Source organism: Streptomyces sp. UF-297, from assembly GCF_058245575.1.
The window spans coordinates 112967-156795 of record NZ_JBSIBZ010000007.1; the positions used below are offsets into that span (position 1 = coordinate 112967).

At 68.9% G+C, this 43829-nt stretch carries 41 protein-coding genes and 3 pseudogenes; 23 read left to right on the forward strand and 21 right to left on the reverse strand.

Features of this window, described 5'->3' with window-relative positions; genetic code table 11:
• Positions 1 to 365 precede the first annotated feature (365 nt).
• The 3 genes from AC4IJH_RS06845 to AC4IJH_RS06855 all read left to right on the forward strand — a co-directional run bounded on the left by AC4IJH_RS06845 (position 366) and on the right by AC4IJH_RS06855 (position 1804).
• On the forward strand, positions 366 to 650 hold the full coding sequence (locus AC4IJH_RS06845) for an aminotransferase class I/II-fold pyridoxal phosphate-dependent enzyme (RefSeq protein ID WP_490850626.1): 285 nt from the start codon (positions 366 to 368) through the stop codon (positions 648 to 650).
• Entirely contained in the window at positions 647 to 1153 is a 507-nt protein-coding gene (locus AC4IJH_RS06850) for an aminotransferase class I/II-fold pyridoxal phosphate-dependent enzyme (RefSeq protein WP_490850669.1), read from the forward strand. The genes AC4IJH_RS06845 and AC4IJH_RS06850 overlap by 4 nt, the downstream gene beginning before the upstream one ends.
• A 216-nt stretch (positions 1154 to 1369) precedes the next feature.
• A complete protein-coding gene (locus AC4IJH_RS06855) occupies positions 1370 to 1804 on the forward strand; it encodes a VOC family protein (protein ID WP_490850627.1) in 435 nt (144 codons plus the stop codon).
• Between the two features lie 11 nt (positions 1805 to 1815).
• Here the strand turns inward: AC4IJH_RS06855 and AC4IJH_RS06860 are convergent.
• A pseudogene (locus AC4IJH_RS06860) lies at positions 1816 to 2347 on the reverse strand (transposase); the annotation flags it as partial.
• A 218-nt stretch (positions 2348 to 2565) separates the two neighbouring features.
• Here AC4IJH_RS06860 and AC4IJH_RS06865 point away from each other — a divergent pair.
• Both AC4IJH_RS06865 and AC4IJH_RS06870 read left to right on the forward strand, forming a co-directional pair.
• The gene (locus AC4IJH_RS06865) at positions 2566 to 4341 is read left to right on the forward strand and encodes an FG-GAP-like repeat-containing protein (protein ID WP_490850628.1); all 1776 of its coding nucleotides are present in this window, start codon (positions 2566 to 2568) and stop codon (positions 4339 to 4341) included.
• A gap of 457 nt (positions 4342 to 4798) precedes the next feature.
• Positions 4799 to 5710: an arylamine N-acetyltransferase family protein gene (locus tag AC4IJH_RS06870; RefSeq protein WP_490850629.1), complete on the forward strand. Its 912-nt coding sequence runs from the start codon at positions 4799 to 4801 to the stop codon at positions 5708 to 5710.
• Between the two features lie 750 nt (positions 5711 to 6460).
• Here the strand turns inward: AC4IJH_RS06870 and eno are convergent.
• Positions 6461 to 7768, reverse strand: coding sequence for a phosphopyruvate hydratase (gene eno / locus AC4IJH_RS06875; RefSeq protein ID WP_490850630.1), 1308 nt, complete (start codon positions 7766 to 7768; stop codon positions 6461 to 6463).
• A gap of 162 nt (positions 7769 to 7930) precedes the next feature.
• Between eno and AC4IJH_RS06880 the strand changes: the two genes are divergently transcribed.
• Positions 7931 to 8353: a MarR family winged helix-turn-helix transcriptional regulator gene (locus tag AC4IJH_RS06880; protein WP_490850631.1), complete on the forward strand. Its 423-nt coding sequence runs from the start codon at positions 7931 to 7933 to the stop codon at positions 8351 to 8353.
• Between the two features lie 162 nt (positions 8354 to 8515).
• Positions 8516 to 8782, forward strand: a complete 267-nt coding sequence (locus tag AC4IJH_RS06885; protein WP_490850632.1) for a hypothetical protein — start codon at positions 8516 to 8518, stop codon at positions 8780 to 8782.
• Positions 8783 to 9153: 371 nt separating this feature from the next.
• Here the strand turns inward: AC4IJH_RS06885 and AC4IJH_RS06890 are convergent, their stop codons facing one another.
• Positions 9154 to 9756, reverse strand: a complete 603-nt coding sequence (locus AC4IJH_RS06890; RefSeq protein WP_490850633.1) for a TetR/AcrR family transcriptional regulator — start codon at positions 9754 to 9756, stop codon at positions 9154 to 9156.
• Between the two features lie 82 nt (positions 9757 to 9838).
• On the opposite strand from AC4IJH_RS06890, the gene AC4IJH_RS06895 reads away from it, so the two are divergent.
• Both AC4IJH_RS06895 and AC4IJH_RS06900 read left to right on the forward strand, forming a co-directional pair.
• Positions 9839 to 10096, forward strand: coding sequence for a hypothetical protein (locus AC4IJH_RS06895; protein WP_490850634.1), 258 nt, complete (start codon positions 9839 to 9841; stop codon positions 10094 to 10096).
• Positions 10089 to 11144, forward strand: coding sequence for an alpha/beta hydrolase (locus AC4IJH_RS06900; RefSeq protein WP_490850635.1), 1056 nt, complete (start codon positions 10089 to 10091; stop codon positions 11142 to 11144). Before AC4IJH_RS06895 ends, AC4IJH_RS06900 begins: the two co-directional genes overlap by 8 nt.
• Positions 11145 to 11899: 755 nt before the next feature.
• On the opposite strand, the pseudogene AC4IJH_RS06905 reads toward AC4IJH_RS06900, so the two are convergent.
• Positions 11900 to 12091: pseudogene (locus tag AC4IJH_RS06905) on the reverse strand (AMP-dependent synthetase); the annotation flags it as partial.
• A 271-nt stretch (positions 12092 to 12362) separates the two neighbouring features.
• On the opposite strand from AC4IJH_RS06905, the gene AC4IJH_RS06910 reads away from it, so the two are divergent.
• On the forward strand, positions 12363 to 13793 hold the full coding sequence (locus AC4IJH_RS06910) for an amino acid permease (protein ID WP_490850636.1): 1431 nt from the start codon (positions 12363 to 12365) through the stop codon (positions 13791 to 13793).
• 314 nt (positions 13794 to 14107) lie between these two features.
• Here the strand turns inward: AC4IJH_RS06910 and AC4IJH_RS06915 are convergent, their stop codons facing one another.
• The gene (locus tag AC4IJH_RS06915; protein WP_490850637.1) at positions 14108 to 14440 is read right to left on the reverse strand and encodes a cupin domain-containing protein; all 333 of its coding nucleotides are present in this window, start codon (positions 14438 to 14440) and stop codon (positions 14108 to 14110) included.
• Between the two features lie 70 nt (positions 14441 to 14510).
• On the opposite strand from AC4IJH_RS06915, the gene AC4IJH_RS06920 reads away from it, so the two are divergent.
• Positions 14511 to 15461: a helix-turn-helix domain-containing protein gene (locus AC4IJH_RS06920; RefSeq protein ID WP_490850638.1), complete on the forward strand. Its 951-nt coding sequence runs from the start codon at positions 14511 to 14513 to the stop codon at positions 15459 to 15461.
• A 165-nt stretch (positions 15462 to 15626) separates the two neighbouring features.
• On the opposite strand, the gene AC4IJH_RS06925 is transcribed toward AC4IJH_RS06920, so the two are convergent.
• Positions 15627 to 16382 carry a TioE family transcriptional regulator gene (locus AC4IJH_RS06925; RefSeq protein WP_490850639.1) on the reverse strand — a complete coding sequence of 252 codons (756 nt, stop codon included), beginning with the start codon at positions 16380 to 16382 and terminating at the stop codon, positions 15627 to 15629.
• Between the two features lie 58 nt (positions 16383 to 16440).
• On the opposite strand from AC4IJH_RS06925, the gene AC4IJH_RS06930 reads away from it, so the two are divergent.
• Both AC4IJH_RS06930 and AC4IJH_RS06935 read left to right on the forward strand, forming a co-directional pair.
• On the forward strand, positions 16441 to 17667 hold the full coding sequence (locus tag AC4IJH_RS06930) for an erythromycin esterase family protein (protein WP_490850640.1): 1227 nt from the start codon (positions 16441 to 16443) through the stop codon (positions 17665 to 17667).
• A gap of 714 nt (positions 17668 to 18381) precedes the next feature.
• Positions 18382 to 18921 (forward strand): inclusion body family protein, encoded by a 540-nt coding sequence (locus AC4IJH_RS06935; RefSeq protein ID WP_490850641.1) that lies wholly within the window; start codon positions 18382 to 18384, stop codon positions 18919 to 18921.
• A gap of 123 nt (positions 18922 to 19044) precedes the next feature.
• Here the strand turns inward: AC4IJH_RS06935 and AC4IJH_RS06940 are convergent, their stop codons facing one another.
• From AC4IJH_RS06940 to AC4IJH_RS06955, 4 genes are all read right to left on the reverse strand, one after another.
• Positions 19045 to 19599 (reverse strand): AidA/PixA family protein, encoded by a 555-nt coding sequence (locus AC4IJH_RS06940; RefSeq protein WP_490850642.1) that lies wholly within the window; start codon positions 19597 to 19599, stop codon positions 19045 to 19047.
• A 422-nt stretch (positions 19600 to 20021) separates the two neighbouring features.
• On the reverse strand, positions 20022 to 20435 hold the full coding sequence (locus tag AC4IJH_RS06945; RefSeq protein WP_490850643.1) for an arsenate reductase ArsC: 414 nt from the start codon (positions 20433 to 20435) through the stop codon (positions 20022 to 20024).
• Entirely contained in the window at positions 20428 to 21540 is a 1113-nt protein-coding gene (gene arsB / locus AC4IJH_RS06950) for an ACR3 family arsenite efflux transporter (RefSeq protein WP_490850644.1), read from the reverse strand. The genes AC4IJH_RS06945 and arsB overlap by 8 nt, the downstream gene beginning before the upstream one ends.
• A 5-nt stretch (positions 21541 to 21545) precedes the next feature.
• Complete coding sequence (locus tag AC4IJH_RS06955) at positions 21546 to 21950, reverse strand: ArsR/SmtB family transcription factor (protein WP_490850645.1); 405 nt, start codon at positions 21948 to 21950, stop codon at positions 21546 to 21548.
• A gap of 106 nt (positions 21951 to 22056) precedes the next feature.
• On the opposite strand from AC4IJH_RS06955, the gene arsM reads away from it, so the two are divergent.
• A complete protein-coding gene (gene arsM / locus AC4IJH_RS06960; protein WP_490850646.1) occupies positions 22057 to 22857 on the forward strand; it encodes an arsenite methyltransferase in 801 nt (266 codons plus the stop codon).
• A gap of 153 nt (positions 22858 to 23010) precedes the next feature.
• On the opposite strand, the gene AC4IJH_RS06965 is transcribed toward arsM, so the two are convergent.
• From AC4IJH_RS06965 to AC4IJH_RS06995, 7 genes are all read right to left on the reverse strand, one after another.
• Complete coding sequence (locus AC4IJH_RS06965) at positions 23011 to 24303, reverse strand: MFS transporter (protein ID WP_490850647.1); 1293 nt, start codon at positions 24301 to 24303, stop codon at positions 23011 to 23013.
• Positions 24304 to 26787, reverse strand: coding sequence for an ATP-grasp domain-containing protein (locus tag AC4IJH_RS06970; protein WP_490850648.1), 2484 nt, complete (start codon positions 26785 to 26787; stop codon positions 24304 to 24306).
• On the reverse strand, positions 26784 to 28109 hold the full coding sequence (locus AC4IJH_RS06975) for a hypothetical protein (protein ID WP_490850649.1): 1326 nt from the start codon (positions 28107 to 28109) through the stop codon (positions 26784 to 26786). The genes AC4IJH_RS06970 and AC4IJH_RS06975 overlap by 4 nt, the downstream gene beginning before the upstream one ends.
• On the reverse strand, positions 28109 to 29002 hold the full coding sequence (locus tag AC4IJH_RS06980; RefSeq protein WP_490850650.1) for a sugar phosphate isomerase/epimerase family protein: 894 nt from the start codon (positions 29000 to 29002) through the stop codon (positions 28109 to 28111). The genes AC4IJH_RS06975 and AC4IJH_RS06980 overlap by 1 nt, the downstream gene beginning before the upstream one ends.
• 175 nt (positions 29003 to 29177) lie before the next feature.
• Positions 29178 to 29867, reverse strand: a complete 690-nt coding sequence (locus tag AC4IJH_RS06985) for a 2OG-Fe dioxygenase family protein (RefSeq protein ID WP_490850651.1) — start codon at positions 29865 to 29867, stop codon at positions 29178 to 29180.
• Between the two features lie 38 nt (positions 29868 to 29905).
• Positions 29906 to 30235: a 2Fe-2S iron-sulfur cluster-binding protein gene (locus tag AC4IJH_RS06990; RefSeq protein WP_490850652.1), complete on the reverse strand. Its 330-nt coding sequence runs from the start codon at positions 30233 to 30235 to the stop codon at positions 29906 to 29908.
• A gap of 578 nt (positions 30236 to 30813) precedes the next feature.
• Positions 30814 to 31356 (reverse strand): HEAT repeat domain-containing protein, encoded by a 543-nt coding sequence (locus AC4IJH_RS06995; protein WP_490850653.1) that lies wholly within the window; start codon positions 31354 to 31356, stop codon positions 30814 to 30816.
• Between the two features lie 74 nt (positions 31357 to 31430).
• Between AC4IJH_RS06995 and AC4IJH_RS07000 the strand changes: the two are divergent.
• A pseudogene (locus AC4IJH_RS07000) lies at positions 31431 to 31879 on the forward strand (transposase family protein); the annotation flags it as partial.
• On the opposite strand, the gene AC4IJH_RS07005 reads toward AC4IJH_RS07000, so the two are convergent.
• On the reverse strand, positions 31879 to 32598 hold the full coding sequence (locus AC4IJH_RS07005) for a helix-turn-helix domain-containing protein (RefSeq protein WP_490850654.1): 720 nt from the start codon (positions 32596 to 32598) through the stop codon (positions 31879 to 31881). The pseudogene AC4IJH_RS07000 and the gene AC4IJH_RS07005 overlap by 1 nt on opposite strands.
• Positions 32599 to 32717: 119 nt before the next feature.
• Positions 32718 to 32900 carry a zinc ribbon domain-containing protein gene (locus AC4IJH_RS07010; protein WP_490850655.1) on the reverse strand — a complete coding sequence of 61 codons (183 nt, stop codon included), beginning with the start codon at positions 32898 to 32900 and terminating at the stop codon, positions 32718 to 32720.
• A gap of 772 nt (positions 32901 to 33672) precedes the next feature.
• Here AC4IJH_RS07010 and AC4IJH_RS07015 point away from each other — a divergent pair.
• The 5 genes from AC4IJH_RS07015 to AC4IJH_RS07035 all read left to right on the forward strand — a co-directional run bounded on the left by AC4IJH_RS07015 (position 33673) and on the right by AC4IJH_RS07035 (position 38212).
• On the forward strand, positions 33673 to 34626 hold the full coding sequence (locus AC4IJH_RS07015) for an esterase/lipase family protein (RefSeq protein WP_490850656.1): 954 nt from the start codon (positions 33673 to 33675) through the stop codon (positions 34624 to 34626).
• A gap of 319 nt (positions 34627 to 34945) precedes the next feature.
• Positions 34946 to 35365, forward strand: coding sequence for an SH3 domain-containing protein (locus AC4IJH_RS07020; protein WP_490850657.1), 420 nt, complete (start codon positions 34946 to 34948; stop codon positions 35363 to 35365).
• Positions 35366 to 35640: 275 nt separating this feature from the next.
• Positions 35641 to 35841 carry a hypothetical protein gene (locus AC4IJH_RS07025; protein ID WP_490850658.1) on the forward strand — a complete coding sequence of 67 codons (201 nt, stop codon included), beginning with the start codon at positions 35641 to 35643 and terminating at the stop codon, positions 35839 to 35841.
• 553 nt (positions 35842 to 36394) lie between these two features.
• Positions 36395 to 37048 carry an O-methyltransferase gene (locus tag AC4IJH_RS07030; RefSeq protein ID WP_490850659.1) on the forward strand — a complete coding sequence of 218 codons (654 nt, stop codon included), beginning with the start codon at positions 36395 to 36397 and terminating at the stop codon, positions 37046 to 37048.
• 399 nt (positions 37049 to 37447) lie between these two features.
• The gene (locus tag AC4IJH_RS07035) at positions 37448 to 38212 is read left to right on the forward strand and encodes an SDR family NAD(P)-dependent oxidoreductase (protein WP_490850660.1); all 765 of its coding nucleotides are present in this window, start codon (positions 37448 to 37450) and stop codon (positions 38210 to 38212) included.
• A gap of 267 nt (positions 38213 to 38479) precedes the next feature.
• Here the strand turns inward: AC4IJH_RS07035 and AC4IJH_RS07040 are convergent, their stop codons facing one another.
• Both AC4IJH_RS07040 and AC4IJH_RS07045 read right to left on the reverse strand, forming a co-directional pair.
• Entirely contained in the window at positions 38480 to 39007 is a 528-nt protein-coding gene (locus AC4IJH_RS07040; protein ID WP_490850661.1) for a hypothetical protein, read from the reverse strand.
• 122 nt (positions 39008 to 39129) lie between these two features.
• Positions 39130 to 40212, reverse strand: a complete 1083-nt coding sequence (locus tag AC4IJH_RS07045; protein WP_490850662.1) for a LuxR C-terminal-related transcriptional regulator — start codon at positions 40210 to 40212, stop codon at positions 39130 to 39132.
• A 674-nt stretch (positions 40213 to 40886) separates the two neighbouring features.
• On the opposite strand from AC4IJH_RS07045, the gene AC4IJH_RS07050 reads away from it, so the two are divergent.
• The 3 genes from AC4IJH_RS07050 to AC4IJH_RS07060 form a co-directional block, all read left to right on the forward strand.
• A complete protein-coding gene (locus AC4IJH_RS07050; RefSeq protein ID WP_490850663.1) occupies positions 40887 to 41399 on the forward strand; it encodes a glycoside hydrolase family protein in 513 nt (170 codons plus the stop codon).
• Between the two features lie 744 nt (positions 41400 to 42143).
• Positions 42144 to 43160: a cytochrome P450 gene (locus AC4IJH_RS07055; protein WP_490850664.1), complete on the forward strand. Its 1017-nt coding sequence runs from the start codon at positions 42144 to 42146 to the stop codon at positions 43158 to 43160.
• A gap of 34 nt (positions 43161 to 43194) precedes the next feature.
• Positions 43195 to 43829: JmjC domain-containing protein (locus tag AC4IJH_RS07060; protein WP_490850665.1), on the forward strand; the 635-nt coding region annotated here is incomplete at its 3' end.

The following is a 43829-nucleotide window of genomic DNA, read 5'->3' on the forward strand; positions in this document are numbered from 1 at the left end:
CTCGGCCTTCCGCAACGGGATCGAGGAGCACGCCAGACGCGTTCGTGACGACTGGGACGGGCACCACGCTCTGCACGGCATGGCGCCGGGGCCCGATGCGATCGTGCTGACCAGTAACGACTACCTCGCGCTGGCCCGGCACCCGCGCATCGTCGAGGCCATGACCGACACGCTCAACGCCCGTGGTGGCGGCACACTGATGTCCGGCGCCTTTCTGCACGGCGACCACCCGCAACTGCGGATCGAGAACGAGCTGGCCCAGCACATGGGAGCGGCCGCGGGCATCCTGTGCCAGTCCGGCTGGGCCGCCAACACCGGCCTGCTGCAAGCCCTGGCAACCACTGCCACCTCGGTCTTACATCGACATGCTGGCGCACATGTCCCTGTGGGAGGGAGCCCGCATCGCCGGGGCCGCTCTGCGCCGTTTCCGGCACAACGACATCACGCACCTGCGCCGCCGCATCGCAGACCACGGCCCTGGAATCCTCCTCATCGTTACCGTCTACAGCACCGACGGCAGCGTCTGCCCGCTCGCCGAGACCGCCGACGCCGCGCGCGGAGGCGGCTGCGTGCTCGTGGTCGACGAATCGCACTCCCTGGGCACCCACGGCGCCCTCGGTGAAGGCATGACCGCCGCCCTCGCGGCCTGACCGACCAAGTTCACTTCCGCACGGCAAGCCTCTCCAAGGCATTCGCCGGCCGCGCCGGCCTCATCGCCTCCCGCGACAAAGCCTTCACCGACTACTTCAAGATGCGCTCGCACCCCGCCGTATTCAGCTCCACCCTCCTGCCCCACGACGTCGCCGGACTCGCCGAAACCCTCGCCGTCGTACGCGAAGACGGCTGGCGCCGCACTCGCCTGCATGGAATCTCCACGTGCGTACGAGAAGAACTCACCACGGCCGGCCTCGACCTGCGCGAATCCCGCAGCCACATCGTGGCGCTGGTGGCGGGGAACGAACGCCAGACCATCACCCTGCGCGACGCCCTCGAACAGCAAGGCATCTTCGGCTCGGTCTTTTTCCCACCCGCCACCCCACGCAACCGCTCCCTGGTGCGCCTCTCCCTCCACGCCGCCCTCACCGACACCCAGGTACGCCGCATCATCGATACCTGCGTCCAGTGCTGCACCCCCCTGCCGCAGCAACGTTGACAACCGGAAGAGACCAGCAGCGCCGCTGCCACGGCTGCGGCGACACCGAATGGGCAGCCTTGCCCCATCGGGATACCGCGTGCCATCGGGATACACCCACCACCGAGATCGCCGTCACGCCGAGCCGAGAACCTCGGCAGCGGGGGCCGTCCTCCCGACAACATGCGGATGCACACCGGGACATGAGCGCCGGAGCCCCCCTGCTATGGTGCGCCGATGTCATCGATCAAGCAGTTCCAAGTCACCTTCGACTGCGCAGACCCCGAGCGCGTCGCTCGCTTTTGGTGCGAGGTGTTGGGGTACGTCGTACCGCCGCCACCGGAGGGGTTTGCCACGTGGGACGATTTCGATCGCTCTCTTCCGTCGGAGCGGCAGGGCGCGGCGTTCGCCTGCAGTGATCCGTCAGGCGTGGGCCCGCGGCTGTACTTCCAGCGCGTCCCCGAGGGCAAGGTCGTCAAGAATCGGGTGCATCTCGACGTACGAGTCGGCACCGGGCTCGTGGGTGAAGAGCGCCTCGCCACGCTCGAAGCCGAGTGCGCACGACTGGTCGCGCTTGGCGCGACGCGCGTGCAAACGCTGCTTGCCGATGAGCACAATGAGTCCTGCATCGCGATGCAGGACATCGAAGGCAACGAATTCTGTCTCGACTGAGCATCCCCCGCGACGTGCTCGACGCGGGCCCGGACTTTGCGGTGGGAGGTGTTGTACTCCTCCTTCCCAGCAGGCAGTCGGTCTGGCCGCGTTCGCGGCGGTGCGAGATGGCCAGGCCGATGCCCCGAAAGCCGCCGTCCGCGATCACCGTGATCCGCCGACGGCGGTCTTCGCGCCGGACAGCTCCCACGCCGTGCAGTCGTTGCGGTTGCCGGTGACCGGCCGACCGGCGGCGACGACGAGTCGGGGAGCGGCCCCGACGACGAGCTGGCGGCTGGTCGAGTATCGGTAGTTCTTCGACTGCCCGGCGATCGTGTGATCCCGCGTGGAGGCCAGAGCGCGGTCGACGATCAGCACGGCGTCCTCTCGGAACCGCTTGCGGGGCTGGAGCGCGGGTGACGGCCCGAGGTGGCCGATGATGCGGTCAGCGGCCCAATGCGATGCCCCGAACGGCGGGGCGAGCTGCCGCAGTGTCAAGTTCGTACGCCAGGGGGCCGCTGCCAGCAGGCTCAGCCCGGTGACCGGGGCCATCCAGGAGTCGCCTTCCGGCGCTCTCCCAAGGGCATCTTGATGGACCGTCAGATTCCGTGCGGGATCCGGCCCTCTCCCGCATCCACGGTGGAATCGGCCTTCAAAGAGCGCGGCGCTATAAAATCCCAAATCGGCGCAAAGTGCGCCTTGGTGTCGGGGGAAGTCGGCTCTTGCGCGTGAGCGTGGTCCGGTGTCGTACCCCGGCGGTGATTGATGATCGCGAAGGGGCCATGAAGAGAATTCCCTCACGGATACCGGGGCTCGTCCGCACCCTGGTCGCGGGCCTGGGCGCTGCCGCTCTGTCCGTTGCCTCCGTCCAGTCGGCCACGGCCGTTCCTGCCCGTGGCGCAGCGGTCGAGGCGGCAGCGCCTGCGGCCGCTGGCGTCCTTGGGCAGCCCGAGCTGCGGGTGGTGTCGTGGAACATCTGCGGCGAAGCCGGCGGCAAGCGCGGCGAGCAGGGGTACTGCCCGTACCGCAATGAACCGGAGCAGAAGGTCGAGCAGATCAAGCAGCTGGTCGATGAGCGGCAGGCCAATGTGGTCATGCTGCAAGAGGTGTGCGGCGTCGCCCCGGGCAGTCATCTGGAGCTGCTGCGCACCGCGCTGGGCGACGGCTGGGACGTACGGCACGCCTCCGGGGCCCGGCCCGACGGGCGTACCGACTGCCGCGGAACCCTGAAGGGGGAACTGGGGGTCGCCCTGGCGGTGAAGGGAAAGATCACCGAAAGCTCGTCAGCGAACATGCTTCCCGCAGACCCCGAAGGCAAGGACAAGCAGACGCTCCCCGTCCTGTGCGCGTCCGTCCAGGGCTGGACGACCCGGCTGTGCACCACGCACATCGCGGTCGGCGACTCGGAGCGCGCCGCCCAGCAGATCAAAAACGTGAAGGCGTATCTGGGCAAGGCCGCCGACACCGGCTTCGTGCTGGGCGGGGACTTCAACCGCAACGCGGGCGCGTCCCACATGAAGCCGCCGACCGATTCCTTCGACCGGTGCATCGACGGCTTCACGTATCACGGCTGGGTGCGGGAGACGCAACGGCACAGCCTGCACAAGCTGGACCACTTCTTCACCGACCGGGCCCCTGGGGGCAGCCGGTTCGCGTCCTGTGCCATCGACACGTCCCGGATGGACCAGTCGGAGAACGAGCCCACGAGCGGGCCGCCCACCGGGTACTCCGACCACGCGCCGATCTTCGCCCAGCTGCGCGGTGCCCCTGTCCCCGGTGACATGAGCGGCGACGGCAAACCGGACTTGGTGGCCGTGGACGACGCCGGCAAGCTGCGGCTCTACCGTGGGCTCGGCGACGGCGGGGTCACCGGCGGCCACCGCGTCATCGGCACGGGCGGCTGGTCCGGCGCCTCCATCACGCACCGCGGTGACTTCACCGGCGACGGCCGCGAGGACCTGCTCGCGCGCATCGGCAGCGAGGTGTGGGTCTACCCCAACACGGGTGACGGCTCGCTCGGTGACCGGATCAAGGTCGGCGGGAACTGGCCCTCCGACGCACAGATCGCCGCCGTCGGCGATCTCACCGGCGACGGCCATCCCGACCTCGTGGCCAGTTACGAGGACAAGCTGTGGCTGTACGCGGGCGACCCGCAGAACCGGCCGCAGCTCAAGCCCAGAGTCCGGATCGGCGACGGCGGCTGGGCACCGATGACGCTGTCCGCGGCCGGCGACGCCACCGGCGACGGCCGGCCCGATCTGTTCGTACGGGACACCCGTGACGGGAAGGTGTGGCTCTACCACGGCCGTTCCGACCATACCTTCGGCGACCGCACCCTGTACGGAGCGCGCGGCTGGGATCCGCACAACCGGCCGCTGATCGCCGGTGCGGCAGACGCGAACGGCGACGGCGTCACGGACCTGTGGGCCACGACGGCGGACGGAAGCGGCACGCTGCTCTACTACAAGGGCGGCACCGGAACCGCCGGTCACCCGGTGGACGGCCCCGCCACGGTCGTCGGCCCCACGGGCTGGAAGCGGATCCAGGCCATCAGCTGACCGGGCCCGACCCAAGCCCGTCGCGCGCCGACAGGACGTACTCGGCGGCCCCGACAGGTATGCGGTACCAGGGCGTCGGAGCGGGGTGTGCTCAGGGAGATCGACGGGAGTGGCCGCAGCCGAGGCGCTGCGCGCGGCGTCACACCGGTCGCCCGCCCGCTGATACTGCGGCGGCTCGGTACGTCGACGGCGGACACCTGGCCGAGGGCGTGTGCGCGCAGCGCCGTCTGCCGCGCGGTGCCTGGAGCCGCGCCCTCTCCCCCACGTACCGCTCGGGGCCCCTGCCAGCCCCGCTCCCCGGGCGGACGGAAACTGTGCGGACCAGCCCTAAGCCCAAGGTAGGAGGCGGTATGGGCCCTTCCGTAGAGGCGCCGGAGGGGTCTCGTCCCGTACGTTCTGGAGTGTCGCGTTCCGGTTCCATGCACAGCGCGACGGAAAGAATGTGAGAGAGCGAGCCATGCACGACCATCACGCCATACGCGGCTGGCACGGCGAGGAGTTGGACCTCGACGCCTACCTGAACCGCATCGGATTCACCGGCGAGCGCGACGCGACACTGACCACACTCCGCCGAATTCAGCGCGCCCACACCACGTCCATACCCTTCGAGAATGTCCACGCGGTCCTGGGCCTACCGCTCTCCAGCGACGTCGCCTCCGTACAGGACAGACTCGTCCGCCGCCGCAGGGGCGGATACTGCTTCGAGCACGCGATGCTGTTCGCCGCAGCGCTGGAACGGCTCGGCTTCGACGTCACCGGAATCTCCGGGCGTGTGACGCTCGGCTCGTCCCGGCTGACCCCGGCCACCCACGCCATGCTGATCGTGCGCTGCGCCGACGACGACCGCGACTGGCTGTGCGACATCGGCTTCGGCAGCGGCCCGTCGGAACCCATCGAGGTCGCCGACGGCGCGGAGGTGGAGGCCGACGGCTGGCGGCACCGCCTCGAGCGCCGACACGGACCCTTCGGCGACGTCTGGTGGCTCTTCCAGTACGGCGAGGACGGCTGGACCGACCGTCACACCTTCTCCTTGGTGCCGCAGTATCCCGTCGACTACGCGGTCGGCAGCCACTACGTCGGCACACATCCGCGGTCCCCGTTCGTCAAGCGGCTCTTCGCACAGCGATTCACCGGGCGCGAGCACCACAGGCTCGACGGCACCACCTGGACCACGTTCTTCCCGGACGGGACCAGCGTCCGCAAAGAGGTCGATCCCGCACAGCTCGGTGAGGTCCTGTCTCGGACCTTCGACATCGTGCTGGAACGCGACGAGTTGGCGCCCCTCGTCGCCGGCCTCGGGGCGACAGAGCAGGAGTCGACGGCCCTGGCCGTGTCCAGTGGATCACTGCGTGAGGTAGTTGGCACATGAGTCACTTCATGTACGACGTCATGGGCGAGGCAGTCGACGAGCCTGGTCCGGAGCGAAGATTCTCCGGCTCTTCGGGCTTTTGGCGGCAGGGGCCATCGCGTCGGTCGAGGCGCTTGCCTGGCAGCGGTGACCGGCCTTTCGTCAGGGCCGGGCTCAGAGGAGGATCGCTGCGACGTGGAGTGCCGCGCGGTAGCGGACGGCGAGCTTGAGCCTGCCGGTGCGCATCGCCATGCCGCCGCCACCGCTTGAGCCGATGCGTCGCCCCACGGTGTCACGGTGCTCGTACGCCAAGCCGCCGAAGCCGAGGGACGCCCGCGTCCCGAGCCGGGGTGCTTGCGGTTGGCGATCTGGCCGGAGGATTCCGGGATCATCGCCGCTGTGACGCCGCGACGACGCAGATGGGTACGGATCGCGCGGGAGGGCTTCCAGGTCTTCAGGCGTTGAAAAGGTGACGTCTTCCTCGCGGAGCAGGATGCACAGGCCCTCGTGGCTGGGCCCGCCGGGTCACCACCGACCTACCACCGAGCCCGGTGCCCCTGCGATTGATCCGCAGTCACCGCGTGCCTTCGTCATCGTCGATCTCACACACGCGTACTCGTTCTGCCGCCTGCCCAGAATGACGGTCACGGCCGGTCCCGGGAGGCGCAGGGCACACGAGGGTGAACAGCCCAGGAAGATGTGTCTCCCCCGCGCGCCAGCGGGCCCCCGGTCGAACCGAGGGCCCGCGTGGTCCCTACCTCCGCCCGCTGTTCACGCGCGGCGCAGTACGGAGCGGCCCGCGAAGCGCGCCGAGTCGCCCAACTCCTCTTCGATCCGGATCAGTTGGTTGTACTTCGCCGTGCGGTCCGAGCGGGAGAGCGAGCCGGTCTTGATCTGACCGCAGCCGGTCGCCACCGCCAGGTCCGCGATGGTGGTGTCCTCCGTCTCGCCCGAGCGGTGCGACATGACAGCGGTCCAGCCCGCCTGGTGGGCCGTGGCCACCGCGGCCAGCGCCTCGGTCAGGGTCCCGATCTGATTGACCTTGACCAGGACCGAGTTGCCGATGCCGGTGCGGATGCCCTCGCGCAGCAGCGTCTCGTTGGTGCAGAACACGTCGTCGCCGGTGAGCTGGCAGCGGTCGCCGACGCGGGCGGTCAGCTCGCGCCAGCCGTCCAGGTCGTTCTCCGCCATCGGGTCCTCGATGGAGACGACCGGGTAGGCGTCGATGAGCTTGGCCAGGTAGTCGGCGTGCTCGGAGGGGGTGCGGCGCACTCCTTCGCCCGCGTAGTCGTACACCCCGTCGCGGAAGAACTCCGACGACGCCGGGTCCATGACCAGGCCGATGTCCGTGCCGGGGCGGTAGCCGGTGCGCTCGATGGCGGTCATCACGAAGTCGAGCGCCTCTTCAGCGGTACGCAGCGCGGGCGCGAAGCCACCCTCGTCGCCGACGCCCGTGGAGTGCCCGGCGGCCAGCAGATCGCGGCGCAGGGTGTGGAAGACCTCGCTGCCCATGCGGACGGCTTCGGCGAAGGTGTCCGCGCCCACGGGCGCGATCATGAACTCCTGGAAATCCAGCGGATTGTCGGCGTGGGCGCCGCCGTTGACGATGTTCATCATCGGCAGCGGCAGGAGGCGGGCGTCGGCGCCGCCGAGGTAGCGGTAGAGGGGCTGGCGGTGGGCCGCCGCGGCGGCCTTGGCGGTGGCCAGGGAGACGCCGAGGATCGCGTTGGCGCCGAGCCGGGACTTCGTGGCGGTGCCGTCGAGGGCGACCAGCGCGGCGTCGAGGCCTGCCTGGTCCGCCGCGTCCCGGCCGTGCACGGACGTCGCGATCTCCCCGTTGACGTGGGCCACCGCGCGGTCGACGCCCTTGCCGTGCCAGCGCGCGGAGTCCTGGTCGCGCAGTTCCACGGCCTCCCGGGCACCGGTGGAGGCGCCGGAGGGGACAGCCGCGCGCCCCAGGGACCCGTCCGCCAGGACGACGTCGACCTCGACCGTGGGGTTGCCCCGACTGTCGATGATCCGGCGGGCGGTAACGGTCTCGATGGCAGCGTTGACGGTTCCGACTGCCTTTGCGGACATGGGAGTCCCTTCCCGTTGTCGTGTGCCGTGGCCCCGGCTGCGACAACGCTGGCGCTGAGCCCGACAAGCCAAACTCTACAGCAATACTGCTCAGTTTTGCTGTACAGCTTTGCTGTGCAGGTTGGATGCACAGCTGTGCTGACCAACGGGGTAAAGTGCCCTATGCCCACCTCGGAAGCCGCCGCCATCGCCGTCGAACTGCGCACCGCGATGGGCAAGCTCACCCGACGCGTCAAAGACGAGGACCGCATCCCGCTGGGCCAGGCCGCCGTGCTCGGTGCACTCGACCGCAACGGCGCCATGACCACCAGCGACCTCGCCGCCGATCAGCGCGTACGCCCCCAGTCAATGGCCCGGGCGGTGGGGCTGCTCATGGAACAGAACCTGATCACACGCCGGGCGCACCCCACGGACGGCCGCAAGTCGCTGGTCGAGCTGTCCGACGCGGGCCGGGCCGCGCTCGAAGCGGAGCGCGGCCGCAGGGCCGGTTGGCTCGCGCAGGCCATCGAGGCCGAACTCACGGACGAGGAGCGGGCGTTGCTGGCACAGAGCGCCGCCCTGCTGGACCGGCTCGCCACACGCTAGTGCCCCCACAGGCAGCGTTCACCCCGTCCCGACGCCCGGCACGCGCCCCCAAGCTCCCGGCTTCCCTGGAGCAGGGAGGCACCCCCTTCGCCGCACCGCGGTGACACAGCCGCTCCACGGCGGGCACCCCTTCACGGGCATATACGGGCATACGCTGCCTCCATGAGCGGTGCTGACCAGCCGGACCTGGACGAGATCGAGGCGTGGTTCATCGATGTGCTCGAGGGACGTACGAGTCGCGATGCGGCTGACCGGTGGGCCGGGCGTTGGTACACCGACGACGAACTCGATTGGGACGATCTGTCCTGGTGGGCCCTGGGCCTCCTGTACGGAATCGACCTGAGGCCCGGCCCCGGGGAGCCGTATATGCACGACGACGAGACGGTACGCGGGTGGCTGGAGGAACTGCGGCGCCGTCGCGCCGGGTGACGCACCACGAAGGACCTGTTCTGTCCCGCCACCTGCCGCCAGGCTCTTCACCCATGGCAGGGGCAACGGCTTCTGCGCATCATCCGCCAGGGAACGGGGGCGGTAGCCCGTCGCAAAGATCGCCCAGGTGATGTTCACCAGCCCGGGCCGGGCCCGAGAAGCGATCCACCACTTCCCGCATCAGCCCCCTGCCCACGCACCGACCACCCCCTTGACCAACTCGCCGTCACGGTAGATCCGAAGGGCGGGTGCGGCCGGGACGCGACGGGCGTTCGTGGTGGCGGGGTTCTCATCGGTGACATCGGTGACGGCGTTCGAGCAGCGCCAGGCAGACGATGCGTGCGCGTGCCCGCACCGCAGCTCCGCGCTGCTCACTTCGCGGCGTGGAGCGCGGCCAGGCGCAGGTCCAGTGCCGTCAGGGCCGAGTCCGTGGTGTGCCGGCCCACCAGCACCTGCAGGGTGAGTCCGTCGGCGAAGGCGATCAGGGCGTCCGCTTCCCGGTCGGCATCGATGTCGGAGCGGATCTGGCCGGAGGCCTGTGCTGTACGGAGGAGCAGTGCGGCGAGTTCCGTGAGGCCCTCGTACTGCTTGCGCTGGACGGCCGCCAGGTCGGGCGTGACGGCCGCGAGCGCGGTGAAGGCGAGCCAGACGCGGCTTTCCGCCAGGCTGTTGTCGTCGTACGGCACGATGCCGCCGAGTGTGTGCCTGAGCATCGTCGCGGCCGAGTCCGGGTCGGCGGAGTCGGCGATCCGGGCCTGCACGCGCTCGGTGACCCGGTGGTTCATGTCCTCCACAACGGCGACCACCATCTCCTCCTTGCTGGAGAAACACCGCTGTACGGCGCCTACCGAGACGGTGGCCCGCGCTGCGACGTCACGCATGGTCACCCCCTCCAGGCCTCTCTCGCTGACGAGGGCGAAGGCCGCCGCCACGATGTGGCGTCGCCGACTGTCGTAATCCACGTGTCTGGGCATGCCGCCAAGCCTATGTGATACTTTCGTATCGATACAAGCGTATCGATTCCTGTGCGCGACCACGGACTACGGAGGGACCGGCATGACCACAAGGCACGGCAGGCAGCAGGGCGGCACCGGCTGGCAGGGATCCCGCTGGTTGCTGGGAGCGGTGCTGTTCGTTCAGGGCTTCGGCTCGGCGCTCACCGAGGCGCTGTGGGACACCAGCTTCGGCGTGGCGGGCGTGTTCAGGGAGGCGGGACTGCCGCAGTGGACCGACCTGGCGGTCGGCGCCGTCGGCGCGGCGCTGCTCGGCTGGGCACTGGCCAGGCGCGGCGCGGAAGGGCGGACGCATGCCTGAGCGGGCTGATGCCCCGTCCTCCGGAGGAGCCCCCGCAGGCTCCTCCGGAGGAGCTCCGGCCAACCGCGAACGGGCCCGCGCCATCAGCCGACGGCGTGTCCTGTGGTCCGCGGCAGTCGCCACCGGGACAGGCGCGGGCGCCGCGGCGGGAGGCGTACTGGGCGCTCGCTCCGGCAGGCAGACCGGCCCGGCCCCAAACCGGCCGACCTTCGTCCTCGTACACGGCGCGAACAGCAACGCCTACGCCTTCGCCCCCTTGATCGCCGCACTCACCTCGGCGGGCCACCGCGCGATGGCGGTGGACCTCCCCGGCCATGGAACCGAGGGCAACTTCCCGCTCTCCTACCAGGCACCGCAGGATCTGGCGGCGTTCGCCACCGCACCGTCACCGGTTCTGGCCAGGACAAGCCTGGAGGACAACGCCCGCCGTGTCGCGGGTGTGGTACGCCGCGTGGCACGCCAGGGGCCGGTCGTCCTGGTCGGGCACAGCATGGGCGGTGCCACGATCACCCGCGTGGGCAATGACATTCCCGATGCGATAGATCGGCTGGTGTACCTGTCGGCGTTCTGCTGTGTCCGCATCCGCAGCATCCTCGACTGCTTCCTGGTCCCGGAGGGCAGATCGACGCTGCTCCCCACGATTGCGAGCGTGGGAGACCCCGGCCGCACGGGAGTCCTGCGCAACAACTGGCGCTCTGCGGACCCTGACTTCCTCGCCAAAGCGAAGGCCGCCTTCGCGGCGGACTACGACGACGCGGCCTTCCGCAATGCCCTCAACACCTTCGAGCCGGACGAATCGGCCTCGCTCATCCGCGACGACGCCCGGGGCGATCCGGCGACCTGGGGCCGTATCCCGCGCAGTTACGTCCGCTTCACCCGGGACCGCAGCCTGCCGCTCGCCCTCCAGGACCGCATGATCAAGGAAGCCGACGCGACAACCCCCGACAACCGCTTCGACGTGCACTCCCTACAAGCCCCGCACCTGGGCCCCCAGGACCCGGCCCGTTTGGCTACGGTCCTCGCGAAACTGAGCCCTCGAGATGAATGAATCACCCCAGAACACCGCCATCGCCCGGCCTCCGCCGCAACATGCGGATCGGCCACGGGCAGATCCCCACCCTGTACGTCTTGTGAGTACTCGCCGCTCTGCACATCGCCGATGGCCGAGCTTCTGATCCCGCAGCCCAGCCGGAAAGACTGCGCGGCTACGCCCAACAGGTTGCCGACAACTGCGAGTTGGACCGCTGCCCACCCTTCAGGAGCTGACCGTCCCGTGGCGTTCGATCTGGCTTGTGCCCGAGTTGCCGGTGACACCGCACCGGGTCCGAGTCTCCTGCGTCCCACAACCGTGCCTTCAAGGCCACCGTTTCCGCAGGCCATCGGGGATGGCATTGTTGCTGTTCCCCGTCACCGCTGCGGGGGTCCCGTGCGTACCGATGGTCAGGAAACATCTCAGGGACAAGTCAAAAGATCGGCTGGCGGCGGGCACAGTGGTCGGCGGAAGCAGGTGTGCCACCTGCTTCCGCCGACCACTGGCCACGGTCAGGTCCGCGTGCCCTCGCCAACCTCACCGGATGCGCAGGGTGAACCTCCCGGGGAGAGCTCGTGTGGCAGTCGCGGAGGATGCCGGCGCGGCGTCGCCCGGTGGATTCACTCCCCTTCGGGACGCCGTACGGGAAGTGAGCCGACCGGGCAGGCCGCGACGCCCACGGTGTCGCGGGTGATCGCCTCGACGTTCTCGGCGGCCTTGGCCGCGTCGGTCACCCAGAGCCGGTAGAAGTCGAACGGGCACTCCGCCACACCCCGTTCGCCCTCTCCGACGCCGAGCGCGTCGAATCCCGCCTGCCAGGCCCGGATCCGGTCGCCGAGCCGCCCGTAGGTGGCGTCGGAGACCGGCGGTGCGGGCTGATGCGGCTCGTCGACCACGCCGGTGCTGGAAGAGAACCCCAGCTCCGCCCGGTTGAGGAAGTCCGTGATGGTCATCGGTGTCCGCATCGCTCTCTCCAGTGGTTTCCGGGCGGCTGCTTCAGCTGAGGACCTGCCTGCTTCCCACCGCGCCCGGCGCCGCTCACCACGCGAGGCGGTGTCCCCGCGGATCCAGTGCACGCTTTCGCCCGCCGGCCGCCCAGCAGTACCGCCGTACCAGGAGAGATTCCGCTACGTCGCCCATTGAGCGTTTGCCCCGCGATACGCCATTAGCGGGCATTGTCGTCGCCCGTCGCCGGAGCGGCGTGTGCGCCGTGCACGCTCTGTGCACTGTGGACCCATGACGACGACTGGGAGTGACATCGAGGACGACAGCCCCGGTGCGGCGGACGTGACCAGCGAGGGCTACGCAACGTCCCTCCAGAACCGGCACGTTCGTATGATCGCCATCGGTGGCGCGATCGGCGTGGGTCTCTTCCTCGGGTCCGGCGGCATCATCCAGAAGGCCGGGCCCGCCGTAGTCCTCAGCTATGCCGCTGCCGGGCTCGTCGCTTTCCTGGTCATGCGGGCCCTGGGCGAGCTGGTGCTCTACCGCACCACGTCGGGCAGCTTCGTGGAGTACGCCGATGAGTTCATCGGCCGCTGGGCCGGGTTCACCGCCGGTTGGATGTACTGGGTGAACTGGGTGATGACCGGCATCGCCGAGACCACGGCCGCCGGCCTGTACATCAACTACTGGGCTCCGGACTTCCCGCAGTGGATCACCGCGCTGATCGCGGTCGTCGTCCTGCTCACCGTGAACCTGATCTCCGCGCGGCTCTTCGGCGAGCTGGAATCCTGGTTCGCGATGCTCAAGGTGCTCGCCCTGGTCGGGTTTCTGATCGTCGGCATCGTGCTCATCGCCAGCGGGGCAGGCGTGGGTGGTGGCACCTCCGGGACGCACAACATCAGCGACTTCGGCGGGATGTTCCCCGCGGGTTTCGCGGTGGCCCTGATCAGCCTGCAGACCGTGGTCTTCTCGTACTCCGGGATCGAGATGGTCGGCATCACCGCGGGCGAGACAGCCGAGCCCGAGAAGATCATGCCGCGGGCGATCAACTCCGTGATCTACCGGATCGCGATCTTCTACATCGGCTCCGTCCTCCTCATGGTCCTGATCCTCCCCTGGACGGCCTACTCCAGCACGGAGAGCCCCTTCGTCACGGTCTTCGACCAGCTCGGCGTGGCCTGGATCGGCGACGCGATGAACCTCGTCGTCCTCACCGCCGCGCTCTCCTCCTGCAACTCCGGCCTCTATTCCACCGGCCGCACCCTGCGATCCATGGCGTTCAAGGGGCAGGCGCCCCTCGCCCTGACGAAGCTCAACCACAGACGCGTGCCCTACCGTGCGCTGCTGTTCACCGGCACCTTCCTGGTCGGCGGCGTGGCCCTCAACTTCTTCGTCCCCGATGACGCGTTCAGCGTCGCCACCGCCGTCGCGTCGCTCGGCGTCATCACCACGTGGGCGACCTTGCTCTACTGCCAGGTCAAACTGCGTACCAAGGCCCTGCGCGGCGAGTGGCAGCGTCCTGCCTTCCGTATGCCGTGTTCCCCATGGACCAACTACTTCGCCCTCGCCTTCCTGCTCATGGTCGTCGTCCTCATGCTCTTCGCGGACACCAGCCAGCGCATCGCGTTCTTCCTGATCCCCGTGCTCGTGCTCGCCCTGGTGCTGGGGTGGCAGCTGATGAAGCGGCGCGGAGCACCGGGCGACGGCGACGACCCGCAGTAGCCCGCGCGCTCCCTCGCGGTGCCGGCTCCCGAAGGGGGACGATGACCCGTGACGGAGTGGCACCGCGGTCAGTCCCGTACGGCCAGGCACCGCCCTCCGCCGCCTTCCACCATCGGCGGCCGTTCCAGCCCCTCAGCCAGGTCGGCGCCTACCGCCCGCATGGCCACGGCCACCGCCGCTCATGGTGTCTCTGCACACCTCATGATCACAGCGGTGGCCGTCTCACCTGCTACTGGTGACCGAGCCCGGCGGCGGCCCATCCGTTTTCCCGCGGACGGCCGGTTAACACGTAACACCACGTAACCGTCGGCGATTTAGCCTTCCGGGTAGAAAAGGAACAGCGTGCAGCCCGTCGTCGACTGCGGGATGTGCGAGGAACCTGCGGGGGCGTGAATAAAGGAGCCGGCCGGGTAGTCCCGGTCGCCGTCGTTGAAAATGCCGGAGACCACGAAGACCTCCTCGGGCCCCGGTTCATGGACGTCGATCCCCTGCCAGCAGGTGTTCGCGTCCATCTCCAACACATGAGCCTTCGCGCCGTTGTCCCCCTTCCACAGCGGCCGCAGACGGATACCGGGGAAGAGTTCGCGGACCGGAGCGCCCTGGACGGCGGACCACACATACGCAGGAGTTTTCTGTTCTGTCGTCATGGGACCAGCCTGGCGGCCCAGCGCCGCCCCGCCGAGTGTCAGGAAAGACATCCTGCGGTACTTTCCTGCCATGCATCTCGTAACGGCGCTCGTCCAACCACGGCAATCGACCTTCGAACTCGCCTGCGCGGCCCAGATATTCGGCATCGAGCGGCCAGACCTCCCGACGCGGTACGCCTTCAGCGTGTGCGCGGAGCGCCCGGGCCCGGTCCCGACACGCGCCGGGTACGACATGCTCGTGACCGACGGGCTGGACGCACTCGACCGGGCGGACACCGTGGTCGTCCCGGGCTGGCTGCCCGCCATGGAGTCCCCCTCCCCTCCGGTCGTCCAGGCGCTGCGCCGCGCGCACTCCCGCGGAGCGCGGATGGTCAGCATCTGCTCCGGTGCCTTCGCGCTGGCACATGCCGGTCTGCTCGACGGACGGCAGGCGACCACCCACTGGGCGCTGACGGATGAACTCGCCACGCACTTCCCGCACATCCAGGTCGACCCGGACGTGCTGTACGTGGACCACGGTGACGTGGCCACCAGTGCCGGCGCCGGGGCCGGCCTCGATCTGTGCATGCATCTGGTCCGCAGCGACCAGGGCGCCCGGTACGCCGCGCACATCGCACGGACCATGGTCATGCCGCCGCACCGCGAGGGCGGGCAGTTGCAGTACTCGGCGCCGCCGCACCCCGCACAGATCGACGGCACGCTCGCGCCGTTGCTGGAGTGGGTCACCGGGAGGCTCGGCGAACCGGTGACCACCGAGAGCATGGCCGCGCACGCGGGCGTCTCCACACGTACCCTCGCCCGACGGTTCGCCGATCAGCTCGGCACCAGCCCGGGGCAGTGGCTGCTCGCCCAGCGCATCGCCACAGCCAGGGACCTACTGGAGTCCTCCGACCTCCCCTTGGACGCCGTCGCCCGCCGTGTCGGCCTCTCCTCCTCCACCAACCTCCGCAGGCGCTTCCTCACCACCCTGGGCACCACACCGGGCGCCTACCGCCGGGCATTCCAGACCGAACCACGGTGACAACTTCTGGTTCAACGACGCCGGCGCCCGGTGGTCGGCAGGGGGTTCGTGGCTGCGGTCGTTGAGGAGCAGGGCTCAGCCCGGGACCAGGCCGACATCGGTGGACGGGGCAGGCGAGACGGAACCGTGGTGGCTGTTGCTTCTCTTCGGTCGGCGGCCGACATCTCATCCGCGCTCGCGGAGGTACGCCTCCAGCTCTGCGGCCCCGGTCAGCATCGCCCGCCCGCGGGCGGACAGCCGGCCGTGCCAATCGTGCAGCGCGGCTTCCAGCGGCTCCAGCCCGCCGGCCGCCCGCACCTGGGCGATCAGCGGGGCGATCTGCTCCAACAGGTAGCCGCCGCGCCTGAGTTGATGGGCCAGCCGGGCATCCCGTACGTCGGCCTCGTCGTAGACGCGGTACCCGGTCCGCGCATCGCGGCGCGGGCTCACCAGTCCGGCGCGCTCCCATTTGCGCAGCGTCGCGGGCCGGATTCCGAGCTTGCCTGCCAGCGGCCCGATGAAGGTGCCGCCGGACCCGGACACCGCGGCCGGCTCGGCCCTCGCGCCGGGCTCGGGCGCCGCGGCGGGCTCCAGGTCGAGGTCACGAAGGGCGCTCTCCACGGCCTGGAGGGTCCGCCGGTCGTCGAGGAGGTGGGCGTGGCTCTCGTCGATGAGGCGGAATGCCTCATCGACTGCGCACTGGTTCACGGCCCGCATGATCGACGTCGCCGTCTGGTGGCCGTGGCCCGGCACCAGGGCGAGGAAGGCGTCCAGGGCCCGCGAGTGCAGCGGGGTGTAGGTGCGGTAGCCGTGGGGTGTGCGACCGGCCGCCGGAAGGATGCCCGCCGCCTCGTAGTTCCTGATCGCCTGCGTGGACAGACCGTGCCCGCGCGCCAGGTCAATCGGCCTGAGCCGACCACCGTTTTGAAGGTTACGTCCCATAGCACTGCCAATAGCGCGAGAAAGTTTCAACCGAAGGTTCAACGATACCGTTGAAGCCATGGCCACTGACATCAAGGACACCGCCCATACCGTCGATGCCGCCGCCGTCATGGGGCTGCTCCCGGCCCGACCGCGGCTGCTCGCCCTGGGCGAGCCCACCCACGGCGAGGACACTCTGCTCGACCTGCGCAACGAGCTCTTCCAGCAGCTCGTCGAGCAGGAGGGCTACCGGACGATCGCGATCGAGAGCGACTGCCTGATGGGCCTGGTCGTGGACGACCACGTCACCTCGGGCATAGGCACGCTCGACGAGGTCATGGAGCACGGGTTCAGCCACCCCGACCTGGGGCTGGGCACGTCCGCGGCCAACCGCGAACTCGTACGCTGGATGCGCGCCTACAACGACGGCCGGCCCGCATCTGACCGGCTCCGCTTCGCCGGTTTCGACGGCCCGCTGGAGATCACCGGCGCCGCGAGCCCCCGGCAGGCCCTCACCGCACTCCACGCCTACCTCGCGGCCCACGTGGACGCGGACCTGCTCCCCTGCACCGGGCAAACACTCGACCGCCTGCTCGGCACCGACGACCGGTGGGCCCATCCCGCCGCGATGATGGACCCGGCCCAGTCCGTGGGGCAGTCGGCCGAGGCCCGCCAACTGCGGCTGCTCGCCGACGATCTGGCGGCGCTGCTCGACACGCAGACGCCGCACCTGATCACGGCGACCTCGCGCGACGACTGGGACCGGGCGCGCCTGTACGGGCGTACCGCGACCGGCCTGCTGCGCTACCACTACTGGATGGCCGACACCTCACCGGCCCGCATGACCCGGCTGCTGGGCGTGCGGGACCAGATGATGGCCCACAACCTCCTCGCCATCGCCGAGCGGAGCCCGGCACTCCTCCACGCCCACAACTCCCATCTCCAGCGCGAGAAGAGCACGATGCGCATGTGGGACCAGCCACTGCTGGAGTGGTGGAGCGCCGGCGCTCTCGTGAACGCCCACCTGGGCAAGGAGTACGCCTTCCTGGCCACGGCCCTCGGCACGATCCGGCACCAGGGAGTGGACGCGCCGCCACCGGACACCGTCGAAGGACTTCTCTACGCGCTCCCGAAGGACCGCTGCGTCATCGACGCCCCGCGCCTGGCCACCGCCCTCGGCAACACGCGTCCCACGCCCCGCGTATCCCCCTGGTTCGGCTACGCCCCGCTCGACCCGGCCCACCTGGCGGACAGCGACGGCATCGTATTCGTCAAGGACGTCCCGCAGAGCCAGTGCGCCTATTGAGACCGAACAGTCTGTCGACTCGCCCTCTCGGTGAGATCTCGGCCGGACGGGCCGCCGTCTGCGCCTCCACCGCCTGGTCGACACCCTCCTCGCTGGCCACGGCATCGTCCCCAGCAGGGCACGAATAGCGAACTCGCCAACGCGGGACCCGGAATCTTCTACGAACTCCTCAGGCTCCGAGAAGGAAGCCGAGCCGAGCCCATGCCTCGCTTTTCGTACGCCGGCACCGAACTCGCTTCTGTTTGAGGCTCGTTGGGCTGGACGACGATCCGGTCATCGTCTCCGGGCGCGGGCCGGCTCGCGGCAAACGGCTGGGCGAGGTGTCGGGGAAGGGCGCGATGACGGACGATCACCTCCGACACGGCCAAAACCGCCACCGGCACGAGCACCCACCAGCCGCTCACACCGGACCCGTGACCTGCAATTTCAAGATGGAAAACTCTCATTGGTCCACGCGTTACTCGAGTGAGCCGTTCCGGTCGGCCATCCTGGCGCAAACGATAATTGCGTTGCCCGACCGTGCCGACCGCCGATGCGTTTTCTGTGTCCGCTACCCGGGCCTCGGCATGGATTTTGACGTGTCCGGATACCGACGCACGGCCGCTCCGGGGCCTTGTAGGCACATTGCGAGGGTGAGAGCGTGTGACCGGAGAAAGGAAAAGGGCCCGGATCCCCCTGCGGGATCAATGCGATCGACTGGAAAGGAGAGAGAAAATGGCGGCTGAGCGAGTGCCACTTTCCCCGCAGAGCTCCCAGATCATCGACATTCTGGTCGGCATCGACGCCCTCACCATCGACGCCAAGTACGAGCACCAGACGAAGGACCCCGACAACCCGACTCCGGTCGACGCCGAGTACATCTACATGATTACGCGCCAGGACGCCGCGCTCAGCGGCGAGGGTGGCGGCAATCTCAAGATAACAGCCAATCCCCTGGACACGATCCGGTGGCGTGAGACGGCACTGTCGATGAGCTCCGACTACTCCGTACTGCTGTACAGGTACGTGAGCAAGGACACCAAGCTCGTCAGCCCGGCGGAAGCGAACATCGCCAATGTCCTCAGTTTCCTCCCGAAAGAGGACTCGGGCGGGAGCCCCGATTACGACACACAGAACATTGATGTGTCGTACTGGACCTCACAGGTCAGGAAGCCGGGAGAGGCTGTATACACCTTCTACTTCCAGATCTTCAAGGGCAAGGACCGCATAGGTTTCTACTCCTGGGACCCGCGCATCCACATCGCCCAGCCCTAGCTGAAACAATTCAGATGGGGGTGGACAGGACCGAGAGTCCTGTCCACCCCCACCTGGCGTGCCGCTGCTGGGGTGTGGTCCGCGATGCTCCTGCCCGGCACTGCGGCGCTGCCAGCGGCGTTGCTACGTTCGCGGCTGAATTGCGATGTCCGGCTCCCACCGGAAGAAACCCGTCACTTCCTCGCCGACGACAACCTGGAAGCGGAACTCGTACCTGGCTCGTCCAAGGTTTTCTACGAAAGTGAACCAAGCGTACTGGTCAATGGATTCCGTGTCGTAGTCCGCACTCCCCCAATCATCTTCCTTCGGCAACGGAACGACCACTTCCTCGGCGATCGAAATGGGTAGAGATATCAGTCGTTTCCCTCCCGGGAGCGGTCCGAACCAGTACAAGAGAACCGCGCGGTCAGGATCCATCGACAGCGCCATCTCGCGCCACTTGACCACATCACCGCGCTTGGCACTGATGTCAATCGTGGAACCCGACTGGCCGACGACTTGATGTGGTCCAGACGTTGCGCAGTAGACAAAGGAGCTGTCCACCAGCGTCGGTTCGCGGGGGTCGCGTGAGGGCTGCTGGTAGCTTTCCATGATGCTCAGGACGTCAAATGTTGCGAGCACGTTGGTGGTTTGCGTGACTTCCTGGTGAACGTCATGTCCGGGGATCACTGCTGTCATTCCTCTGCCCCTTCCGCTTATCGCTCCGTACCCTCCTTCATTCACCGTATCGAAGCAGCAGCGACGCCGTGCGGCAAATTCCGGCCAACACGACCGGTCGGCAGAGTCGGCCAATTTCGGCTGCTGATCTTTTTGATCGAGCCATATCGCGCCATGCCCATATAGGCGTCCGGCCCGGTAATGGAGGACGAGAATCCATTACTTCGGCTCTTCGACGCCCTGGCATCGGCCAGTCCACGAACAGCTACCTTCCGCCTGACCGACCAGGGATTTCCCGGCAACGGCTCCAGCTGGGCTTGCTGCTGGTCGGCTTCGCTTCCCGGCACCGATACGTTCCGCGCTTCGGCGCCGGGAAGCGGGGCCCTGGGGCCCTGCATGGCCAGGACGGGCTCCCGCCGGTTGCTGGGTACGTTGAAGTGCGGTCAGCTGGGCGCGAGTTCGGCGAGCAGGCCGCGGACCCGGCGGTCGATGTCGTCGCGGATCGGGCGGACGGCCTCGATGCCCTGTCCGGCGGGGTCGTCGAGTTTCCAGTCGAGGTACTTCGTGCCGGGGAAGACCGGGCAGACATCCCCGCAGCCCATGGTGATCACCACGTCGGACGCCTGCACCGCGTCCGTGGTCAGCACCTTGGGGATCTCGGCAGAGATGTCGATGCCCACCTCGGCCATCGCCTCAACGACGGCCGGGTTGACCCTCTCGGCGGGGACGGAGCCGGCCGAGCGGACCTCGACCTTGCCCTGGCCGAGACGGGTGAGAAAAGCAGCGGCCATCTGCGAGCGCCCGGCGTTGTGGACGCACACGAACAGCACCGACGGCTTCGGCTGGGATTCAGACACGGGCGGGACCTTCCTCGGTGGCGGCCGCAGGAGCCGGCAGGGCCTGGGAGCTGGGAAAGTAGCGGCGGGCGGCGAGCGCGACATAGACCAGGCCGATCAGCACCGGCACCTCGATGAGCGGGCCGACGACCCCGGCCAGAGCCTGCCCGGAAGAGGCGCCGAACGTGGCGATGGCCACCGCGATGGCGAGCTCGAAGTTGTTGCCCGCGGCGGTGAACGCGAGGGTGGTGGCCCGTGGATAGTCCAGGCCCACGGCCTTGCCCAGCGCCATGGATCCGGCCCACATGACGGCGAAGTAGACCAGCAGCGGCAGCGCGATCCGCGCCACGTCCAGCGGCTGCGAGGTGATCGCATCGCCTTGCAGGGCGAACAGCACGACGATCGTGAACAGCAGGCCGTAGAGGGCGAACGGGCCGATCCTGGGGATCAGTTTCGTCTCGTACCAGGTGCGCCCCTTGGCCTTCTCGCCGAGCTTGCGGGTGAGGAATCCGGCGGCCAGCGGGATGCCGAGGAAGATCAGCACACTGCGGGCGATCTCCCACACCGACACGTTCAGACCGGTGGTCTCCAGGCCGAGCCAGCCCGGCAGGACGGACAGATAGAACCAGCCCAGCAGGCTGAACGCGATCACCTGGAACACGGAGTTGAGGGCGACCAGCACGGCTGCCGCTTCTCGGTCGCCGCAGGCCAGATCGTTCCAGATGATCACCATCGCGATGCACCGGGCGAGCCCGACGACGATCAGGCCGGTCCGGTATTCCGGCAGGTCCGGGAGGAGGATCCAGGCGAGGGCGAACATCAGGGCCGGGCCCAGGACCCAGTTCAGGACCAGGGAGGGGATGAGCAGGCGGCGGTCGCGGGTGACGGTGTCGAGCCGGTCGTAGCGGACCTTGGCCAGCACCGGGTACATCATCACCAGCAGGCCCAGCGCGATGGGCAGCGAGACGCCGGTGACGGTGACCTTGGCCAGCGCGTCCCCGAGGCCGGGCACCAGGCGGCCCAGACCGAGACCGGCGGCCATCGCGATCAGGATCCACACCGCGAGGAAGCGGTCCAGGAACGACAGGCGGGCCGCGACCGGACCGGCGGCAGCTGTAGTGGTCACGTCGCTCACGAGGCGGTCCCGGTCGGCTCGGCGGGAGCCTTGGCGGCCACTGCCCCAGGGTGCGTGAGGACCGCTGCGAGCTTGTCCGTCGTCGCGGGCAGCAGCCGGTAGTACACCCACGTCCCACGGCGTTCGGAGGCGATCAGCCCGGCCTGCTTCAGCAGCTTGAGGTGGTGGGAGATCGTCGGCTGCGACAGGTCGAAGGCCGGTGTCAGGTCGCAGACGCAGATTTCCCCGCCCTCCCGCGAGGCGATCATCGACAGCAGCCGCAGCCGCACCGGATCTCCCAGGGCCTTGAACACCTTCGCCAGCTCAACGGCCTGCTCCTCGTCCATGGGGGCGGTCAGCAGGGTCGGGCAGCACCCCTCGGCGCCGTCCTGGCCGAGCACCATCAGCTCTTGTTTCGACATGCTTCTATGTTGACGTTTATCGATCCAGCGCGCAAGCTTGCATCGAGAAACGTCAATACAAACCGATCCGGGGCCCGCCAGGCCCTGCCATCGAGGAGTGAAGGCCATGACCGAGCAGTCCACCGACCTGCGCGAGACCGTCCGCCGACGCTATGCCGCAGCCGCCGTCCAGGTCACCGAGGGCGGCACCGCCTGTTGCGGACCGGCCGCGATCGAGGTCGACGAGAACTTCGGCGGAACCCTCTACGCCGCCGACGAACGCGATCAGCTGCCCGCCGAGGCCGTCGCGGCCTCCCTGGGCTGCGGCAACCCCACCGCCGTCGCCGACCTCCACGAAGGCGAGCGCGTCCTCGACCTCGGCTCCGGCGGCGGCATCGACGTACTCCTCTCCGCCCGCCGCGTCGGCCCCACCGGCACGGCGTACGGCCTCGACATGACCGAGGAGATGCTCGCCCTCGCCCTGGCCAACCAGAAGAAGGCCGGCGCCACCAACGTCCAGTTCCTCAAGGGCACCATCGAAGCCATCCCCCTGCCCGCGAACACCATCGACGTCGTCATTTCCAACTGCGTGATCAACCTGTCCACCGACAAGGCGGCCGTCTTCGCCGAGACCTTCCGCGTCCTGGCCCCCGGCGGGCGGATCGGCATCTCCGACGTCGTCGCCGACGACACCCTCGCCCCGGCCCAGCGGGCCGAGCGCGGCGACTACGTCGGCTGCATCGCCGGCGCCCTCTCCTTCGCCGAATACCGGGCCGGCCTCGAAGCCGCCGGATTCACCGGCATCGAGATCACCCCGACCCACTCGGTCGCCGACGGCATGCACTCCGCCGTCATCCGCGCCACCAAGCCCACCGAAACATCCGCGCCCGAGACATCTTCAGCTGCGGGGCAGGCCTGCTGCGGCTGAGAGCCCGGGCAGTTCGCAAGCTTGATCTCTGGAAGCTCGCCGGTGACGGGCAGCGCGGGAGGTCGCCCCTCCCGGCACCGCAGGAACAACTCGGAGTTCAGGACCGCCCCGTCCGTGCCTCATGTCGGCGTTGAGGACCGCCCCGTCCGCGCCTCATCGCCGGCACACCGCCCGTACGGCCAGGCCCGTGGCCGCGAAGCCCACGGCGAGTACGGCCCAGCCCGCCGGGCCGGAGCCGACGACAGCGATCACCACCACGGTGGGGCCGATGATCTGAACCCCTGTCGGGCCGAGGCTGAACACACCGAGGTAGGCGCCGCGGCGGCTCTCCGGGCTCAGGGCGTAGCTGATCTCCCAGGCGCCTGCGGCTTGCCAGATCTCCCCCAGGGTGAGGCAGATCATGGCCACGGTGAGGGTGGCGGCCGCGGCAGCCGGGCCGAAGGCCGGGGCCAGCGCGAACTGGAGGCAGGCGGCGGCGAGCGCCAGGCCGCTGAAGAGGCAGCAGCGGATGGCCAGCGGGAGGGTGGCAGCCCCTCGGGCTGCCCAGGGCTGCAGGACGACCGCGAGAACGGTGTTCACGGCGATGAGCACCGGAACCCCGGCGGCCGGCATGTCCGTATGCTGCGACACCCACAGCGGGACCCCCACGGAGAGCACGGTGGTGTGCAGCGAGAGCAGTCCGTTGAGGGCCGTCAGCAGGAGGTAGCGGCGCTCCCCTGCCAAGGACCGCAGGAGTGCCCAGGCGTGGGGGCGGGCCGCGGATCCGTGCAGGGGCGTGCCGTCTGCGTTCGCCGTGCGCTTGCCGGGCAGGCGCACGGCCCACAGCAGCAGTCCGGAGGCGAGGAAGGTCGCGGCGTCTCCGAGGATGATCGCGCGAAACGACCACAGGGTGCCGGACGTGACGGCCAGGGAGGCCAGCAACGCGCCCGCGGTGAGGCCCGCGTTGCGCACGCTGCGGATCCAGGCCATCGTCCGCACCCTGTGCTCGCCGTGGACGGCTTCGCCGACGACGGTCTGCAGTACGGGCTGGGCCACTCGGTCGCCCAGCGCGATGAATGCCGCCGCGACCAGGTACTGGGTGAAGCTGCCGACGAACGCGTAACCGACGAAACCGGCCAGCCGCCAGAACTGCAGGAGGACCAGCAGCCGTCCGGCGCCGATCCGGTCCCCGATCATGGTGACCGGCACGGTGGTCAAGAATCCGATCAGGCCGGCGGCGGTGAGCCCGATGGTGACCTGAGCGTTCGACAGCGCCACCGCGTGGGTCAGGTAGAGCACCGACCCGGACAGGAACAGCCCGTTGCCCAGGGCGTCGATGAAGGACGAGATGATCAGGCGCTGTGTGGTCCGGTCGCGCCACGGGCCGCTCGGCGTGCCCGTACCGGCAGTGGCAGCGGCCCCGTCCCGGTCGGAGAGCTGCGCCTGCCCCCGGTCCTCGCCGGTCATCTACTCACCCACCACGAAGCCGACCGCTCGATGGGCTGCTTGCGCCCGCTCGACGGCCTCCGGCACGTCGGCTCCGGTCGCCAGGACATAGCCCTGACGGCTGCCGGACCCTTCGAGCCGCCCCAGCATCTGCCCCTCGTGCGCCGTGAGGTGCACCGTCACCACTCCCGGAAGAGCGCGGGCCGCAGCCGCTCCGTCCAGAGCCCGCACGGCGGTGTTCTCGTACGCGAAGAAGCAGATCGCCGCGGCCCGGGCGCGGGGAGCCGTTGTGGCGGGTCCCGACGCGCCGAGCATGGCTGCCGCCGTGGCCGCCGCCAGACGCACGCCCGTCACCAGCTCCACCATCTGCCAGATCTGGTCGCCGCCGAAGCGGGTCTGGGTTTCGATGACGACCGGCACACCGTCTTCTCGGATCCTGAACTCGGTGTGCGCGGGCCCCCATTGGTGGCCCAGCGCGTCGAGCAGGGCAGTCGCCGCCGAGGTCACGGCGTCCTGGACACCGGGGGCGAGCCGCGCCGGGAGCCGGTGAGCGGTCTCGACGAAGGCGGGCGGACCGGTGGTGGTCTTCTCCGTGACCGCCAGGACCTCGTGCTTGCCGTCGAGGGTGAGCGTCTCGACGCTGACCTCCTGCCCGGACACGTACTCCTCGGCGACGACCGCGCCGCCTCCGGCCGAGGCACGCTCCCAGGCAGCGGCCAGCCCGTCGGGCTCCGCGGCCAGGCAGACGCCGCGGCTGCCGGAGCCGGACGCCGGCTTGAGGATGACGGGGGCGCCCACCTCGGCCTGGAAAGCAGCGGCCTCGGACAGGGAGGTGCAGGCGCGGTAGGCGACGCTGCGCTGCCCGTGCTCGACCAGCAGCGCCCGCATGCGCAGCTTGTCGCGGCTGTCCCGCACCGCGGGCAGGGGGTTGTGCACCAGGGAGAGCCGCTCGCCGATGCGCGCCGCGGTCAGCAGATGCTGTTCCGCGAAGGACAGCACCGCGTCGAAGGGCTCCACACCGTTGTCGTGGAGAAAGACCGCCGTGGACTGTGCGAGATCGGCGTCGAGCCGGTCGTGGACGATCAGGGTGTCGGCCCGTTCGGTCTGCAGCGCCGTGAGATGGGCGCGTTCCTGAAGGAGGGTGATGCGGATGTCCAGTTCGGCGATCGAGGCGAATCCCGAGTCCTTTCCGCCGACGAGCAGGAGGTGGGGGCGAGCGGGGGCGCCCTCGGCGACGGGCTCGGCCTCGGGCTCGGCGTCCACCGCCACCAGGTCGGACATGTGCCACACCGTTTCCATGTCCTGTACCAGGGATGCCGTTGTGCCGGAGACGAGTTCGGCGGAGAGCACCTGCCAGTGCCCGTCGGCGGCCGTGCCGATGAGCTTGCCCGGCGTGTGGTAGACGCTGTGGCCCCGGTAGGAGGCGAGGCCGGTGAGTCGCTGCGGGGCGTGGAGTCCCGCGAAGGTGCCGGTGGAGCGTGGGAAGGGCGTCACGATCCCGAACGGTCTGCTGAACCGCTCGGCGAGGTCGGGCGTCTCGCCGCGCAGCACGGCGGCGTACGCGGCCATGAAGTTCACCCCATGGGCCTGGTGGAGCACCCGCGCCCGGTGGCCACCGGGACGGATGCCCACTTCCAGCAGGCGCGGGCCCTGTGGCGTCAGGATGAACTCCACATGGGCCGCGCACAGCCGCAGGTCCATGGCGCGTGCCGCCTGTACGGCGAGCTGCGCCATCTGCCGCCGCGCCGGTTCGGGGGCGCGGCTGGGGGCGTAGCGCGCGAAGTGGTGGAAGTCCTCGCCGCCGAGGTCGGCGCCGGTGAGCACGTCCACGACGGGGCTGGGATGCGGGGTGCCCGCGCGGTCGACGACGAGGTCGACCGAGTGGTTGCTGCCGGTGAGGAACTCCTCCGCCTGCAGGGCGGTGAACCGCGGCGGCAGGCCCTTGGCCCGTACGTGGTCGGCAACGCCGTTCCACACCTGGTCGAAGGCGGCTTGCGCGGCGTCGGGGCCCGGGACAGTGATCACGAAAAGGCTGGAGTAGAGCGCCGCCGGTTTGAGGACGACCGGCCAGCCGTGTGCCTCGCCGAACTCCGTGAGTTCAGCAGGCGAGGCCACGGCCTGGAAGCGTCCGGTGCTGTGTACTCCGATCCGCTCCTGGAACAGATGCCGCATCAGGTGTTTGGAGCGCAGCGCCGCCACGTCCTCGGCGGCGAGCGCGGGCAGGGAGAGCAGCGCGCACAGCCGCGCGTACTCCTCGACGTATGCCTCCCGGAGGTTCAGGACGCACACGGACCCGTCGCGCGGGATACCGGCGGCCAGTTGTTCGAGGCCGTCGGCCGGGTCCCACGGGATCACCGTGTCGAAGGCCTCATCGGGCGCGCTCCAGCCCTGCGAACCGGTGTCGCGGATCAGCCCGACCCGTGCGCCCGTCTCGCGCAGGGGCTCGAACTCGCCTCGGCGGGCGTTGCCCAGGAAGAGCACCAGGGGCTGGGGGTGCCTGCTCAACTCACGGCCTCCATCTCGTCGAACGCGAAGTGCACCTGGCCGAACTCCTCGGCCAGCGCTCTGACCCGGGCCGCGACCGACTCCCCCACCGCTCCGCCCCGCCCGGATGTCCAGGCGGCCTCGGCCATGAGATCGGCGATGCGCCACATCTCCGGCTGCCGCATGCCGCGGCGGGTGACCTCCTGGACCCCGAGCCGCAGCTGGACCCTTCCGGCGATGGGCCGGGCGTTGAGGACCAGTCCGCAACGGACCAGGTCGGCGGCCAGGTCATACCCGGCGCACCGGCCGTGGCCCTCGACGACCAGTACGTGGCTGCGGCTGGTGCCCCTGGCGCCGGCGAGCCGGTACAGGCGGAAGCCGGCCTCGCCCAGCGCCTCGGCCAGCGCGGCCTGATTGGCCAGCATGCGCGCCGCGTACGCGGGTGCGTGGGCGTCCATTTCCAGTGCCGTCACATAGTTGGCGAGCGTCGCGCCGGTCGCCTGCGAGGAGACCATCGCCTGCCCCATGCGCTCGGAGAACCGGCGGCCGAGCGCCTCGTCGGCGAAGGCGACCACTCCCTTGTGCGCGCCGGGAAAACTCTTGTGGGTGTTGCCCTGGACGATGTCGCAGCCCTCCCCCAGCGGATCCTGGAAGGCGCCGCCCGCGATCAGGCCGAGGGTGTGCGAGGCGTCGTACGCGAGGATCGCGTCGCTCCCCATGACGGCGCGTATCCCGCGTACCGGCAGCGGCGCGAGCGGCACACCGTGATCGAGGAGCACCATGGCGGTGGGTTCGGCTCCCCAGGCGGCGGCGAAGGCGGCGAGGTCCACGGTGCCGGCCGCTGCGTCCCACGGCAGGTAGGCGCTGCGCCGGCCGAGGGCTTCCACGAGCGGGCGGGTGGCGAAGTGGCCCCCGTCCTCCGGCGCGATGGACGCGACGAGGTCACCGGGCCGGGTGAGCAGGGCGACGGTGCAGGTCGTGGCGTGCAGCCCGGACAGCGGGCGAAAGTCGGTCCAGGAGGCGCCCAGCATCCTTTGCAGGGCACCGGTGGCGGCGCGCTCCAGGCTGTCGACGCCCGGGTACCCGGCCGAGAGGAGCCCGGCGCGCAGCGTCGCCGGCCCCGGCCCTCTTTCGTGTTCCTGGCCGATCAGATACCGGTTGTCCAGCGGCCCGGCGGCCAGGGCCCGAGCCGTACGGGACAGCACGTTCTCGAAAGCGGCGAGGTTGACCGTGCTGCCCACACGGTGGGCATCCGCGGCGACCGCAGCCAGCGCCGACTGCCCTTCCGCAGCGTCGCGGACACCGTCCTGAGGGACGGCTTCGATGACTGCCGGGCGCCCCATCAGGCCGTGGCCTCGCGCCCGGCGGCCTCCCAGCGGGCGCGGAAGTCCAGCGCACGCTCCAGGTAGTCCTCCGGCTTGTGGCCCCGCGCGAACTCCTCGACGACCGCGGCGCCGTCGAACCCGAATCTGCCGAGCATCTCCAGCGATCCCCACAGGTCGAAGTCGCCCTCGCCGATGGGGAGATGCGTGTGGTCGTGGCCCTTGATGTCGGATATGTGGGCTGTCTGCACGTACGGTGCGACCGCCTCGAGCGCCTCCGCGTAGTCACCGCGCGGAAGGTGGACCGTGGCCAGGTGCGGGACGTCGAGCGTCAGCGCGGTCCCGGTGCTCTCGCACAGGGCGATGTGCTCCTCGGGCTCGAAGACCACGTACCGGGGCCGGCTCGCCCCCATGTTCTCGACGCACAGCAGGATGCCCGTACGGCTCAGCAGGGGCTGGAGCCGGTCGAGGGAGGAGCGCAGCACGTCCAGGAGGACGGCGTTGCTGCGCTTGGACTGGTAACCGGGGTGGTAGGTGACGCGTGTGACGCCGAGGTCGGCCGCCAGGTGCACGGCACGCCGCAGCAGATTGATCGATTCGGCGCGTTCGCCCTCGTCGGGAGAGCACAGGTCGGTGTGCGGGCCGTACCAGGCGGCGTGCACCGACAGATCGAGCTGGTGGGCGCCGATGACGTTGCGCATGCCGTCGACGATCTTCTCGTACTCCTGGGCGCTCGCGCCGAACAGGACTTCCTGTGCCTCTTCCGCGATCTCGAACTCGATGTCCGTGAAATGCCCGGCGAGGAACTCCAAGTGCTCGACGATCTCTGCGGGGTTGTCCCAGATGTTGGTGGAGAACCCGATGCGGGGGCGGGTGACAGCAGCGGTTCGGGACGTTTCCTGGAGTGTGGTCATGGCAGGACGCCTTTCTGCTCTGGGGTGGGAAAGACTCGTGGTGCGGCGCGCCCGAGAGACGTACGGGGACGGCGCCGTGGAAGAGCGCTGGGGACAGTGCCGCGGAAGGGTGCAGGTCTACAGGTCAACGCCGTACGAGGGCGTGCAGGCCAGTGGCGCGTGAAGCTGCGCCGGGTCAGTGCCGCGCACTGGAGAAGAAGTCGACGAGGAGCATGTCGCGTACTCCCGCGCCGGAGCCTGGCGCCGGGGTCACCGGGGTGACGCCGTGCAGCACCCGACGGTCGTCGAGCAGGATCGTTTCGAAGGGCTCGGTCAGTACCGCACGATGGATCGGCCGACGCTCCAGGTCGTACAGAGTGGATTCGGCTCCCTGGACGTCCTCGCGCCGGATCAGCACCTGGCCGACATACAAGTGCCCGTCCTGGTGCACCCCTTCGGGCGCGGGGTTGCCTTCCGCGCCCACCGTGGCGGTGACCCGGATCTGGTGGACGCCGCACGTGTCGACTCCGTGGGTGGAGCCGGGAATCCGCTCGTACAGCCCGGCCACGATCGCGCGGAGAGCGGGCCCGGCGGCCACGGCATCGTGCAGCGGCGCGAAGAGGCGTTCCACCCCGCCGTTCACCGAGTTCAGGCTCGCGTCCTGGAAGAACGCCGTGTGCGGAAGCCTCTCCAACCCGCCGTCCGCGAGACGGAAGGAGCTGTAGCGGCGAAAGCGGTACGGCAGGTCGGCCGGCAGGTGCTCATCGGCGGGGAGATCGTTGAACGACTCGGTGAACTCCTTGACGGCGCTCACCGGGACCGCCGCGAGGGCGGCCTCCAGCACGTCCGGGCCGAACTGGACGAACGGCTCCCCCTGAACGGACACGCCGGGCCGCTGTCCCCTCACCTCAGGGCCGCCGGTCATCACTGGGTCTCCGGGAGACGGACGACCAGCGAGGCGAGGCCTTCCTCCACGGCGATCCGGCAGCCGAGCCTGCTGGCCTCGGTGCGGGGCTCGGAAGTGTAGTCGAGCAGGTCGTCCTCGTCCGCTTGCGGTTGCGGCAGCGTGCGGCCCGCCACCGAGTCCACGAATACATGGCAGGTGCCGCAGACGGTCTTGCCGCCGCACTGGCCCACGATGCCGTCGACGTCGTGGTCGACCGCCGCTTCCATCACGGTGACCCCGACGGGGACTTCGAGCACGGACCGCGTGCCGTCCGGATGGAGATAAGTGATCTCCGCTACGCCCCCCATGCCGGTCAGCCCCGCCTTTCGGCGGCCGCCATGAGGGGACCCGATCTCTTCGTGCAGTTCTCCATGCGTCAAACCGCCCCCCGCCGAGGCCGCGTTGCGCGACCCACCAGTCCGGATCAGCCAATTTCCAAGATCTAAACAGGTGGTTGAACTTGGTTCAAGGCCGCAGGGAGACCTCATGATCGAGACGAACGTCACAGCAAACGGAATGCTAAATTCCCTTGCTCGGCATCTTTCTGGCGACCCGTCAGGTCCATCTCTTCGACATCCGCGCCGGGAGAACGAGGCACCACGGCCGCCGCTTTGCGACTCGACGGTTCTTGCTTCTCGAAACTCCGCTCGGCCCCGACGGGACCGTTGGGAGCGATCAACCGGGCGGTGAAGCGAGAGGTTGTCGACTCGGACGATCATCGCCTGCCTTGAATGCGAACACGCCCATACCGCCCGTCGTCTCACTCGCCGCGGCCACCCGCGCGACAGCCCGGATGACTCCCGTCCGGGATGCGCAGATCGCACCAACGAACCCCAGGACGTAAAGCAACACCTTGATGATCTGCACGTCCTGAAGGCTGTCCCGCCTACCGGGTCGCGGGCGGAAAGGTCCGTTCGTAGATGGTCCCGCCGGGTGTGAACCAGCCCGCCTTCTTCCGTACCGCAGGGCTCGGGTCGTTGGCCTGGGATGCCTTCAAGGCGGCAAGGGCACGTGGATCGGAGTGGGCGAACTTGCCGACGAGTTCGGCAGCCATGGCCCGGACGTGCGGGTCGGGGTCTGAGCTCAGGTGGTGCAGCGAGGGGTCCAGGACCCGGTCCGGGCCCGGTGCGCAGGTGTCGTCCTTGCACCGGTCACAGGCCAGAGCGTGGAATGCGGCGATTCTGACGCGGGCGTCCGGGTCGTCGGCCATGGCGACGAGTTCGCCCATTGACTCGGTGTCGACCAGGTGATCGAGAAGGCGGCAGCAGCCCTCACGGACGGCCGGATTCTCATCACGCAGACCGACGCGAATGGAGCTCAGTGCGGTCTCTCCGCGTCGCAGCAGCTCGCGGTATGCCGCAACGGTGCGCTGGGGGTCACCCAGGCACGCGACGAGGGCGTCGTTGTCGGTCCTGACGAATCCGAGCATGCCCTCAGTCTCGACGCACGAGGTGAAGCCCGGCAAAGGAATTTCGCGCCCACGAGGCAGAGGCGGCCGTTGCCGAGGAACACGTGCTCCTGGTCGCCGCCTACTGGCGGACCGACCTCACACTGCGCCAACTGGCGCCGCTTTTCGGCATCTCGAAGTCGGCCGCCGACCGCAGCATCAACCACCTCGGGCCCTTGCGTGCGCTCCAACCGCGTCAACGGTTCCGCAGGGACACCGCGCTGATTGTGGACGGAACCCTGGTCCCCACCCGCGACCACCAGGTCGTCATCGACGCCGACACCCGGCTCGCCGTCGCCGTAGGCCGGCCCTTGCCCGGAAACCGCAGCGAATGCAAGGCACTTGAACTGTCCGGCGCGGAAAGCGTCGCCGTCCACACCACCGTCATCGCGGACGGCGGCTACCGCGGCACCGGCCTGGTCATCCCGCACCGCCGCGAACGCGGGAAGTCGAACTTCCGGCTTGGAAAGAGGAACGCAAAGCCTCTCACCGCAAAGTCAGCGCTCATTTTCCGTCCTCCAACGGAAGCCACCTGCTTGGGGATTGGCCGGTAACGCGGAAGAACGCATCGCTGAATGCGCCGGGTTTGCGGTATCCGACAGCACGGGCGGTGGCGCCGATGGAGGTCCCGTGGGCGAGGTGGGTCAGGGCCGCGCGCATGCGGATATGAGTGCGCCAGCGTGCGAACGTCATTCCGGTCTCGTTGGAGAACAGCCGGGTGAGGGTGCGCACGCCTGCGCCGACTTCGTGGCCCCACGCGGCGAGGTCGCGCTGATCGGCCGGGTTCGCGATCAGCCTATCGGCGATGGTGCGGATGCGCGGGTCGCTGGGCAGCGGCACATGAAGGCTCGTACTGGCAGTGGGTTCGAGCAGGTCGAGCAGAAGTGACTCGACGCGGGTTCGCGTGGGGTCGGGATGTGAGTTGCGGTCGAGGTGCACGATCAGTTCACGTACCAGCGGAGTGATGACGATGCCGATGGGTTCGGCCCAGGTGATCGGACAGCGGGCGGCTTCGACGGCGACGGTGCAGGAGGTTCCGGGGTGGAGCACGTCCACGGCGTGCGGTGTGCCGGCGGGTAGCCAGAGTGCGTGAGTCGGCGGCACGAGCCAGTCCCGGGCACCGGTGCGCACCGTAACGGTCGCACTCGTCGCCCACACGATCAGATGGTGCGGATGGCGGTGATGGGGCAACCGGGTGCTCTGATCGACCTGCGAGCGGGTCACGGCCGGCAACGGGAGTCTTCCGGCAGTGACATCCGACGGGCGGGCAGCGTCCACATGTTCCCTTTCGCCGTGGCTCCTCCCCCCGTGTGAATGCGGGGGGGGGCTTCCTGTGTCGGTGGCTAGGCCGCCGTACAGAGGACCAGCCCGGCCCTGTCGAGTACGTTGAGTGCGCCCACGCGGTCGGCATGGTCGACATACCCGCACCGGGTGCACTGGAACGCTGCGCCCTCACGGTTCTCCGCCGCCACGTGCCCGCACGGTGGGCAGGTGCGGGAGGCATTGGCAGAGTTCACCGGAATCACGGTACGAGCGGCGCTTTCAGCCTTCTGCGTGAGAATACCCAGCCCCCCAGCCCGCGGTACGCGAGCACAAGGCGGGCATCGCCGCGGATCCGCCCTCCGTGCGCGGCGGCCACCGGGGCGTGTAGAGAGACCTCCGCGCGAGCCTGCGCGCGGACGCGGTGTGCGCCGCCCCGGCCGGGGTGCCGCACGAGCAGCTCACCGTGAGCTACATCGTCCGGCCCGATGGCTTCCACCTCTACCGGGGCACGGCTCTCTGTGCGCGGGAGGCGTGCGTCCGCTTCGACCACGAGGCGGCCTGGCTTGCAGGCGCTGCGCGCACGGCTCGATGCTGACGGCGGCCGGTCCGGGGACGTCCTGGTGCAGCCGTGACGGCATCGGGCGGGCGAGAGTACGAGGGGGCCAGCCGGAATACGCCGGAAACGCGCCGTAGCCGACTCGGCGCGAGTCGGCCGGGTGGTGTCCGCCGAGTGGTGTAGCCGATCAGAGTGGGGTTGCTCGTCCGCTGATACCGGCTGCTGAGGGGCGCTTTGCTTCGACTGCCTCCTTGGACTGCCTTCAAGAAGGCTGACAGGAGGGGCAAGGTACCGCTACGTTACGGCAGTTGCGCCGGAGTCCTGGGGCGATTCCGGGGAATGACGCCCACGACCGCCGGTCGGCTGGACGACTCCTCGGATCAACGTCACGAGTCGCCGAGCTGGCGAAATGCTCCACTCTGCCCCCCATATCAGCTCCCTTGACGTCAGTCCGAGTTCCACACTTCTCAGGAGCCGTCTTGCACATACCCAAATACGTCACCGCCGTCTGTGCCACCGCCGCGGCGACGGTCTTGGCCACCTCCACGCCCGCGGCCGCGGAGACCGGCCCTGAGCAGGACAATTTCCTTCCCGCACTCGGCTATTCCATTCTCCACCTCAACATCGATCCACCGGGCGCCAACGACTGGAACTGCCGTCCCAGCGCCGCCCACCCGCGCCCGGTCGTCCTGGTACACGGGACCTACGAGAACCGCTACAACAACTGGGCCCGGATGTCCCCCGAGTTGAAAGCCCAGGGCTACTGCGTCTACGCCCTCGACTACGGCGACACCGACGACGCCGGAGCGGGTGTCGCTCCCACCGTCAAGGGTTACGGAGACATCAAGAAGTCCTCCGAGGAACTGGCCGCCTTCGTGGACAAGGTGCTCGCCGCCAGCGGCTCCGGCCAGGTGGACCTTGTCGGTCACTCCCAGGGCGGGATCCTGGCCCGCTGGTATCTCAAGGCCGACGGAGGCGCGAACACGACCGACCCCTCGAAGAACAAGGTCAAGAAGATCGTCCAACTCGCCGCCACCAACCACGGCACCACCCTCAGCGGCATCGAAACTCTCGCCGACAAGCTCCACATACTGGAATCCGGGGAGAAGCACTTCGGGAAGGCGAGCATCCAGCAGTACGAGAAATCCGACTTCATCAAGGAGCTCAACGCCGACGGCGACACCGTTCCCGGAATCGAGTACACCGTGATCGGCACGAAGTACGACGAGATCAGCACCCCCTGGCAGAACACATTCATGACAGCGGGTCCCGGAGCAACGGTGCAGAACATCACCTTGCAGGAGGGCTGCTCCGTCGACTTCTCCGCCCATCTGAGCATGTCGTACAGCCCGCGTGCGATCGGACTGGTCAAACGAGCCCTGGCCCCCTCAGCCCCGGCAGCTCCCTGTGTGCCGAGGGCGCCCGCCTTCTGAATCCGGCCCGATCCCGCCTTGGTCGATCTCGACCGTCAGCCGGCCGCCGGAGGATTGCCGGAAAGCGGGGCGGCCGACTCCGCCCCCCAGTCCCGTGACGATCTGGCGGCCGCCATTCTGGACAGTCTTCACCGCCCTGGTTGGACGACCGGCGGTCGTGGGCGTCATCCCCCGGAATCGCCCCAGACCTCCGGCACAACTGCCGTAACGCAACGACGCCTTGCCCCTCCTGTCAACCTTCTTAAAGGCGGTCCTCCTTGGGATGACCCGTCGGTGTGGCACAGATCGGGTGTGCAGGGGAGGCGGGCACGGTTGCTCCGTGAACAAGCTCATGCATGGCATGGTCCTGGCGCTGGCCAGCGCCTCGTTGCTCTCAGCCACCACCGCTCCCGCAGCTGCTGGCAATTTCGATCAAGCGCCCTACCGGGGAAAGATCGTCAAGAGGGACGGACTCGCAGCGCGACAGGGGCCCAGCACGCGCTACCGGGTGGTCAAGTCAGTGCCGAACAATGCGGTCGTCAGCATCGCCTGCAAGGTGAACGGTCAAGTCATCGGCGGGAATCCACGGTGGTACCGGCTGGCGGACTCGACCTACGTAACCGCCCGGTACGTGTCGATCTTTGGTGCGCAGCCCAAGTGGTGCGGAGCAGACACCCCATCGCCCACGAATTCGGAGCCGCAGAACAACGGCGGCTTGCTGAGCCAGACCACCAACCTCGAAACGGGAATCGGCATCTGACTTCGCTCTGTCCGTCCAGTCTCCTGACCCTGTTCATCCCAGGGCCCTGACCCGCGACACCACTCGGTGGGCCGACGGGTTCGTGAATCTTCGGATGGCCGGGCAAAGGCCACGAACTGCCTCGCATCCAACGCGGATTTCTCGCACCGGATGCGAGAAGCGGAGCGCTGGTCTGTTGCCCCCGTGAGCTGGGCCGTAGCTGCACAGCGTTGTTTCCCGCGAGAACTACTGGGAACCCCAGGGGCATCTGCCATCCCGTCAGTACGATGAGCGCCATGTCCACCCCGCGCCGCCGACGACTCGGTCACGGCCCCCAGCCCCAGGTCGCCGAGCCCCCGGCCGCTGTTACGGCAAGCCGTGACCGCGTACGGGCCAGCGAAGCCGACCGGCGCAACGGGCCCCGCCCCACCGTCCGACTCCTGGACGAGCTCGCCGAGCTCCGCGAGCGCGGCACACTCGGCACCCGGGGAAGCTGAGTCCGCACGACGGAGCGTGAGGTTACGGCGGGGGCGCCACGGCATCGAGCAACTGCCGCAGGAGCAGCAGCGCGTCGGCCGGTACCTCGGAACGGACCGATTCAAGGAGCGCGGCCGCGGGGAGGAGCGCGTCGGCGAGGCGGCCGGGCAGGGCCTTGCGGAGTCCGGCCCGCAGCCAGGATGCCGAGCGCGGGCCGCGGGCCAGGTCCTCGGCGAGGACTGCTCCTCCGGAGAGGGCAGCCAGGTGCCGGCGGGGTGCTCGGCCGGGAGGGCATGGAGCCTCTGTTACGAGCGAGGGCGTGCCAGTAGACCGGCAACAGTGCAGACCCGCGCACCGAGTTGAGATCAGAACCATCCCGAGAACCGACTCCCCCACGCCTGAAGGCGCGGCTCCCCTTCGCTGGATACCCGACGGAAAACGTGGCCGTTTCACGGCAACGGTTGGCCACATGCCGTCCGCCAGCCAGCCTAGCCTGACCGTACGAACCAAGGCTCAAGTGTTCGGCGATTACCGAACTCCCTTGGCACACCCATGCAGAGAGGGAATCCCTTCATGCCCGAGAACACCCATCGCCCGCTCCGTGACTTCGGGGTGAACGCCGTGATCGACAAACTTGCGGCGGCGCAACCGTTTCCGCCCAACGACCCCCGCGCCGGGCGCGAGCGTAATCCGCACGACTACAGCGAGTACGGCTTCTCGATCCTCCCTGAACAGGGGGACTTAATCTACCTGTTGTGCCGTGGCCTGCGCGCCACCCGGGTCGTGGAGTTCGCGACGTCGGTCGGCATGTCGACGCTCTACTTCGCCGCCGCTATGCGCGACAACGGAGGCGGCACGGTCATCGGGTCGGAGATCGTGCCTGCCAAGGTCGCCGCCGCCAAGCGCAACCTCGACGCCGCCGGACTCTCCGACTACGCCGACATACGCGAAGGTGACGCCCGCACCACCTTGCGCGACCTCGGCGGTCCGGTCGACTTCGCGCTGATCGACGGCTGGATCGGAACCGGCCCCTCACTCGCCCGTCAAGTCATCGAACTCATCGCGCCGCAAGTACGCGTCGGAGGCTATGTCATGAACGACAATGCCGAACCCGACTTCCTTGACTACGTCCGCGACCCGGCCAACGGATTTCTGTCGGTAACCCTGCCACTTCACGGCGGCACCGAACTCTGCGTCAAGGTGGACGCATCGCCGAAAGGCTCCTGACTGTTAGCGCCACGCCGCTGAGGCATCGGCTCCACTGCACGTGACGAGGCCAACTCGTGGGTCGAGCCATGGTCCTGAGCACAGCGGCCTCGCGGGCTCGCGGGCTCGCGCCGAGGGCGGCGGCGGTGGTGTTTCGGTGCTTCTGACTCCATCCGTAAAGGGGGGACCACCGCGTGCTGTTGCGCTGTGGTGGTCGAAGTCGTCCGGGTCCTGTGGGCCGGTGTCCCGCGGGCCGTCCCCGACAGGGCGGAAACCGCGGGCACCCGGCGCTTGCCTGATAGGACTGCCGGGCTGACGGCGCCGTTGCCTTCGCCAGGCTCGGCGAGGACTGACGTACCGGGACGTGCACGCCCGCCAGTTGGACGGGAGAACTCGGCACATCACCATCAAGGAGCGACTGTGGCACATCTCAGTGGAAAGGTCGCACTGGTCACCGGCAGCAGCCGGGGCATCGGGCGAGGCATCGCCGAACGCCTGGCCCGGGACGGCGCTTTGGTCGCCGTGCACTACGGCAGCAACGAGGCGGCGGCCAAGGAGACCGCCGCGGCCATCGCCGAGGCCGGCGGCCGGGCGTTCATCGTGCGCGCCGAACTGGGCGTTCCCGACGATGTGGACACGCTCACGGCAGGGCTGGAGGCCGGACTACGCGCACACGGGGAATCGACGATCGACATCCTGGTGCACAATGCGGGGCTCAACTTCATAGGGAGGCCGATCGAGGTACTCAGCCCTGAGGAGTTCGACCAGATGGTCGCGGTCAATATCAAGGCACCGTTCTTCCTCACTCAGCGGCTGCTGCCACGGCTGCGCGACGGCGGCCGGATCATCAATATCTCCTCCGTCTCCACCCGTATCGCCTCCACCCACGGCATCGGCTATCCGCTGACCAAGGGCGCACTCGAAGTGTTCAGTCACACTCTGGCCAAACACCTCGGCCCCCGCGAAATCACCGTCAATTCCGTCTCGGTCGGCTTCACCCACACCGACATGACCGCCGAAGTGCTGGCCGACCCGGCGAACCTGGAGCGCAACATCAGCTTGACCGCCCTCGGCCGAATCGGCCAGGTCCCGGACATCGCCGACGCGGTCGCCTTCCTGGCCTCCGACGACGCTCGCTGGATCACTGGCGCAAAGATCGACGTCACCGGCGGCGTCAACCTGTAACAACGCCCTGCGAGTTCAGTCCTTGACCGAAGGTCTACGGCCATCTCCGGGTCTGGAGGGGCGCCGTCTTCACCACGCTGCCGGAAGGCCCGACGGCCGAGGCCGCTCGCCGAAGGTAAAGGGGGCATGTCTCTGGTCCGTACGGATTCCGCCACCGCCCTCGCCCACCATGACGCCGCCGGGATTCCCATCGGCGAGGAGACCGTGGACGCCCTTGAGGGCGCCGACCGGAGCCGTGGGTGCAGCGTGGTTGGTCGGCAGCAGGTGTCAGCCGCCGGGGAGGGGCTCGGGGTAGCGCTTGAGGACCTGGGCGGGGTGGTTTTCGTCGGTGGGCCAGAGCACGACGTGGTAGTGGTCCTCGCCGTCCAGCCCGTCCTCGGAGAGGGTGTGCAGGCCGTGGGAGTAGATGCGTACGGCGTAGGTGCCGGGGGTGAGGGGGATGTGAGGCGGCTCGTTGTCGAAGCCCGGCATGGCGATGAGCAGGCGCCCGGAGGAGAGTGCGAGGCCGGCCTGAGTGACGTGGTCGGCCCGCTGTAGTTCTGCGTCATCGTCGGCCGGCGGTGTGCGGCGCACGTCGACGGTGACGGGAACGGTGAAGGGGCGGGCAGCTCCGACGCCGACGATGCCAGGAGCGATGTTGATCCAATTCTCCACCAATGGGTCGAACCAGGCGGGGTCGGGTTCGACCAGGTGCGCGTCATCGTCCTGGATCAGCAGGGTGGAGTAATGGGCGAGGACCTCGAGTTCATGACGGGAGAGCAGGTCGGGTTCGCTCGGGGATGAGGTGGACGTCATCGGAAAGTGGGCTCCGTCGGGCAGTGCGTACGGGGTCTGGGCGAGGGGCCTCGGCTGCGAACCGGTAGTCCGGTGGCAACCGGCGCAAGCGAGGGGCGTGTTCCTTTTCGCGGAGTAACCGATCAATCAGTGGGTGTATTCGAGGTGTTGGGTAGCGCGCGGCCGCTGTCGGGAAGCTCGGGGTAGGGCTTGTCAATGCTGCTTTTGGGGTCGTCGTCGGGGGTGTCGAGAAGGCCGATGCGGGTGGCGATGACGGCGGCCTGGAAGCGGCTTTCGGCGTTGAGGCGTTCGAGGATGTCGGCGACGCGACGGCGGACGGTGCGCAGGGACATGCCCAGGCGGCGGGCGATGGTCTCGTCTTTGAGGCCGGCGGCGAGCAGTTTCAGCAGGGTGGTGTCGATGTCGCGGGCGGTCTTCTCGAACCCGTCGGCGCCGAGGGCGGTGGGGTCGATGAATTCGGTGGCGTGAGTCCAGGTCTGTTCGAAGATTTTGCGGAGGTAGGCGATGAGGTGGGGTTCGCGGACGACGACGGCGCCGTAGGTGGTGGTGTCGGTCGGCAGGAAGGCGACGGTGTCGTCGAAGACGATGAGCCGGCCGAAGAGTTCGTGTGCGGTGCGGTACTCGCCGCCCAGGGCGCTGGCGGCGGCGACGTAGGCCTGGGTGGGGCCGTGGAAGCGGACCACGTGTTGCTGAAGGGTGCGCATGCGGATGCCGCGTTCGAGGAGGGCGCGGTCGCGGACCAGGGCCGGTTCGAGGTTGGCGGGGTTACGGGAGACGTCGCCGGGCTGGCAGGCGATGACCTCGTAGCGGCAGCGCGCCGCCTCGTACTCCAGTTGTGCGTTGACCGCGGTGAGATCGGGCAGGACCGTCACGGCGTCCGGACCAGCGCCGGGGGCGTCGGGGTGGGCGGGGCGGGTGACGCGGTGGATGTCCGCGCGCAGGGCGGCCAGGCGCTGCTGATGGGCGGCGGTTTCGGCGGCGATACGGGCCTCGACCTCAGCGGTGAGGCCTTCCAGGGCTGCTTGCGGGGGCATCGCGCGGCCCTGGAGGGGGTTGGCCGGGTCGGAGCGGAGCAGGTGGCGCTGGGTCAGGCGGGCCAGGGCGGCACCGGCTTCCTGCACGCCGATGCCGAGGGCTTGTGCCAAGAGGGCGGGGTCCAGGCAGCCGTGCAGGCGGACGTGGTCATAGATCTGCCGGTCCGTCACGTGATCGTCGCCGTGGATGCCGGGGCTGTACGGGGGCGGGGCGCATCCGCTGCACTCCGTGGACGGATTCGGGCCCTTCAGAGATGGCTCGGCCCGACCGTTCATCGTGTCCGCTTCGCGCACTTCCTCCCCCTGTCCCCTGGTGAAACTGACACTTTAATGACAGCCACCGCCCCTGGTCGCACGGGAGTGCGCGGGCAAGAATCATGACATCGAAACCGACGGCACCACTATTCAAAGGATTTCGTTGTGAAGCGTGCTTTCCATACCGTTGTCGGCGCCGTCACAGTCGTAACCGCCCTGTACGCCTTCGCGGCCCCCGCCGTCGCCAGCGAGCCGTCGGGGCTCACGCCGACGGGCACCCATGAGGTGTCCATCACCGCCCACGGGCCGCTGCGCGACCCTGCCACGTCCTACGTGATCTCTCTCGGCAACACCTCCTGGGGCAACTGCCGACCCCGTCCCGGCGGGGAAGTGACGTGCGACGAGCGCACCCGACGCGTAGCGACAGCACCGCGGCACGAGGACGCAGGCCCCGCAGGGACGGGTCAGCGGGAGCACCGGGCTGGGTAGAGCCCGCCGACGGCGAGCCCTCCTGCACACGTGTCGACATCGACTGTCGACATCGACGTGACGGGGCAGCCGGAAGCGAGGTGTGGCGACTCCGGCCGCTCATGTCTTCGCCCACTATCGGCGACGTATCGCGCTCGCGGCTGTGGCCGCGGGCCTGGCGAATCCGCCCCGCGCTGCTCCTCTTCTTCGCCCGCCACAGCGAGCCCGCCCACCTGCGGGCCGCCGATCAGATCGCCGAGCGCATCCGAGGCATCATGGCCGACGGCACCAGTACGGCGGACCCCGGCGGACTGACTGACGGAGCCTCAGGCGCCGCGCTGTTCATGGCGCACCTTTACCGCATGACCGGCGATGCGAAGCTCTTGGATACCGCCATCGAATGCGTTCGACGCGACCTACGCAACTGCGTCGGATTCAACGGATCCCTTCAGCTCAACGACGGCTGGCGAACGGTTTCCTACCTCGGAGCCGGCCCCTCGGGCATTGGCATCGCCGCTCTGGAATTCCTGCGCCACCGGGACGAGGCAGATCCGCGTGCGGCCGTCGACGGCATCCACCGCGGCATCGACCACCTTGCCCCGCTGCTCGGCCTGAGCCCCGCCTCGGCCGCCTAAGACCACCGCGACCGATACCGGTCCGGTATCCGTGAACGATTCCGAAAGGAGGTGATCCCGTAAGTCAGTCCTTGACCTGCAAACCCTGACCGCGAACGAGGAAGACCATCTCGTTCTCCTCGGCAGCGCCACGTCCACGATCTGCTCGTGGAACCCGCATGCGCGACCAACTGAGTACGGCACCGGCGGCCCGCCGCGCTCGGCGTCGCAGGACATGTTTCCCAGTGTCCGTACGGCAGTTCACGTACCGAGCCGGTCCGGCGAGTGCGACGTCACCGCCGCGGCCGCATCCGCTACGGCCCGAAGTCCGGGTCCTGCACCGGCCCCGCCGAGGAACGTCGAATTTCAATTACGCCGCGGGCGCCCCTGTTTTGTCGTGCCCGCTGAGAATGGAGTAGTTATGAAGAAGATCAAGGCGCTTGTCAAGAAGTTCAAGAAGGACGAGGACCTCGCCAACCACGCGTGGGTGCTGCACGTGATCTAACACACCGCCGTCGGCGGAGGAGACGGCCATGCCGCCTCCTCCGCCGACGCTGCACAGTGCCCCTTTGCTGCCGGGTCCGCGGCGGCCACGACCGTGCCGGATTCCGCCGCAGGCCGGAACGCGGCACGGAGCGGCAGCCCTGCCCATTCCCTGCCCGGAGCTCTCCGCCCGCTGCGGGGAACACATGTCATTGCCATCCCAATGGAGGCGGGATTCTCGTGGAAGAAATGGCGCCGACAGCGGTGCACGACCATTCCGTCGTGTACGCCCCACGAATTCAGGACCTGCTGTCCAGGGAAGAGAAAGTCTTCCGGATCGACGCGACCACGGTTGGTGTCTCCGACTGCCACCTGATCGCCGAGATCGTCGCGGCGCGCCCTGTGCTGGCAACGGAGCGCTCGGTCTACAAGCCCGCCGCAGGAGCCGACATCCACCACGACAGCGCGACACAGACGATCCGCGCGCTGGGTCAGGACGTCATGGCGGGTATCCGGACTCCACCGCCCCCGGCGCGTGGACTGTCCGGTGCCTGGCCCTATGCGGCCACCTCCTACCTGCGCCAGTGGCTCTTCTCGTCCGACCCTCTGCCGCTCTCCCTGTTGTCCAAACGCGGCATCACGCGCTCCAACACCCTCTCCCGAATCGTCGACCGCGCCGTCACTGTCTGGCCGGGATCCGGCGCCGGGGGCAGGTCGACCGCGCTGGCCGAGCAGATCCGCGGCGCTTCCGGCACCCGGGACAGAAGGCAGGCCATCGCCATGTACCGGCGAGCGACGGCCACCCTCTGCGACGGCGTGGCCGCGCTGGCCGGCAACGCCCTGTGGCTCATGGGGCCGGCGCGGGAACAGGAGAAGGCCCCCGCCGACCTCACCGTGGTCCTATGGGAGACGCTGCGGCTCCTCCCGCCTGCCTGGATGCTCTTCCGCACGGGCGGCGGGAACGCCTACACCGCGCTGCACCCTGAGATCCGCCCCGAGGACAACATCGCGCTCCTCCCACTCCTGATGCACCGTCATCCTGATTACTGGGCCGACCCGTTGAACTTCCGGCCCGAGCGGTGGGCCGGGGTGACGGACCCGGAGAAGACGCCCGCGTTCATGCCGTTCGGATTCGACGGTGCCCGCTGCTGGGCCAAGCACCTGGTCGTCCCCCTGGCCGAACGCCTGCTGACCGTCGCCTTCGACAACCGCCTCACCATTCGCAGCCCACGGCAGGAGACACACATCCCCCTGCGCTCCCTGCTCTCCGTACGGTTCGACGCACAGACCCGGGCATGACCCGGCGCCGCGCCCTGACACCACGGGAAACACCATGGAATCGCCCACACTGGCCAACTGGGTCGGCGACATCAACAGCTTCACCGACCACCAGTGGCAGCGCAGGCCTGCGGTCTTCGCACCGGAGACACTCGCCTCCCCCTTCGACCTCCACGAATTGGACGCCGCCTTCGACGGAGGACTGCTGCGCACCCCCTACCTGGAGATGGTCCGCTCCGACAAGGTCGTCGTACCGCCCGGCGCCTACACCACCTCACGCGTGGTCAACGGCACAACGCACCACGGCTTCGCCGACCGCGCGAAAGTCGTCGCGCTCCTGCAGGCCGGGGCGACGCTGCTCCTGCGATGCGTCGACCAGTGGCACCGCCCCACGGGCGATCTGGTGGCACGGCTGTCCGAGGAGATCGACCGGCGCGTGGAGGCGTTCTTCTTCGTCACGCCCGCCGGCGGTCAGGGTCTCGCGGTGCACCGGGACGACGCCGACGTGTTCGCCCTCCAGGTGGCAGGACGTAAAACCTGGTACGTCCACGACGCTCCGGCCATGGCGGACTGGTCGTTGGGAGAACTCCCCGACGACGAACGCTCCCCCCAACTCCTGCACAGCGTCCTTGAGCCCGGCAACGTCCTCTACATCCCACGCGGCTTCGCCCACCGCGCGGTGGGCGAAGC

Excerpts from the sequence above, each read along its gene's own strand:
- AC4IJH_RS07040 (WP_490850661.1), bottom strand. The coding sequence starts at position 39,007 with ATGACGTCCACCTCATCCCCGAGCGAACCCGACCTGCTCTCCCGTCAT.
- AC4IJH_RS06915 (WP_490850637.1), bottom strand. The coding sequence starts at position 14,440 with ATGACGACAGAACAGAAAACTCCTGCGTATGTGTGGTCCGCCGTCCAG.
- AC4IJH_RS06965 (WP_490850647.1), bottom strand. The coding sequence starts at position 24,303 with ATGACCGGCGAGGACCGGGGGCAGGCGCAGCTCTCCGACCGGGACGGG.
- arsM (WP_490850646.1), top strand. The coding sequence starts at position 22,057 with ATGACCGAGCAGTCCACCGACCTGCGCGAGACCGTCCGCCGACGCTAT.
- eno (WP_490850630.1), bottom strand. The coding sequence starts at position 7,768 with ATGTCCGCAAAGGCAGTCGGAACCGTCAACGCTGCCATCGAGACCGTT.
- AC4IJH_RS06930 (WP_490850640.1), top strand. The coding sequence starts at position 16,441 with ATGGCCACTGACATCAAGGACACCGCCCATACCGTCGATGCCGCCGCC.
- AC4IJH_RS06910 (WP_490850636.1), top strand. The coding sequence starts at position 12,363 with ATGACGACGACTGGGAGTGACATCGAGGACGACAGCCCCGGTGCGGCG.
- AC4IJH_RS06895 (WP_490850634.1), top strand. The coding sequence starts at position 9,839 with ATGACCACAAGGCACGGCAGGCAGCAGGGCGGCACCGGCTGGCAGGGA.
- AC4IJH_RS06990 (WP_490850652.1), bottom strand. The coding sequence starts at position 30,235 with ATGGGGGGCGTAGCGGAGATCACTTATCTCCATCCGGACGGCACGCGG.
- AC4IJH_RS06995 (WP_490850653.1), bottom strand. The coding sequence starts at position 31,356 with ATGCTCGGATTCGTCAGGACCGACAACGACGCCCTCGTCGCGTGCCTG.
- AC4IJH_RS06920 (WP_490850638.1), top strand. The coding sequence starts at position 14,511 with ATGCATCTCGTAACGGCGCTCGTCCAACCACGGCAATCGACCTTCGAA.
- AC4IJH_RS06885 (WP_490850632.1), top strand. The coding sequence starts at position 8,516 with ATGAGCGGTGCTGACCAGCCGGACCTGGACGAGATCGAGGCGTGGTTC.
- AC4IJH_RS06925 (WP_490850639.1), bottom strand. The coding sequence starts at position 16,382 with ATGGGACGTAACCTTCAAAACGGTGGTCGGCTCAGGCCGATTGACCTG.
- AC4IJH_RS06865 (WP_490850628.1), top strand. The coding sequence starts at position 2,566 with ATGAAGAGAATTCCCTCACGGATACCGGGGCTCGTCCGCACCCTGGTC.
- AC4IJH_RS06890 (WP_490850633.1), bottom strand. The coding sequence starts at position 9,756 with ATGCCCAGACACGTGGATTACGACAGTCGGCGACGCCACATCGTGGCG.
- AC4IJH_RS06855 (WP_490850627.1), top strand. The coding sequence starts at position 1,370 with ATGTCATCGATCAAGCAGTTCCAAGTCACCTTCGACTGCGCAGACCCC.
- AC4IJH_RS06975 (WP_490850649.1), bottom strand. The coding sequence starts at position 28,109 with ATGGGGCGCCCGGCAGTCATCGAAGCCGTCCCTCAGGACGGTGTCCGC.
- AC4IJH_RS06980 (WP_490850650.1), bottom strand. The coding sequence starts at position 29,002 with ATGACCACACTCCAGGAAACGTCCCGAACCGCTGCTGTCACCCGCCCC.
- AC4IJH_RS06935 (WP_490850641.1), top strand. The coding sequence starts at position 18,382 with ATGGCGGCTGAGCGAGTGCCACTTTCCCCGCAGAGCTCCCAGATCATC.
- AC4IJH_RS06900 (WP_490850635.1), top strand. The coding sequence starts at position 10,089 with ATGCCTGAGCGGGCTGATGCCCCGTCCTCCGGAGGAGCCCCCGCAGGC.
- AC4IJH_RS06940 (WP_490850642.1), bottom strand. The coding sequence starts at position 19,599 with ATGACAGCAGTGATCCCCGGACATGACGTTCACCAGGAAGTCACGCAA.
- AC4IJH_RS06845 (WP_490850626.1), top strand. The coding sequence starts at position 366 with ATGCTGGCGCACATGTCCCTGTGGGAGGGAGCCCGCATCGCCGGGGCC.
- AC4IJH_RS06955 (WP_490850645.1), bottom strand. The coding sequence starts at position 21,950 with ATGTCGAAACAAGAGCTGATGGTGCTCGGCCAGGACGGCGCCGAGGGG.
- AC4IJH_RS07025 (WP_490850658.1), top strand. The coding sequence starts at position 35,641 with ATGTCCACCCCGCGCCGCCGACGACTCGGTCACGGCCCCCAGCCCCAG.
- AC4IJH_RS07030 (WP_490850659.1), top strand. The coding sequence starts at position 36,395 with ATGCCCGAGAACACCCATCGCCCGCTCCGTGACTTCGGGGTGAACGCC.
- AC4IJH_RS06880 (WP_490850631.1), top strand. The coding sequence starts at position 7,931 with ATGCCCACCTCGGAAGCCGCCGCCATCGCCGTCGAACTGCGCACCGCG.
- AC4IJH_RS06870 (WP_490850629.1), top strand. The coding sequence starts at position 4,799 with ATGCACGACCATCACGCCATACGCGGCTGGCACGGCGAGGAGTTGGAC.
- AC4IJH_RS07050 (WP_490850663.1), top strand. The coding sequence starts at position 40,887 with ATGTCTTCGCCCACTATCGGCGACGTATCGCGCTCGCGGCTGTGGCCG.